The sequence below is a fragment of the Flocculibacter collagenilyticus genome, assembly GCF_016469335.1.
Lineage (GTDB): Bacteria > Pseudomonadota > Gammaproteobacteria > Enterobacterales > Alteromonadaceae > Flocculibacter > Flocculibacter collagenilyticus.
This window is the reverse complement of the sequence record NZ_CP059888.1, coordinates 1672258-1729928: the sequence shown is the minus strand read 5'-3', so window position 1 is coordinate 1729928 and position 57671 is coordinate 1672258. Positions and strand designations below refer to the sequence as shown.

The 57671-nt window shown below is 38.4% G+C and carries 57 protein-coding genes, 6 tRNA genes and 1 pseudogene (2 of these 64 only partly in view); 12 read left to right on the top strand and 52 right to left on the bottom strand.

The features are described from left to right. A protein-coding gene (locus HUU81_RS07750) for a glyceraldehyde-3-phosphate dehydrogenase (protein WP_199611648.1) crosses the window boundary here: on the bottom strand, positions 1-1156 show its 5' portion. Its footprint begins 290 nt before the window's first position; only the first 1156 of its 1446 coding nucleotides appear in the window; it begins with the start codon at positions 1154-1156; its stop codon lies off the left edge, out of view. A gap of 255 nt (positions 1157-1411) precedes the next feature. Here HUU81_RS07750 and HUU81_RS07745 point away from each other — a divergent pair, with 255 nt between their 5' ends. Then, entirely contained in the window at positions 1412-2242 is an 831-nt protein-coding gene (locus HUU81_RS07745; protein ID WP_199611647.1) for a DUF2989 domain-containing protein, read from the top strand. Between the two features lie 22 nt (positions 2243-2264). Here the strand turns inward: HUU81_RS07745 and msrB are convergent, their stop codons facing one another. The 4 genes from msrB to HUU81_RS07725 form a co-directional block, all read right to left on the bottom strand. Then, positions 2265-2648 carry a peptide-methionine (R)-S-oxide reductase MsrB gene (msrB, locus tag HUU81_RS07740; protein ID WP_199611994.1) on the bottom strand — a complete coding sequence of 128 codons (384 nt, stop codon included), beginning with the start codon at positions 2646-2648 and terminating at the stop codon, positions 2265-2267. A gap of 25 nt (positions 2649-2673) precedes the next feature. Continuing rightward, a complete protein-coding gene (gndA, locus tag HUU81_RS07735) occupies positions 2674-4227 on the bottom strand; it encodes an NADP-dependent phosphogluconate dehydrogenase (protein ID WP_199611646.1) in 1554 nt (517 codons plus the stop codon). Between the two features lie 68 nt (positions 4228-4295). Continuing rightward, positions 4296-6428 carry an alpha amylase C-terminal domain-containing protein gene (locus tag HUU81_RS07730; RefSeq protein ID WP_199611645.1) on the bottom strand — a complete coding sequence of 711 codons (2133 nt, stop codon included), beginning with the start codon at positions 6426-6428 and terminating at the stop codon, positions 4296-4298. Between the two features lie 402 nt (positions 6429-6830). Then, entirely contained in the window at positions 6831-8708 is a 1878-nt protein-coding gene (locus HUU81_RS07725) for a 4-alpha-glucanotransferase (RefSeq protein WP_199611644.1), read from the bottom strand. Between the two features lie 238 nt (positions 8709-8946). On the opposite strand from HUU81_RS07725, the gene gap reads away from it, so the two are divergent. Beyond that, positions 8947-9954 (top strand): type I glyceraldehyde-3-phosphate dehydrogenase, encoded by a 1008-nt coding sequence (gene gap / locus HUU81_RS07720; RefSeq protein ID WP_199611643.1) that lies wholly within the window; start codon positions 8947-8949, stop codon positions 9952-9954. Positions 9955-10040: 86 nt separating this feature from the next. On the opposite strand, the gene HUU81_RS07715 is transcribed toward gap, so the two are convergent. After that, positions 10041-10436 carry an acyl-CoA thioesterase gene (locus HUU81_RS07715; protein WP_199611642.1) on the bottom strand — a complete coding sequence of 132 codons (396 nt, stop codon included), beginning with the start codon at positions 10434-10436 and terminating at the stop codon, positions 10041-10043. A 391-nt stretch (positions 10437-10827) separates the two neighbouring features. Between HUU81_RS07715 and HUU81_RS07710 the strand changes: the two genes are divergently transcribed. Then, positions 10828-12618: a M61 family metallopeptidase gene (locus HUU81_RS07710; RefSeq protein WP_199611641.1), complete on the top strand. Its 1791-nt coding sequence runs from the start codon at positions 10828-10830 to the stop codon at positions 12616-12618. A 52-nt stretch (positions 12619-12670) separates the two neighbouring features. On the opposite strand, the gene HUU81_RS07705 is transcribed toward HUU81_RS07710, so the two are convergent. From HUU81_RS07705 to rimK, 6 genes are all read right to left on the bottom strand, one after another. Next, positions 12671-14224, bottom strand: coding sequence for a TIGR04141 family sporadically distributed protein (locus HUU81_RS07705; protein ID WP_199611640.1), 1554 nt, complete (start codon positions 14222-14224; stop codon positions 12671-12673). A gap of 157 nt (positions 14225-14381) precedes the next feature. Then, on the bottom strand, positions 14382-14879 hold the full coding sequence (locus tag HUU81_RS07700) for a hypothetical protein (RefSeq protein ID WP_199611639.1): 498 nt from the start codon (positions 14877-14879) through the stop codon (positions 14382-14384). Between the two features lie 125 nt (positions 14880-15004). Then, the gene (locus HUU81_RS07695; protein ID WP_199611638.1) at positions 15005-15247 is read right to left on the bottom strand and encodes a hypothetical protein; all 243 of its coding nucleotides are present in this window, start codon (positions 15245-15247) and stop codon (positions 15005-15007) included. A gap of 146 nt (positions 15248-15393) precedes the next feature. Further along, entirely contained in the window at positions 15394-18291 is a 2898-nt protein-coding gene (locus tag HUU81_RS07690) for a DUF748 domain-containing protein (RefSeq protein WP_199611637.1), read from the bottom strand. Between the two features lie 178 nt (positions 18292-18469). Next, positions 18470-19477: a succinylglutamate desuccinylase/aspartoacylase family protein gene (locus HUU81_RS07685; RefSeq protein ID WP_199611636.1), complete on the bottom strand. Its 1008-nt coding sequence runs from the start codon at positions 19475-19477 to the stop codon at positions 18470-18472. A 2-nt stretch (positions 19478-19479) separates the two neighbouring features. Beyond that, complete coding sequence (gene rimK / locus HUU81_RS07680; protein WP_199611635.1) at positions 19480-20385, bottom strand: 30S ribosomal protein S6--L-glutamate ligase; 906 nt, start codon at positions 20383-20385, stop codon at positions 19480-19482. Between the two features lie 131 nt (positions 20386-20516). On the opposite strand from rimK, the gene HUU81_RS07675 reads away from it, so the two are divergent. Continuing rightward, positions 20517-20951, top strand: a complete 435-nt coding sequence (locus tag HUU81_RS07675; RefSeq protein WP_199611634.1) for an ATP-dependent zinc protease family protein — start codon at positions 20517-20519, stop codon at positions 20949-20951. A gap of 180 nt (positions 20952-21131) precedes the next feature. On the opposite strand, the gene HUU81_RS07670 is transcribed toward HUU81_RS07675, so the two are convergent. From HUU81_RS07670 to HUU81_RS07645, 6 genes are all read right to left on the bottom strand, one after another. Further along, positions 21132-23369 (bottom strand): molybdopterin cofactor-binding domain-containing protein, encoded by a 2238-nt coding sequence (locus HUU81_RS07670; protein ID WP_199611633.1) that lies wholly within the window; start codon positions 23367-23369, stop codon positions 21132-21134. Between the two features lie 24 nt (positions 23370-23393). Continuing rightward, positions 23394-23894, bottom strand: a complete 501-nt coding sequence (locus tag HUU81_RS07665) for a (2Fe-2S)-binding protein (RefSeq protein ID WP_199611632.1) — start codon at positions 23892-23894, stop codon at positions 23394-23396. Positions 23895-23910: 16 nt separating this feature from the next. Beyond that, positions 23911-24636, bottom strand: coding sequence for a nucleotidyltransferase family protein (locus HUU81_RS07660; protein ID WP_199611631.1), 726 nt, complete (start codon positions 24634-24636; stop codon positions 23911-23913). Between the two features lie 22 nt (positions 24637-24658). Further along, the gene (locus tag HUU81_RS07655) at positions 24659-25801 is read right to left on the bottom strand and encodes an XdhC family protein (protein ID WP_199611630.1); all 1143 of its coding nucleotides are present in this window, start codon (positions 25799-25801) and stop codon (positions 24659-24661) included. Positions 25802-25996: 195 nt separating this feature from the next. Continuing rightward, positions 25997-26440, bottom strand: a complete 444-nt coding sequence (locus HUU81_RS07650) for an AAA family ATPase (protein ID WP_233520594.1) — start codon at positions 26438-26440, stop codon at positions 25997-25999. A gap of 17 nt (positions 26441-26457) precedes the next feature. Next, positions 26458-26811: a hypothetical protein gene (locus tag HUU81_RS07645; RefSeq protein WP_199611629.1), complete on the bottom strand. Its 354-nt coding sequence runs from the start codon at positions 26809-26811 to the stop codon at positions 26458-26460. Positions 26812-27062: 251 nt separating this feature from the next. On the opposite strand from HUU81_RS07645, the gene asnS reads away from it, so the two are divergent. Further along, entirely contained in the window at positions 27063-28463 is a 1401-nt protein-coding gene (gene asnS / locus HUU81_RS07640) for an asparagine--tRNA ligase (protein WP_199611628.1), read from the top strand. A 163-nt stretch (positions 28464-28626) separates the two neighbouring features. On the opposite strand, the gene HUU81_RS07635 is transcribed toward asnS, so the two are convergent. The 15 genes from HUU81_RS07635 to bioB form a co-directional block, all read right to left on the bottom strand. Beyond that, positions 28627-29745: a beta-ketoacyl-ACP synthase III gene (locus HUU81_RS07635; protein ID WP_199611627.1), complete on the bottom strand. Its 1119-nt coding sequence runs from the start codon at positions 29743-29745 to the stop codon at positions 28627-28629. A 228-nt stretch (positions 29746-29973) separates the two neighbouring features. Next, positions 29974-31773, bottom strand: a complete 1800-nt coding sequence (locus HUU81_RS07630; protein WP_199611626.1) for an ABC transporter ATP-binding protein — start codon at positions 31771-31773, stop codon at positions 29974-29976. Positions 31774-31788: 15 nt separating this feature from the next. Beyond that, a complete protein-coding gene (locus HUU81_RS07625; protein ID WP_199611625.1) occupies positions 31789-32361 on the bottom strand; it encodes a hypothetical protein in 573 nt (190 codons plus the stop codon). Further along, a complete protein-coding gene (locus tag HUU81_RS07620) occupies positions 32351-32890 on the bottom strand; it encodes a MauE/DoxX family redox-associated membrane protein (protein ID WP_199611624.1) in 540 nt (179 codons plus the stop codon). Before HUU81_RS07620 ends, HUU81_RS07625 begins: the two co-directional genes overlap by 11 nt. Continuing rightward, complete coding sequence (locus HUU81_RS17630) at positions 32890-33777, bottom strand: SDH family Clp fold serine proteinase (RefSeq protein WP_199611623.1); 888 nt, start codon at positions 33775-33777, stop codon at positions 32890-32892. The genes HUU81_RS07620 and HUU81_RS17630 overlap by 1 nt, the downstream gene beginning before the upstream one ends. Further along, complete coding sequence (locus HUU81_RS07610) at positions 33756-34772, bottom strand: MvdC/MvdD family ATP grasp protein (RefSeq protein ID WP_199611622.1); 1017 nt, start codon at positions 34770-34772, stop codon at positions 33756-33758. The genes HUU81_RS17630 and HUU81_RS07610 overlap by 22 nt, the downstream gene beginning before the upstream one ends. A gap of 62 nt (positions 34773-34834) precedes the next feature. Next, on the bottom strand, positions 34835-35008 hold the full coding sequence (locus tag HUU81_RS07605) for a hypothetical protein (protein WP_199611621.1): 174 nt from the start codon (positions 35006-35008) through the stop codon (positions 34835-34837). 405 nt (positions 35009-35413) lie between these two features. Then, positions 35414-35584: a hypothetical protein gene (locus tag HUU81_RS07600; protein ID WP_199611620.1), complete on the bottom strand. Its 171-nt coding sequence runs from the start codon at positions 35582-35584 to the stop codon at positions 35414-35416. A 674-nt stretch (positions 35585-36258) separates the two neighbouring features. Next, entirely contained in the window at positions 36259-36486 is a 228-nt protein-coding gene (locus HUU81_RS07590; protein ID WP_199611619.1) for a hypothetical protein, read from the bottom strand. Positions 36487-36773: 287 nt separating this feature from the next. Beyond that, on the bottom strand, positions 36774-37151 hold the full coding sequence (locus tag HUU81_RS07585; RefSeq protein ID WP_199611618.1) for an ankyrin repeat domain-containing protein: 378 nt from the start codon (positions 37149-37151) through the stop codon (positions 36774-36776). Between the two features lie 40 nt (positions 37152-37191). Further along, complete coding sequence (locus HUU81_RS07580) at positions 37192-37542, bottom strand: hypothetical protein (protein ID WP_199611617.1); 351 nt, start codon at positions 37540-37542, stop codon at positions 37192-37194. Positions 37543-37664: 122 nt separating this feature from the next. Next, positions 37665-38351 carry a dethiobiotin synthase gene (gene bioD / locus HUU81_RS07575; RefSeq protein ID WP_199611616.1) on the bottom strand — a complete coding sequence of 229 codons (687 nt, stop codon included), beginning with the start codon at positions 38349-38351 and terminating at the stop codon, positions 37665-37667. Between the two features lie 60 nt (positions 38352-38411). Continuing rightward, positions 38412-39290: a methyltransferase domain-containing protein gene (locus HUU81_RS07570; protein ID WP_199611615.1), complete on the bottom strand. Its 879-nt coding sequence runs from the start codon at positions 39288-39290 to the stop codon at positions 38412-38414. Next, entirely contained in the window at positions 39284-40510 is a 1227-nt protein-coding gene (locus HUU81_RS07565; protein ID WP_199611614.1) for an aminotransferase class I/II-fold pyridoxal phosphate-dependent enzyme, read from the bottom strand. Before HUU81_RS07565 ends, HUU81_RS07570 begins: the two co-directional genes overlap by 7 nt. Positions 40511-40533: 23 nt before the next feature. Further along, positions 40534-41634 carry a biotin synthase BioB gene (gene bioB / locus HUU81_RS07560; protein WP_199611613.1) on the bottom strand — a complete coding sequence of 367 codons (1101 nt, stop codon included), beginning with the start codon at positions 41632-41634 and terminating at the stop codon, positions 40534-40536. A 192-nt stretch (positions 41635-41826) separates the two neighbouring features. Between bioB and bioA the strand changes: the two genes are divergently transcribed. Next, positions 41827-43122 (top strand): adenosylmethionine--8-amino-7-oxononanoate transaminase, encoded by a 1296-nt coding sequence (gene bioA, locus HUU81_RS07555; protein WP_199611612.1) that lies wholly within the window; start codon positions 41827-41829, stop codon positions 43120-43122. On the opposite strand, the gene HUU81_RS07550 is transcribed toward bioA, so the two are convergent. From HUU81_RS07550 to HUU81_RS07500, 11 genes are all read right to left on the bottom strand, one after another. Next, complete coding sequence (locus tag HUU81_RS07550) at positions 43119-44783, bottom strand: hybrid sensor histidine kinase/response regulator (protein WP_199611611.1); 1665 nt, start codon at positions 44781-44783, stop codon at positions 43119-43121. The two genes, bioA and HUU81_RS07550, sit on opposite strands and share 4 nt — an antisense overlap. A 9-nt stretch (positions 44784-44792) precedes the next feature. Continuing rightward, positions 44793-45344 (bottom strand): methanogen output domain 1-containing protein, encoded by a 552-nt coding sequence (locus tag HUU81_RS07545; RefSeq protein ID WP_199611610.1) that lies wholly within the window; start codon positions 45342-45344, stop codon positions 44793-44795. A gap of 262 nt (positions 45345-45606) precedes the next feature. Further along, positions 45607-45682: transfer RNA gene (locus tag HUU81_RS07540), tRNA-Gly, on the bottom strand. 47 nt (positions 45683-45729) lie between these two features. Then, a tRNA-Leu gene (locus HUU81_RS07535) sits at positions 45730-45816 on the bottom strand. 74 nt (positions 45817-45890) lie between these two features. Continuing rightward, a tRNA-Cys gene (locus tag HUU81_RS07530) sits at positions 45891-45964 on the bottom strand. Positions 45965-45983: 19 nt separating this feature from the next. Further along, positions 45984-46059 (bottom strand) — tRNA-Gly (locus tag HUU81_RS07525). 141 nt (positions 46060-46200) lie between these two features. Next, positions 46201-46785 carry a CDP-diacylglycerol--glycerol-3-phosphate 3-phosphatidyltransferase gene (gene pgsA / locus HUU81_RS07520; RefSeq protein ID WP_199611609.1) on the bottom strand — a complete coding sequence of 195 codons (585 nt, stop codon included), beginning with the start codon at positions 46783-46785 and terminating at the stop codon, positions 46201-46203. 54 nt (positions 46786-46839) lie between these two features. Next, complete coding sequence (uvrC, locus tag HUU81_RS07515) at positions 46840-48669, bottom strand: excinuclease ABC subunit UvrC (RefSeq protein WP_199611608.1); 1830 nt, start codon at positions 48667-48669, stop codon at positions 46840-46842. 40 nt (positions 48670-48709) lie between these two features. Continuing rightward, on the bottom strand, positions 48710-49357 hold the full coding sequence (gene uvrY, locus HUU81_RS07510; RefSeq protein WP_199611607.1) for a UvrY/SirA/GacA family response regulator transcription factor: 648 nt from the start codon (positions 49355-49357) through the stop codon (positions 48710-48712). 177 nt (positions 49358-49534) lie between these two features. After that, positions 49535-49625: transfer RNA gene (locus HUU81_RS07505), tRNA-Ser, on the bottom strand. Between the two features lie 433 nt (positions 49626-50058). After that, a tRNA-Ser gene (locus tag HUU81_RS07500) sits at positions 50059-50149 on the bottom strand. Between the two features lie 224 nt (positions 50150-50373). Between HUU81_RS07500 and HUU81_RS07495 the strand changes: the two genes are divergently transcribed. From HUU81_RS07495 to HUU81_RS07475, 5 genes are all read left to right on the top strand, one after another. Next, positions 50374-51042, top strand: coding sequence for a Bax inhibitor-1/YccA family protein (locus HUU81_RS07495; RefSeq protein WP_199611606.1), 669 nt, complete (start codon positions 50374-50376; stop codon positions 51040-51042). Positions 51043-51114: 72 nt separating this feature from the next. Next, the gene (gene tusD, locus HUU81_RS07490) at positions 51115-51474 is read left to right on the top strand and encodes a sulfurtransferase complex subunit TusD (protein ID WP_199611605.1); all 360 of its coding nucleotides are present in this window, start codon (positions 51115-51117) and stop codon (positions 51472-51474) included. Between the two features lie 11 nt (positions 51475-51485). After that, positions 51486-51842: a sulfurtransferase complex subunit TusC gene (gene tusC, locus HUU81_RS07485; protein ID WP_199611604.1), complete on the top strand. Its 357-nt coding sequence runs from the start codon at positions 51486-51488 to the stop codon at positions 51840-51842. A gap of 50 nt (positions 51843-51892) precedes the next feature. Next, positions 51893-52201: a sulfurtransferase complex subunit TusB gene (gene tusB, locus HUU81_RS07480; protein ID WP_199611603.1), complete on the top strand. Its 309-nt coding sequence runs from the start codon at positions 51893-51895 to the stop codon at positions 52199-52201. Next, complete coding sequence (locus HUU81_RS07475; protein ID WP_199611602.1) at positions 52201-52530, top strand: TusE/DsrC/DsvC family sulfur relay protein; 330 nt, start codon at positions 52201-52203, stop codon at positions 52528-52530. The genes tusB and HUU81_RS07475 overlap by 1 nt, the downstream gene beginning before the upstream one ends. Positions 52531-52760: 230 nt before the next feature. On the opposite strand, the gene HUU81_RS07470 is transcribed toward HUU81_RS07475, so the two are convergent. After that, positions 52761-53126, bottom strand: coding sequence for a DUF6896 domain-containing protein (locus tag HUU81_RS07470; RefSeq protein WP_199611601.1), 366 nt, complete (start codon positions 53124-53126; stop codon positions 52761-52763). Between the two features lie 173 nt (positions 53127-53299). Here HUU81_RS07470 and HUU81_RS07465 point away from each other — a divergent pair. After that, positions 53300-53491, top strand: a pseudogene (locus tag HUU81_RS07465) (IS110 family transposase); the annotation flags it as partial. 29 nt (positions 53492-53520) lie between these two features. On the opposite strand, the gene HUU81_RS07460 reads toward HUU81_RS07465, so the two are convergent. The 7 genes from HUU81_RS07460 to HUU81_RS07430 all read right to left on the bottom strand — a co-directional run. After that, positions 53521-53913, bottom strand: coding sequence for a hypothetical protein (locus HUU81_RS07460; RefSeq protein WP_199611600.1), 393 nt, complete (start codon positions 53911-53913; stop codon positions 53521-53523). A 114-nt stretch (positions 53914-54027) separates the two neighbouring features. After that, positions 54028-54165, bottom strand: coding sequence for a hypothetical protein (locus tag HUU81_RS07455; protein WP_199611599.1), 138 nt, complete (start codon positions 54163-54165; stop codon positions 54028-54030). 113 nt (positions 54166-54278) lie between these two features. Then, on the bottom strand, positions 54279-54734 hold the full coding sequence (locus HUU81_RS07450) for a macro domain-containing protein (protein WP_199611598.1): 456 nt from the start codon (positions 54732-54734) through the stop codon (positions 54279-54281). Positions 54735-54852: 118 nt separating this feature from the next. Beyond that, complete coding sequence (locus HUU81_RS07445) at positions 54853-55266, bottom strand: hypothetical protein (RefSeq protein ID WP_199611597.1); 414 nt, start codon at positions 55264-55266, stop codon at positions 54853-54855. A 197-nt stretch (positions 55267-55463) separates the two neighbouring features. After that, positions 55464-55907, bottom strand: coding sequence for a hypothetical protein (locus HUU81_RS07440; RefSeq protein WP_233520593.1), 444 nt, complete (start codon positions 55905-55907; stop codon positions 55464-55466). Between the two features lie 126 nt (positions 55908-56033). Continuing rightward, positions 56034-56591 carry a DUF3592 domain-containing protein gene (locus HUU81_RS07435; protein ID WP_199611596.1) on the bottom strand — a complete coding sequence of 186 codons (558 nt, stop codon included), beginning with the start codon at positions 56589-56591 and terminating at the stop codon, positions 56034-56036. 570 nt (positions 56592-57161) lie between these two features. Continuing rightward, positions 57162-57671: the 3' portion of a hypothetical protein gene (locus HUU81_RS07430; protein WP_199611595.1), read on the bottom strand. Its footprint extends 171 nt past the window's final position; 510 of the gene's 681 nt are visible here — the last part of the coding sequence; its start codon lies beyond the right edge, outside the window; its stop codon occupies positions 57162-57164.

The following is a 57671-nucleotide window of genomic DNA, read 5'->3' as shown; positions in this document are numbered from 1 at the left end:
GGTTCATGATTGCCATTGAAACATTAGGTGTAGGAACACGTATCGCGTTACCCGTTAACTTACCTTTTAGCTCTGGCAGGGCTTTAGCAACTGCTTTAGCAGCACCAGTTGAAGTAATTACCATGTTTAGTGGTGCTGAACGACCACGGCGATCTGCTTTATGGTAGTTATCAATTAAGTTTTGGTCATTAGTATAAGAGTGAACCGTTTCAACGTGACCATTCTTAATGCCAAACTCATCGTTTACCGCCTTTAATACTGGCGTAATCGCATTTGTTGTACAGCTTGCAGCTGATAAAATGCGGTCATCGCTAGTAATATCGTCAGTATTAACACCATATACGATGTTCTTTATGTCGCCTTTACCCGGCGCAGTTAATAAAACCTTACTCGTGCCTTTGGACTTAAGGTGTTGCCCTAGTCCCTCTTCGTCACTCCAAATACCTGTGTTATCAACAATAAGTGCATTGTTAATACCGTATTTAGTGTAATCGATTTCATCAGGTGAGTTTGCGTAAATAACTTGGATGTAAGCGCCATTCGCTTTAATTGCATTGCGCTCATTATCTACAGAAATGCTGCCGTTGAATGGGCCATGAATTGAGTCACGGCGCAATAAGCTTGCTCTTTTCTCAAGGTCACCTTCACGGCCACCGCGAACAACAATGGCACGTAAACGTAGCTTAGCGTTAGGGCCTGAGCGTTCAATCATTAAGCGTGCTAACAAACGACCAATACGACCAAAGCCATAAAGCACAACATCTTGCGGTTCTACTTTGTCATCAACGTCAGTGATGTCAGCTAATTCTTGAGCTAAATACTGTGCTGGCTCCATGCCGTTTCCAGCATCATTGTAGTGATAATTATAAGCAATTTTACCAATATCAATTCTTGCAGGTGCAAGATCCATATTTTCTAGTGCAGCAATAAATGGAAAGCTTTCACGTAAACGTAGCTTGTTCGCTTCAAACTTGTTTACTGTTTTATGCGCTTTAATAATGTCGATGGTCGTTGCGTTTACCAAAGGGCGTCCATAAACTGTAACTTCAATCCCTTTGTTACGGTATAACTGGCCAATAATTGGTTGCATTTTTTCTGCATAATCTTGACGTTCTTGCCAGCTTTTTTGGTATTGCTCTTCGTGAGATACGGTCATTACTATCGCCTTATAAAATCACGTGGTTAATTTCTGTAGGAATAAATTTGTTCACTAATAATTAGCCTACCCGCCGTTTTATCGTCTAAAGTCTTATAAAATAATCGTTCTAACGTATTAGAAAATTAGGCGTGTTGGCTTAGTGCGGGGCATATTGTAATTTAATCTGTATTATTTCTCCACCACCTACAACAAGATTTTTTTGTGAGTTTGAGGTAACCTATTGACGCCTATGTAGTAAAGTTGAGTAACTTAATGTTGAACAAAATCATACTTAAATTGTATATACCGTATTTATTTACGTTTTTATTAGCGATAGCACTCACTGGTTGCGGCGATGCAGAAATGACCGTGCGTCAAGCATGTAAAGATAAACCTGAAATTTGTGACGACCTAAATAAAGACGGCCATTGTAATGCTGAACGCAGGGAAGTCATCTTATATCGTCATGCAGAACGTAAACTCCCCACAGATAAGAACAAATACAATTTACTAATCGCTTTAGAAGATTATTCTCAGTGTATTAATCTAGCTTCGAAAATAGAACATAAAAAGCTGAAAGAAAAAACGACTTCACGTGTTGAAGGGCATTTAACAAGCCTAAGAGAAATAAAGCGCGTTTCTAGAGATACCCAAACATCAGAACTACCAGAATTACTATATTACCACTGGTCACGCAACGGTGACGAAGAAGCACTTGAAAAGTTTCTTGCCCTAGAGGAACAAGGTCAACTAAACACACCCGAATTACAGTTCGCATTAGCTACTTATTGGGTGAAAAGAGATCTCAATAAAACCTTAAGGTTACTTTACAACGCATTAGCGCTTTACGAGCCTGAAGATGAAATTGAGCCGGAAATTTTTCATGCGCTCACAACCGTTTACTTAAAGAAAAGGGACTATAAAAAAGCTTACGTGTGGGCGCAAATATCTAAAGTGTTTGGAGACACTAACGTAGAAATTGAAGAACTACGTTTCATATTGATTGAACAAAAAGCTAACCTTGAAGGTTTAGACAAATTAATAGAAAAAACATTAGAAGAAATCCGCAGCTATTCTTTTGAGTCACCCTACTCGAAACCTTGATTAGCTCATCAACAGCGAACTTTTATTCGCCGTTAAACGCCAACGAGATCGAATTAACGCAATAGCGTTGTTTGCTCTCAGTTGGCCCATCATCAAACACATGTCCTAAATGCGAGCCACATTTTTTACAGGTTATCTCAATGCGCGACATACCATGACTGTTATCTTGTGTGTATTCAATACAGCTTTCATTAATTGCTGCCGAAAAACTTGGCCAGCCGCAACCTGAATCAAATTTATCATCTGATTGGAATAAAGGTTCACCACAGCAAACACAGGTATATTCTCCCGACTTATCGCAATACAACAACTTGCCACTAAACGGTGGTTCAGTACCTTTTTTACGACAAATATAGTACTGCTCTTCTGTTAGTGCTTCTTTCCATTCAGCGTCATTCTTCATCATATTGCCTTTTTCTGAGAGCTTTTCTCTATAGTTTTTCAACCGGTCGATTTGGCTCGTTCCATGCCACATGAAAACGTTTTCCAGACGGCTTACCCACACGTTCAAAAGCGTGTGCACCAAAAAAGTCACGTTGCCCTTGTAATAAATTTGCAGGTAAAACGTCAAGACGATAACTATCGTAATAAGCCAGCGCTGAGCTAAATGCACCGCAAGGTATGCCGTTTAGTGTTGCAAACGAAATTGCTTTACGCCAATTACCTTGATACGTTTTAATTTGCTCTGCAAAAAACGGATCAACTAATAAATTGGCAAGTTGCTCGTCACGCTGGTATGCCTCAGTAATAGACTGTAAAAATACTGCACGAATAATGCACCCTGCCCGCCAAATCTTCGCTATCTCAGCAAAATCCAACTCCCAACCGTATTCTGCGGCCGCCGTGTTCATTAATTGAAAGCCTTGTGCATAAGCACAAATTTTAGAGCAATATAATGCATCGTGAATAGACTGGATCACATCCTGCTTTTCTTTACTACTTAATTCATGAATAACTGGGCCGGGTAGTATTTTTGCTGCATGCACTCTTTCCGCTTTTAAACCAGACAGCGCTCTAGCAAATACAGCTTGGCTAATCGTTGGCGCAGGGCTGCCTAATTCTAAGCTACTCATTGCAGTCCAAAGCCCGGTGCCTTTTTGACCAGCTTTGTCCAAAATAATATCAACTAGGGGTAATTGTGATTCACTATCAACGTGTTCTAACACTTCCGCACTAATTGCAATTAAATAGCTATCTAATACACCTTGGTTCCACTGCCTAAAAATTTTTGCTATTTCGGCAGGTGTCATATGTAGCGCGGTTCGCATTACGTGATAGGCTTCACAAATCAACTGCATATCGGCATATTCAATGCCATTATGGACCATTTTGACATAATGCCCTGCTCCGTTTGGCCCAATATAGCTAGCACATGACTCGCCTTCTTTAACAGGATTTCCCGGTTCAAATCGTTCAATCGGCTTACCTGTTTTTGGATCAACTTTTGCTGCAATGGCTTGCCATACCGGTTTTATGCGCGTCCACGCGTAAGGATCTCCACTAGGCATCAATGAAGGACCAAACCGCGCGCCTATCTCGCCGCCCGATACGGCAGTACTAAAGAATAAAAACTTACTTTCAAAACGCTTTTCACGCGCCACTGTATCAGTCCACAAGCTATTACCTGTATCAACTACTATATCGTCAGCTTTAATACCTGCGTCAATCAATTTGGCGCAAACATCGTCAACGGGTTCACCAGCAGGAACAGAAAGAATAATAAGATGAGGAGAAGATAGTTTAGAAAGAAGTTCAGTGTAGGAGCTACAGGGGATAACGCGAGGAGAGGAAGTTGATTTATCGGGATCATTACCATACGTCTCTATTTCGTATTGGTCTTGAGCAACAACAGCCTCAATTTTATGGTAATCCAAATCAAATACTGCGACTTTATAACCATTATCGACCAAGTTCATTGTGAGGTTTTTACCCATCACTCCCAGTCCAATAAATCCAATATCACACAGTTGTGTGTTTTGCCCCATCGATTAATTCCTCGAACAACTACCACCCTAATTGTGGGCGCGATTATACAAGAATGGTTACTGTCGCGCTATATTTCTATTTTTAAAAATATGGTGGTAAGTGCGGGTAATTCAATTTCTATTGAATATTCCCGTCCCTGACAAGCTTTATTACTCGCAATAATGCTACCTGTACGCACTTGGCTTTTAATAGTCGAAACACCGCCATAAGTAGCATCGTCTGAGTTGAAAATTATCTTATACTTACCTTTAGCATTAACACCTAACCGATAACTGGAGTAACAAGTGGTTGAAAAATTTGACACGACATAACACTCATTTCCGCTTTTATCTTTGCGTATAAAAGCAACAATACTGTTCTCTGCGTCATGATGCTCTAACCATGTAAAGCCATAACTATTCCCGTCTAATTCGTATAATTCAGGTAATGTTCTATATAGCCTGTTCAAGTCTTTATACATTAAATACTCATTTGGTGTATTAACCATCCTGTCGTAAAAAAACTTCAAATGCTTCTTTCCTGAATGGGCGAACATGAAGCCAACTAAGCAACGGTAGTTAGCTTGACGCTGCTTAATTGTGCCAGGCAAAAATTGCAATAAATCGTTGTCGCTGGCTAAGCTAATAAAAAATCTTTCATCAAAGCCAAGTATCATCGTTTCAGTAATATCTGTATGTTGATACTTGCGATAGCGCGAGTCTAGTGCCACATAGCGCAAGGTTATATCTGTCCATTTATTATAATAAACGCAATCAAAACCTAATACTGGCGCTGTAATTGTTTGGTTACTATTTACATTATGGGTAAAGTCGTCACAGAGAATGAACGCGCTTGAGTATTTTTCATGAACTAAGTCACTTAATGTTTTAAGTACATTCGCACATTGAATATTCTTACTTGAAATAGTGCTTAATAAGCCCGCCATATTTTGAAGTTTAATGCCGTCAACATGATAGTGCTCAATCCAAAACAACGCATTAGCAATGGCCATTTGCTGAACGTATGAATGTTGTATATTTATTTCGTATTCAAATGGACTAATTTCACTGGAATGATTGCTTTGTTCACATTCATATAAATGTGTTCCATCAAAGCGTATAAGCCCCTGCGGATGCGTATCAATAGTTGAAAAGTCGCACACAGCAATAACCCCAATATCATTTTGGTGACATTGATCGATAAATGCTTTTAAATCTTCTGGAGTTCCGTACTCAATGTTTGGCGAAAATGGATTATATATTTGACTACCAACGCGCTGGCTGGAGGAAAAGTTATCTACATTGAATAATTCATGAACGGGTAATTGAACATGACTAAACCCCAACGATTTTATTTTAGGTATAAGTGCCTTATATGCTTCGATAATATTTTGGCTTTTATTAGTATTTATATGCGATGAACGGCACGAAACTAAATCTAATTCAAAAACTGAGGTTGGTTTTTCGAGTAAATCGCTTTCTGTTTGTTTATTAGCAATCCAAGCGTGATCTAGCCATTGATAGTTTTGATGATCGACCACCACTGACACCATTTGTTTATCTGACTGTTCCGCATTTTTTTCAATGTTAGTCGCGGGTATCAGCATCACATCAAACCCGATTGGATCGAGCTTTGGCGGCAACTCATTTTTTAAGCCGTCTTTCAGTTTGAAGCGATAGCTTTCACCCGCAGACACTTTTGGAATAAACAAAACCCAATGCCCACACTCTGTTCTGTGCATGGGGTTTAAACGTTCATCCCAATTATTAAAACTTCCAATAACTGAAACAGAAGACGCATTGGGGGCATACACCGCAAATCGAGTACCCACCACTGTGTAATTTTGTAACTTGAGCTCAATAAGTTGAGCGCCTACTTGATGGTAAAGATTAGTAGGATTTAAAGTAAGGCAATGCTCTGCTTCAATGGCTTCCTGCTGAAATTGATAGGCATCAACAATTTGCTTGGTATCTTCTTCAGTGGTCGCTTCAAGTAGATAATGCGTGTCGTGTTGTTCAGGCTTCAATATCAATTCATATAAGCCAAATGTTGACACTTGTCGCATTTCACCTAATACCTGATTGGTAGCCAGCTCCTTTATTACCACCTTAGTGGCATCCGGCGCTAACACACGAATCATCAGTTGGTTACTGACAACTACTTTACCCAAATATTTGAATGGCTCGGCGAGAATATCATCTTCATACTGATCAACTATCATTATCTACCCTGTATTTTTATTATTGATGGGCTTGCTAGATTTGAAAATAATCTTCATTAAGCATAGTACATAAGTACAGAACAACGAGTTATTTTTTGATATATGTAAAATGCAACCGTCTGTTTTATGGAAGCAATATTGATATTGCTAGTACTTATTAACCTTTCCTGACTATTTGGCCCTCAGTAAGGTAAATCTCCCTAGCTTTATCTACATAGGTGTTAATGAAGTAGGTGTTAAATCAAGCGTGACTAAATGAGTACTAAGGGAGTGATAAGGGCGTACTAGAGGTGTCATAAAGGAATAATGGAGGGGTAATAAAGGTGCAAATGACTAGCACCTTTACCGGCTCAAGCTGAATAGACTAAGAATGAAGCAATAATGAAATTGCGCCAATACCCGTTAAGAAGGAAATGGCGTAGTCATCCACGCATCGTTTTCAAGTAACTCATTTAAAGATTGAGTATAACGTTTTGCAGTTCCCTCAATAGTTTTATTTTCATTTAGCATATGAGAGAGAGGAAATGCTTTCATTCTGTGCGTTACCGTCTCTGCGTCTTCATCTTCAGCCTCTGCACCGTTAGACATCATAATAAAACCTTCATCAAGCACTTGAGATAATAGCTCGTCTGGCATTTGCTCGCCGTCATTAGCATCAAATATCACACTACAGTTATTTCGCTGGCTTTCTAGCTTAATGATGGCTAATAGCTCTGAAAATGGGTAATACACATAAACACCTTGCTCTTTGTTTTCTATTTTAAGGTCGTTTGCCACAGGCTCTACCCACCTATGCAATAACGTCATTAAAGGTGGCAGCTTAATGATGGAACTCTTACTCATCACATTTTGTAGCGCAATCACTAACGGTTTAAATGCTTGTTTGTAAAGCTCACCAATATTCAGCGGATTAGTAACCGGAACATCGGTATCACACCCTTCGCTTTTACCTATTTTAAGCTGATTGAAAAATAAGTGGTGCTCACCTTTGTTATTGCTCGTAGCGTCGTCAGTTAATTCCGCTCGCGCTTGCATGCACACTAGGCTTGATTCTAATTCGAAGGGTAAACATATATCATATTGCCCAGCGCCACATTGGCTTGCACCTAGCTGAATTAACGATTTAAGTGCAGTAAATTGACGTTCAGCTAACCACACCATCCAAATAAAAGCATCAAGTCCTACTTTGTCAGACTTACTTGCTAACAGGTCTTTTTTCAGAACATTTAACAACGCTACATCGCAATTTTCTTGAAACACGTTAAATTCATCACTGAGTGTTTCGTGCTGGGTTTTGTGCTCAATAAACCAAGTATAAAGTGGCATTAATAAATCTATTTTTAACTGGGTTAAAGTATGAATATGCTCACTTGTTATACATGACTGCTGACGTAACTCAGCTAACGATTGCTGGTAGCTGTCACTTTGATAAAGCGTTTGCACTTGTTTAGATTGCGCGAAGCCAACCACCTTTTCAATATTGATAAAGCTAATAGAGGCCATGCCGTACCGAACTAGCGACATTTCGGGGCTAATGCCCTTACTATCTAAATCAAACCCCACAAACTCAAAATTATTTTGCGATTGACTCTCAAAAACATGCTTAGCAAATAGTTGTAAATCTCTAAAATCTACCATGCCCCAACGTGCGCCACTGTGCATTCTGCATGCATCAACTGTCATACCTTTCACTTCAATCGTGTCACTAGGCAGAATCAGTTCTAATAAATTATTTTCTAGACTGCCTTCTGAGCGATCAGGCTCAAATACATACGCTTTTTCTGGGGTAACAATTAACAGTGAAACGCCAAGAGGCTCGGGTACATTTCGCTCGTACAACGACACCGTGTGATAGCCTAACGGTAAACTTTGCTCTAACTCTAAATGGTACGCTTGAAATTCACCTTCATTAATATCATGCGAACCAACTAGCGCACCAAGAATTGGTGTAACCATGAATTCCTGCTGGCCACCATTTTCTAATTCAACGATTAGCACTAATTCATCGTTTACAAACTCAATGGGTAAACGCACTTCAAATTCCCAATCTTGCTCGCGCTCAACTATATAAACGGGATTTAATGCTGTAAGCCAATATTGATCAACTTCCTGTGCTGCCTGAATCGCTAATTCGTTATCGTCATGAGTTGAATAACCCATGCAGCGCAGCGCGTTTTCAATCAGCGCGGGTTCTACATTCACTTCATTACCATCGCTGTCGAGGTATACTGTCGCAATACCTTTAGATTCAGCTAAAAACTCAATAACCTGTTGTTTCATATTATTATCCTAAAAACATTAGCGCGTGTGGGTTGCTTATAACAGAAGCAGTAAATCGAATGCTGACATACAGAATAGTTAACGCTGCTATAGTTTAGTGTTAAGCGACGAGCATGTCATGCTAAGAATATAAACAAGTAATTAAATTACACTTAATTACTTAAAAACGAATAAATCACTTGTAAAAAATCACATTTGTTGTAATTTTACTACATTATTTGATTTTGCAGGTGATGTTATGAGTATTCGAGTAGCCATTAATGGATTTGGTCGTATTGGGCGTAATGTGTTACGCGCGCTATATGAAGCAGAAAAACACTACCCTATTAGTGTTGTAGCAATTAATGACTTAGGTGACGCTGAAACCAGCGCACACCTTTTGAAATACGACACTGCACATGGTCGGTTTAATGCACAAGTAGAACATAATGACACAGCAATTTACGTTAACAATGACGAAATTCGAATGTTTTCAGAGCGTAGCCCAGAACAATTACCTTGGGCTGAATTGAATATAGACGTTGTACTAGAGTGCACTGGCGCTTTTCAAAGTAAAGAAGCCGCCAATGCGCACATAATTGCAGGCGCAAAAAAAGTCATTATTTCAGCGCCCGCTAAAGGTGTAGATGCAACCATTGTGCATGGCGTTAACCATCACATTATTACTCCGGATATGACGGTTATTTCTAATGCATCGTGCACAACAAACTGCCTTGCTCCCATCGCCAAACCTCTTCATGAAGCCATCGGCATTGATTCAGGGTTAATGAATACAATTCATGCTTATACTAATGATCAACGCCTAACAGATGTGCACCATGACGATTTAAGGCGTGCACGAGCCGCAGCTCATTCGATGATCCCGACTAAAACAGGTGCAGCCGCCGCGGTGGGTTTAGTCATTCCTGAATTGGCTGGAAAAATTGATGGGCTTGCCGTTCGCGTTCCTACACTCAATGTATCATTAGTCGATTTCACATTTGTGGCATCGCGCTATACATCAGTAGAAGAAGTGAATGAAATCATGACCCAAGCTGCCGCAACTAGCCCGTTAAAAAGTGTACTGAGTGTGAATTCAGCGCCGCTGGTATCGGTCGATTTTAATCATAACCCTAGTTCTGCAATATTTGAATTGTCTGAAACCCGTGTGATGCATAAATTGATCAAGGTAATGGCTTGGTATGATAATGAATGGGGATTTAGTAATAGAATGTTAGACAATACTGTTGAGCTAATGAGCGCCTAACCGCAATAAACAAGCTATGCTGTTACTCAAATGTATAAACTAGATGAGTCAGCATAGCCAATTAAACGCTAATTAATCAACGTTAGTTAAATGACGCTAGTAGGCTTTCTATTTTCATCTAAAGCCACAAACGTAAATTCTCCAGAAATCGCTTTGTGTTGATCATCTTTAAACATGTTCTCAACGTAAATATCTATTTGCACTTTAATACTGGTGTTACCTACTTCAACAACTTTTGCAACAATTTCCACAATTGAGCCAGACGGAATGGCTTCTTTAAAATCCACTTTATCAGACGAAATAGTCACTAAAGGTTTGCGGCAAAAGCGCGTGGCAGAAATAAATGCGGCCTCATCCATCCAAGCCAACGCTTCACCACCAAACAACGTATTGTGATGATTAGTTCTACCCGGAAAAACGGTTTTAGTCGTTCTAACGATAGAGCGTTCTTTTCTAACGGCAATGAGTTTAGCTTTTTCCATTAATGTTCTCGTAAATTAAGAAATGATGTATTTATCTACTAAGCATAAACAATACTTAGAGAGGTAAGAATTGCGTATTCGATTTGACGTGGAATTACAGCTTGGAAATTTTAACACATCGTACCTGTTACCATACAAAGAAAATTTGTAATAAACCTACTTTTCATAAAAATAGCTTAAAAAGAAGATGTTATCTAACATTATATAAATTATTCTATACTCACGCTGATTGCAGGCGTAGTTAATCGACGAACATATAAACCTCCATCATCTTAAAAAACTAAGTGAGAAAACTAAGTGAGGATGGTAAATGCATGTCGTCAACAACGCTGCGACTTCAATAAGAATTAGCATCACTGTTCATATGCATCTACAAAAACTGGAAAATGACATGCAAGAAAACATTAAATATACCGTCGATTTAAGTGCAAAAAATCAACATATTTACAACGTAACCATGTCATTTTTTCCTAAGGATGACACTCCGATGGATATATACCTACCCGCTTGGATACCGGGCAGCTATATGATCCGTGATTTTGCTAAAAATATTATTACAATTGCTTGTTCCAACGCTCAAGACGGCACCGAACTTACGTCAGAGAAACTAGATAAACAAACTTGGCGTATTTACCCTACAGGCCAACCCGTTCGTATCACATACCAAGTTTATGCATTTGACCTATCAGTACGTACGGCTTATTTAGACGATACCAGAGGCTTTTTTAATGGTACGTCCTTATTCTTAACCGCCAAAACATATGAACATCTAGGCTGCGATATAGAAATATTAGCCAGTGACGACATGCCAAACTGGCAAGTAGCCACCGGATTACAGCGCGGTCAATCTACTGAAATTTTCAACTTTGGTTTATATCATGCTGATAATTACGACGAGTTAATCGATTGCCCAGTTGAAATAGGCGACTTTGACATTGTTTCTTTTTCTGCGTGCGGAATTCCTCATTACTTAATTTTATCGGGCAAACATTACGCAGATTTAGAGCGAGTAAAAAGTGATTTAATAAAAATTTGTGAACATCAATTAAGCTTATTTACTGCGCCTTATCCCATGGATGAATACTGGTTCTTAACCAATATCCAAGAGTCTGGCTTTGGTGGTTTAGAACATCGAAACTCAACCGTTTTAGTTTGCGGGCGTTATGATTTCCCTTTCAAAAATGACGCAGCCCTATCTGACGATTACAAAACATTTCTTAGCTTATGTAGCCACGAGTACTTTCATACATGGAATGTTAAACGCATAAAACCCGCTACATTTATGCCATATCAACTCGATCAAGAATCCTATACAACGCAATTATGGGCGTATGAAGGCTTCACCTCTTATTACGACGATTTTGTGTTATATCGAGCTGGCATTATTAATCAACAAGAGTATTTAACGCTATTAGCGAAAACTTTTAGCCGCGTTTACCGTGGTAAGGGCAGATTAAAGCAATCCGTCACTGAGTCTAGCTTTGATGCTTGGACTAAGTTTTATAAACAAGCTGAAGATGCCCCCAATAATATTGTGAGTTATTACGCCAAAGGTGGATTAATAGCATTGTATTTTGACCTGCTTATCATAAAACACTCAAATAGAAAGCATAATTTAGACAACGTGATGAAAGCGCTATGGAAACAGCATGGCGAGAAAAACATTGGAACAGAACAGCAAGACATAACAGATTTAATTTCATTATTTGCGACTACCGACTTATCAGCAGAAATCGATAACGCCATCAACACAACCCAAGACTTACCCTTTGCTGAGTTACTAAAAGAATTTGGTGTAACGCTGCAATTTAACCCAAGCAAAACAATTAACTCGCTTGAGTCTCAAGCACAAGGTACCGCCAATACGCCTTATTTAGGTTTCTTATATAAAACAACTAATCAAACGTTAAAAATTACGAACGTATTTGAAGATTCTCCAGCAGAACAAGCTGGAATTGCCGCAAACGACGATATCATCGCGATTGATGGAGTTAAAGTCACAGAGAAAAATATTGAGAATGTGCTAAAAGGACTGATTGAACAAAGCAGTATTGAATGCCATTTATTTCGAGATAATATTCTTATGGCAAAAACATTAGTACTAGATAAACCTGAGCATCATGCTGCTGCGTTAACAGTTAATGACGAAGCACGTACAGAGCTTTGGTTAAAAGCGCGATAAGCGAAACACCTACTAATCAACGCAGTTAACTCATTGGCGCTTGACTACTTATTTATGCGTTAATTTTAGTGATTTCGACTGTGAATCCCATATTTTGTAGCCTTCTACTATGATGTCGGAGATTTACTTTAGAAAAAAATGGTAGATGTACTTCGCCCTGTTTATTATGCATGATCGCTAGAACAACTCGGTGGGTACGAGGAGACTTATTTTTATCAAATACAACACTTAAATATGTATCATCCAAATACGAGTTAACCTGACTGAGTACCGTGTTATCGTTTAACAACAGCTCAGTTGCTACTGTTGCTTGTGAAAACAAGTGGCTCAATACCGAAGAGGCTCCGTACTTTTTAACATGAATAAATGCATCGCATTGTGAAAGCAAATCACAAAACTCTATGCGAGTCCCTGTACCTTGCGGATAGATCCATTTTTGATCCAAAAGGGCGAAATTTTCACCGTCAGCAATTTTCCTCAAATACTCGCCCTCAGTAAGAGCCCCATATGGTGGAAAATCAATTGTCGATCGAGGTAAGCGTTTGAAAAACTCATTTACCGAATCACTAAATTTTTTCTCAAGTCTGTACCACTGAGAATCATTTAATACAAAGATATCTCCATCTAACTCGACCTCCACATTGAAGCAACGAAAGAGTGACCAAGCTTTAACCTCTACTTCGTCGGAGTTATAGGCGTATACTTGTTTACGTTTCAATATTTCAACATTTGTAGGCAGTTTAAACTTTGTTTCCTTAACGTATGACTTCAAGTCTAGTTCAGGGTGCATACATACCGAGCAACCTTGTTTTGTCCTCTTTGTATATACAAAGCCAGAGAAGTCATCATAATCCATAATTTCTGGGCACGCGATCCAAATCGACTCATAGTTCTGAGAGTTTAGCCTATGAATAATATTATCATTTAGGTTGAAGATAGTGTCAGGGTCAGTCACAGGTTGAATAAAGTCTATCCACGGATAATTGAGTAAATATTTATCTGACATATATGCAGACATAATTCTTGTAGCAATTTGAGGTAGCTCTTCGAGACTAACTTTTGTGTAAAGAGAAACGGAGTCGCTACCAGACACAATTTCTAATTCATCATGATCAGCTTCGACAACAGCAGATATTGATTTTAGAATTTCATGGTCAAACTCAAAGTCAAAATCTGAGACATTTGTATTTTTAGAGGTTTGAGAGCGAGTCTTCAGGGCAACTTTATTCAGTGTAGCCTTATCGATTGATTTAATTTGTTCTGAGTCGCCAAGGTTCAGTGATACCCTTAAGCCGAAACCACGTTGAATGACGACTGGTAATAGCAGTGACTTAGCATGCCCAAATGTAAAAGCAATTAACCTTCCATGCGCTTCTACTATAAACATTCCACATACACTCTCAGAGAAAAAAATGGACTCATCAACATTCGGATGAGTAGTAAAAATTCCACTCCACTTAGGCTTAGATCTTGCGCTTTTAATATAAAGACTGTTCCTTTTACCGTTTATATCGACATCAATTCTCTTAGCTTTTTTATCGCGGTTAATTATGTCAGTTTCTTTGTAGCCTTCTTTGATTAAATATGCAACAACCTTAAGCTTCATTTAATTCCTCTCTGAACCATGTAATAAGCAGTCAATCTCTCATAACATCTGAATTGATATTAAGATTCATATAGTTTTTGTCGTGATAAATGCCTGACTTGTGAATCCAAGTTCACAAGCTACAATTTCAGGGGCAACAGTCCATATTTCTACAATCTCAAGTTTTACTTTCGACTTTTCCATTTACTAAACGAAGATTACATTTTTTCATATCAGGCTTCACAGGATTTAGGCGAACATACTCATTTGCTTTTAATTTGGTCTTTGGCTTAAACTCTCTCCGCATAGCAACAAATACCTCGTCTCTAATTCTTGATTGCTCTATTTCGGGGGCATTATTTGCTATAGCATTAATTAACTCTTGAGTTTTGTATACAATTTCATCAGAGCAATATAACCAACAATTATCCATTTGGTTCGAAAAATCAAAACGTAATTTATGTATTTCTGACTCAGAAAGGCAGTTGCTCAATTCACCATAAAAACCGTTAAGCGAATAAATCAATGACTTATATGCTTCTTCCTTCCTTTGTTTTTCAAAATCCTTCAACTTTTGATCTTGAGTTGCACTGTACTGAAAAATCGCCAACGCTAAAGAACCTAAAACCCCTAGGAGAGCTATAATAAATCCCGAGTTAAGGTGTTTAATTTTCATGCATTATAAATTCCTAAAGATGCTTTTAAGCTTATTTCTTACCATTGTAGAGTCTTAGGCCCGCAAAACTCTCTCTAATATAACCATACAACTGCACACACCATTCATTGTATTTGGGATAGTGCTTAATTGAGCATGACAATTACAACAATAGCTAGCACATAAAATAAAGCGCCAATAATATATTTCAGTGTTAAGGCTTTACTCGATTTTGTTTTTAGCTCTTTAAATTCTTCATAACCGTGTATTTTAGATTTATACAAGCCAAAACTAACAACGCGCAAAATAATTGAGCCAGTTACATAAAACAAAAAATCAAATGCTAGCACGGTAAATAAGCTTGGGATAAATTCCAATAATATACCCATATTAATCTCCATTTATTTGAAACAATGCGTTTCAACAGCGTATAAACTGTAATAGATTCAACAACAACTAACAAGTTTGAACTGTAACTGAATCTGTCAATTACACCGCATATTCCATTGTGCCTTTTACCGTTTTATTTAACGTGTTATTTAAACTCAAAACTTAATACTGGCTTAATATCACTTTTGATTTTTGGTGTGCAAACAATCATTCGGCTTGAGCTAATATCGGTATCTTCAATAACTGCATCAATAAAATGATACGCTCGTTGCAGTCCTAGCTCTCTTAATTCGTCCTTTTGCTCATCATCTAGTTTGCCTTCATTGATGTTTGAATTGTTGCCTAAGTCGGAAGTAGACACAATTGGGCAAACTTGTGCTTGTAGCTTTTTCTTTTTCTGCATTAATGCACGAAACTCATCGACGAATGCTTGTTGCTCATCTTCATCAATAATAACTTGTGCGGGTTTATAGGCTAAGTCGTTTACAGTAACTTTTAATAGGTGATCGCTAGCCATTAATGCTACAGAAATAACATTGGCATAAGGTACAAAGGTTTGCATTAAATAACTTTTGGTGCTCTCCATGACGGCTTTTTTAGTCACTAAGCCAATAAAACTCGACATACCAAAACTTGGTGATGATAAATCACCGCTGAGTGGAATTTCTAGTTCCAGATTTCCTCGTTTGTCTGCAAGTTGAGCCAGCGCCATATTAAAAGGCATTGCGCTATTTTCAGTAACGATGTTGGTTTGTTGATCTTCTACTGCATCAAACTGCATACCGCGCAGCGCGACGATTGCTTCGCCATCTAACTGCCCTTTTTTGGTTACTAGGTTAATGTTTAAATCAATTTCACCTGTTTTAACATCAAACCCTAATGCTTTGCTTAAGTAACCTGAAAGTGAGTTAAGCGCTAATTCTTTTATTTCTCCATCAATGTTAAAAGAGTCGGTTGACTGCAAGCTAGGCGTGCTTGCTGAAATGTTAAAACGACTGTATTTACCAGCTGTACCACTGGTTATTAATGTAATTGGTTGAGGGGTTGCAATAGTGCTTAAGTGTTCAACTTGCAGCGTATTAATATTAAATATTTTATTGAATGTTGGGCTTACAGAGCGGTCTTTAATATGCAGCGCATACTTATCTAATAATCTTATTTTACCCACAAACACCGTAAGCTCGTTGTTATTATTCTCGTTTTTAGCGGTAACAACGTCAGGCTCGGCTACTTGCTGTGCTTGGTTTTCATCACGTTTGGGTGCATTCTTATTTAACGCGGTATCTTTAGACGTCGCTTTAGCTTCAAGCGCAGTGCTACTTGATGTGGTGTTGTCTGAGATAGTGCTGTTTGAGATAGTACTGTCTGAGATAGTATCGCCTGAAGTAATGGCGTCCGAAGCACTAGTATCAACAGCATCGTTTGCCGAGTTATCTTGCTTAGCCGATTTCGCATTACTAAATGCAATAAGCGTAGAGAGCTGTTGTTCTTTATCTAAAAATAAATTGGTTTGTGCGTCCGACAATGCAACATCTTCAATCGATAAGCTGTTTTCCACAAAATTAATATTCTCTATTGATAATGTGTTTAATTTTAACAATGCGGGGGTGGTTTTTGGATCAACAACGGTTGTCGCTTGTGCTAACTGCTGTTTTTGCTCATCAGAATCGTTAGTACTTTTCTTTTCATTTAGCTGTTGTTCGCTTAAAGCCTGCCCTTCCTCTTTTTTGCTACCAAGTTTAGTTAGGCTTTTTACTAAATTAGGTAATTTTTCTGCTAAGCCCTTTTTGGTTACTTTAGGCAATTCGTTGGTATTTGATTGTTGCTGGCTAAGTTGATTCTGTTTTGAAATGTGGCTGGCTGTTTGCGACGCAATTAGCCCTTCAACTATAATTTTTGCCGACGAGACGGTAGGTTGTTCACGCATTACAAATTGCGTGCTAGGAATATTGATACTGTTCCACTTAGCAATTAAGTCACCTGTGTTTTTTAATAGTGCTAAACCTTCTTGAGTGGTGAGTGCAATTTCGCTGTGTAAAATTTGCAGTTTCTCATTTTCGAACTGCGTATTTAAACTCTCAACATTAATCGAAGCATTCGCAAGCTGTAACCCATAATCTGAATTTGTAGATTGCTCTTTAAATGAAGTGTCTAAATTTACAACATCAAACTTTCCACGACTTAATTCTGCTGTAATAATGTCTTTCTTTTTATTTACAACAAGATACGCCTTACTAGACAACAATCCTTGAAGCGTAAATGGTTGCTCTAATAAATAGGGCTTAAGTGTATTAAAGTCTAAGTCGAATTGTTTAATGTCGATTTCAGCGGTTAGCTCCTCCCCTCTTTGAGCAAGCTTTATATCCATATCAATCGGATTTTTTTCAACCAAGGCTTTTAAATTTATCGTACCGCTAAACTTTGTTTGTTCGTTTAAAATACTTAACGAAAATTTACTTACCTCAAATGCATCTATCGAGATATTGTTCGTTCTGCCGTCTTTAATGATGCGAATATCAACATCGTCGAACAATAATTTTGAAAGATGAAAACGCCATTCATTGATGAATGAAGGAGTAGGCGTTTCCTCAATAGGTTCTTTTTCCGTTGCAGTGGGTATTTGATAACCCGCAATTAACCAATGGGAAGTGGGCTCAATATCAGTTTCGTCTGCTGTTGTATCTATAACCTCGCTAATATCTTCTTTTATCTCGATAATACTATCCGACAAGTTTATCTGTTCTATTACCAAGCGTTTATTTAGCAGCTCTTGCGCTAATATCGCTGCATTAAAGTTGGTTATTTTTAAATAAGGTTTATCTTGATCAGGCCCTGTTGCATTTAATGGCGTAATTTTGATTTGTTTTGCCGACAGCTCCAAGGTAATAGGGTTTAACCGTAACTCTTTTACGTCTAATTGTAAGTTTTGTTGCGATAGATGATCGTCTGCAAAATAAACCACTAAGGAAGGGGTAATGGCAGTCAATAAAATCAGAAATACACAAAGCGAGAGGAAAATGGCAACTAATAGTCTACGAAACATAAATCGGATAAAACCTTTATTATTGTATTTGAAGAAAACGAGAAGTTAGGCTGTGTTAACCTAATAGCCACTCAACCAAAAATATTAACCCCATCTAAACATAAATTTGCCCCAAAAATCCAGTTTGAGGCAATTTAAATCAAATACTTACAACCTGATGAGCAAATTTAACTCAGCTTTACTCAGGCGAGTGGAAGTCTTGTAACAGCTCTATGTGCTCTGCCACCTCTACATGGTTATCAAAATAGGCAACGTGGAACATGGCATCGCCTTCTTGTACTAATGGAATATTTTGTTTACCAATTATGATGCCTTCATATTTAGACTTAACTTCATCTAATTTATTACCAAATGCATCGCCAATTTCTGCTAGTACTTGTCCTTTATCAACCCTATCTCCCAAGTGCTTCTTATCGAGCACTAACCCGCTAGTGCCGGCACGAATCCATTGGCTAGAATCAGCAATGAATGGGTCGGTAGGTACTTTTTTGGAACGCTTTGTAATCATACCAAGGTGAGCCAATACATGCTTGACGCCTTTTACACCTGCACGAATGGAAAATTCATCAAAACGCAGTGCTTCTCCTGCTTCATACAATAAAATCTTTGTGCCTGATTCCAGCGCTGATTGGCGTAACGAGCCATCTCTTAAGTCTGAATTTAGCAATACTGGCACACCAAATTCTTTTGCCATTGCTAACGTTTCATCATCTTTTAAATTTGCTCGTATTTGAGGCAAATTACTACGATGGATTGCACCTGTGTGTAAGTCGATACCGTAATCACACTTCTCAACTATTTCTTTTAAGAAGAAATTAGCCAACCTGCCCGCTAAAGAACCTTTGCCAGATCCCGGAAAGCTTCTATTTAGATCACGTCTATCTGGTAAATAACGGCTTTGGTTTAACACACCGTATACATTCACCATAGGCACAGCAATCAGCGTGCCTTTTAATCGTTTTATCGATTTAGATTGAATAATTCGCCTAACAATTTCAATGCCGTTAAGCTCGTCACCGTGGATTGCTGCACTTATAAAAAAGACAGGCCCTGGTTTTTTACCCCTGACCACGTGCAACGGAATAGATACTTCAGTATCGGTATACGTTTTGGCTACAGGTAACTTAACCTGTTTCGTTTCACCAACTTTAAATGTATGACCAGCAATGACGAGATCATCAGTCATTATTATCCCTTACCTTTAGTTTTATTCTTGTTAGGTTTAGCATTCTTTTCTAAAAACTCACATACCATGCCTGCTACATCTTTACCTGTTGACGTTTCAATACCTTCTAAGCCTGGAGATGAATTAACTTCCATTACCACAGGACCGCGAGACGAACGTAAAATATCAACACCGCAGAAATTCAGCCCCATCACCTTAGCAGCATTCACTGCTGTGGCCCGCTCTTCTTTTGTTAGCCTTACAATTTCAGCCGTACCACCACGGTGTAAATTAGAACGGAACTCACCCTCAGCTGCTTGTCGTTTCATCGCGGCAACCACTTTTTCACCAACAACCAAACAACGAATATCGGCACCACCCGCTTCTTTAATGTACTCTTGAACCAAGATGTTTGCACTTAGCCCCATAAAAGCCTCAATAATACTTTCGGCCGCTTTTGCAGTATCCGCAAGTACTACACCAATTCCTTGTGTTCCCTCAAGTAGCTTAATCACTACAGGTGCGCCACCCACATTTTTTATTAAATCTTTAACGTTATCTGGCTCGTTTGCAAAACCTGTACGCGGTAAGCCAACTCCTTTTCTCGACAACAATTGCATAGAGCGTAACTTATCGCGCGAACGGCTAATCGCAACAGACTCATTAATGCTGAAAGTACCCATCATTTCAAATTGACGCACAACAGACGTACCGTAAAAAGTTACCGATGCACCAATGCGAGGAATAATCGCGTCATATTTTGGTAGTGCCTCACCTTTATACCTAACCGTTGGTTTACTACTCGTTATATCCATGTAGCAATGAAGTGTGTCAATAACATCTACTTCATGGCCTCGTTCTTTCGCAGCCTCAACTAAGCGCTTTGTAGAATATAAATTTTTATTACGGGATAAAATTGCGATTTTCATTTTAGATCCTTTATAGTTAGCTAATTTTGGCCTACTATATACAACGCTTATTAGAAAAGATAAACAAATATATATCATACGCTTAATAATAGCGGCACTATTGAGTGTGACGTGTTTTAGATGGAATGCAAATGAAAAAAATAAATTCTAAATTATTAGTTGGTGCGCTTGAGCATTGCGATTTACCACTACTAAATATTGAACATTTAGACACTCGTATCGATACTGGCGCTGCCACATCTTCCTTACATGTTGATAACATTACCGAATTTTTTAAAGAACAAAGACGCTGGATATCATTTGATATTCACCCTGATGTTCATAATGTTTCACAGGTTGAAAGAAGAGAAGCAGAAGTTCTTACTGAAAAGACCATAAAAAGCTCTAACGGCCAAATTGAACACCGCTACACCATTTTGACAGATATTGTAATTGGCGAAGAAAAATGGGAAATCCAAGTAACACTCACCGACCGCTCCAGCATGAGTTATTTAATGTTACTTGGTAGAGAAGCCATGATTGGCCGTTTAGTGGTAGATCCTGAGTTGGAGTTTGTGCAGGATTGATTTACCAGTACATTATTTGATGATGTGATACCCGATTTCGTTTTATTTAAATGCTAGTATCAAAATTAAGCTCAAGTATTTTATAGTGCCTTCTAATCGCCTCCACGATATGATGGCTACTTGAGCAATTTATCTATCACAAATCTTAATCAGCATTTGTTTCTTAGTGACAACACTGCCCTAAACACCATAATGCTTATTAACAGGTAGGTCGCGAATTCGCATACCACCAGCATCTACAATGGCATTGGTAATACTTGGCGCTACGGGTGGAACGCCGGGCTCACCCACACCCGTTGGTACTTGCTTGCTGGGCATTAGTTCTATATGAATATCAGGGCATTGATTCATTCTTAAGATAGGATAGTCGTGGAAGTTTGATTGGGTTACACGTCCATCTTTTACCGATATTTCTCCCATAAGTGCAGCACTTAAGCCGAAAATCATTGCGCCTTCCATTTGTGAATGTACCCGATCAGGATTAACCATTTGCCCTACATCGCTAACACAATGCATCTCCAGCACTGTAACTTGGTTATTTTCCAATCTGACTTTTGAGGCAACGGCAACATAAGAGTAAAAGCTATAATGTACCGACACGCCCCATCCTTCTCCCTTTTTGTTGTTTTGACTAAAGCCTGATGTTTTGATGGCTTTATCGAGTACTTTTTTGATTCTATTTTTATCTAGCGGATAGTCTTTATTATTGTATTTAAACCCTTCTGCATTTGGGTCAAAGTCATCACTACCTAATAACTCTATCCATGTTTGTTGGGGCGGTTGCTTTTTATAGCGCGCAATTTCATCTACGAAACTACCTAAACCAAAAGCATGTTGAATATTAGAGACAGATCTTAACCAGCCAATACGAATGTGTGCTGGTGCTTCACATTTCTCGCATTGTAAGTTCTGTACACCGATTGGTGTATTGCCAAAACCTAGCCCCAATTCGAAGTCTGCTGGCATATTTGCGCCTTGCTCAAATGTACTGGCTATAGACGGGAATGCTGTTCGCTGCAACCACGCTGTTACATCGTTATTTTGGTTTAAGCCCGCTTTGTAATATTGCGCACTGATAGAGTGATAATAATCGTGCTGAATGTCGTCTTCTCGAGACCATACAACTTTAACAGGGCGCTTCAATTGCATCGCTAATCGAGCAGCTTCAACCGAAAAGTCATGTTTAGACTTTCGACCAAACCCACCACCCAATAAAGTAATGTTGATCACGATATTTTCTGGTTCTAAACCTAATTTACCTGCAATGAATTCTTGTACACCTTGTGGGTTTTGCGTACATGCCCATATTTCTAACTTCTTGCCATCAAAGTTCGCCGTTGCCATGGGCGGCTCCATAGTCGCATGTGCTAAATAGGGAGCCGTATAAGTGGCGTCGATAGTATTGGCTGCTTGCGATAGCGCTTCCTTCACATCCCCTTTGCTTCTGCTTACCTTTCCAGCGGCCTGCGCATTTTTGGTAATAATGTTTAAATACTCATCTGAACTATGTTTGGCGTTATCGGCTATTGGGTTTTCCCATTTTATATTTAATTTTTTGACTCCTTCCATTGCGCTCCATGTGTTATTGGCGACAACAGCCACTCCGGCAACCGAGTTAAATAACGGTGCACCTTCATAATTTGGCATTTCAATTACATGGCTAACGCCTGCCACTTTCATGGCTTCTTTTTTATCAAAAGAAGCCACAGCCCCTCCTGTTACAGGTGTTCGCGCAATAGAAGCGTAAAGCATATTTGGTAACTGTACATCCACGCCAAACTGCGTATTGCCGCTGGTAATGTTTGGTAAATCAACAATTTTTATTGGCTTACCAATATATTTAAATTTAGATTCATTTTTTAAAATTATTTGCTCAGACTTTGGCATAGGTAACTTAGCAGCCGTTTCTGCAAGTTCGCCAAAGCTAAAACGTTTGCCTGTTGGCCTGTGTTTAACAACGTGGTTACTTGCTTCGCACTCATCAACATGCACCTGCCATTGATTAGCTGCCGCTTGTTCCAGCATATGTCTTGCGACCGCACCCATCTCTCGCATTTTTGTATAAAATCGTCTTACACTGCGCGAACCATCGGTATTTTGGCTACCGAACGCTTTATTGCTTTGCCCTTGAATAATTTTTACTTTTTGCCAATCTGCCTCCATTTCATCAGCCACAATTTGCGGTAAACCAGTTCTGATGCCTTGCCCCATTTCTGAACGATGAGCAATAATATAAACCGTATTGTCGGGGCTGATCTGGATAAATAAATTAAGTTTATGCAACGAGTCATATTGCTCTGCCCATGCTGGCATCCAACTAGGTAATCCTACTCCTAATACCAGCCCACCCGTGGTTATTCCTGTTGCTTTTAAAAAGTTTCTACGACTAATATTTTGAACTTTATGTTTATTATTCATTTTCAATCATCCTAGTCGCGTTAATTAACGTTCCGCAATAACGGGCGATAAGTCTTGTTTTATTTCAATTTGATTTGCATGTTTTGCGGCTGTTTTAATGGCTGCTTTAATTCTGGGATATGTACCACAGCGACATAAGTTACCACTCATAGCTTGATTTATTTGTTCGTCAGTAGGTGATTGATGCTCGCTAAGTAAGCCTGCTGCCGTCATTAACTGCCCCGACTGGCAATAACCACACTGGGGTACGTTATGCTCATGCCAAGCAAGCTGTAATGGGTGATCGTTATGTTTAGATAAGCCTTCGATGGTGGTGATTTTCGATTTTAGCGCGGCATTAACAGGCGTTATACATGAACGTGTTGGCTTTCCATCTAAGTGAACCGTACAAGCCCCACATAAACCTTTACCACAACCAAACTTAGTGCCCGTCAGCTTCGCTATATCTCGAATAGCCCACAACAGCGGCATCTGTGGATTTACGTCTAAATCATATTTTTTGCCATTTATCGTTAGTTTGACCATAGCGATTCCTAATATATTATAAGTGCGCAGTTTCAATATTTTGGGCACGTTGCCACTGTATTAGCTGTTCTGGTGTATCAATATCTATTCCCGCATTGGGCATTGATATTTGCCGTTTTGATTCACTGTTCATCAGTACGCGTTTTGCGCCAACATCTTGATTTAACGTTTGTAATTGCTCAAAGTAACTCGCAGGAAAAATGGCTGGTACTCCACATTGAGAATTATAAAATGCACAATGAATTCTGGTTGGCGCTGCCTGCCAAGAAGTAATTAGCCGCTTTATGTCTTGTGTTGTAATAGCAACTTGATCAGCCAACAATATTAAGACGCCATCAATTGTCGCGACGCTTTTCACTTTCCTTGGTAGTAATTTTTTATGCCAACTGCCTTGTTTTCTAGTCTCTTCACGCTGATAGTAATCACAAATTAACTTTATTCCAGTAGCCAATGAACACCCCAAGCCTTGTTGCCAGTACTTGTTTTCAATAATATTTACATCTTGCGGTAAGTGTTCTGTAACAAGGTTTTTGTAGGCCCCCACCACAACATGCACATTACTTGGCGTATTTTTTCTGGCAATGCTTACGCTATGAGATAGCATGGGCTCGTTGTTTAATATCGCAACTTGCTTGGCACTACCAAAACGGGACGCTTGTCCTGCTGCTAAAATCAATGTGGCCAAATTTTTAAGTGGCCGCTGAGATGATTTGTTCTTTTTTTTGATAATCAATTTTTGCATAACATCTTCCTTTGTACGCTGGTTATTCCTTATGCCTTTCAAGTTTTTCTTTTGCCGCTACATGCTTAGTAGTGCTATATTTTCGTGCGTGTTTATTTTCAATCTCTGCATGTGCCTTAGATAAAATAGCTAGCGCGATAGACTCGGGTAATTCAGCACCTATGTCATAACCTGCAGGTCCGTCAATTAATACTGGGAGGAACGCTGACGCTTTAATACCGTACTCAGTATTTAGCTGGTCAAGTATTTTTTCTTTACGATGAAATGGTCCTAATAAACCAATATACGCAAGTTTAGAAGGTGGTAATGACGATGGAGATGTAGGTGGTAACGTTAAAAGTTTTTCAGCAAGTGTAAAAAGCGCGTTCACATCCATATCAACATTGTGGTGCATTATGACTGTCGCGCTTACATTGTGCCACCATATATCGGGCAACTCTTCTGCACTTAATAGGCAATCTGCTTGTTTAAAGTAATGTCGCCGAGCATAGCTCGTTCGCTTATCAATAACCGTGACATGCCAACCAAGCACATTTGCCATATCGCACAATGGTATTGCATCTTTTCCACCGCCAAAGATAACCAGTTTAGGGTTAGGCTGTACTTCGCTTGAAAAGACGAGTTCATCGGCGCTGTTTAATAATGTTTCTTGGTTTGACACAGCATCAGTATGGCTATCGGCTGAGGTTTCGCCAGTAGGCTGGTAACGAGTATGTTCATCCGCTTTAACATACGGTACAACATAATTAGTATGGTTTAGAACATGTTGATAGTAACGCACCGCTACACTATTACATAAATACTCATACACTATATTGAGCTGTAGATATTGGTTTTCTACGTGTACTGGTTGCAACAATATATCGACTATCCCACCACAACCAACACCTAAAGCCCACGCACTGTCTTCATCGTTCGCCATGTCATAACGAATCGTACGGCTGGCGTTTTCATCTATAACAGTTTTTGCATTAAGTAAAATATCGGCCTCTAAACAGCCTCCACTTAACATGCCTTTATATTGCCCTAAACTGTTAATTAGCATACGGGCACCGGGCTTGCGATAAGATGAACCTTCAATGTTAACAATGGTTGCTAACACCCATTGCAATTCATCTTTATTTGGAAACCACCATTGGAGAATATTCTGAAATCGATTACTCATTTATTATTCTTATTAATTTGAGCGTTAGGTAATGAGTATGGAAAGTACTTTATAATCAGTAACTTTCCAGCATAACTAATACAGCGCTGTAATTTCTTATAAGAATAATAGTAGACTAATTTTTAAGCAGGTAAATACCTTAATTGGACAATCTTTTATTTAAAAGTGGGGCATGTTAAAGATATTAAGCAGGGATTAGGTTTCAAATTCAGCTGACATCTTTTCAATTACATCCAAAGAAACACCATGGGTATTTCGTTGTGCATATATTTCTAATGCCACACGGCTTGATGTTTCTCCTATTATGATGACATCTAAGTCATAATCTAATGCAAGAGCTGCTTGTTTATACGCCTCAAATTCCCACTTTTTAATGTTTGTGTTGTCACAAATAACTAATGGGGCACCGTCAGCGAGTGCTTTTATAAAATTGGCAATATTTAAATTATGATATTTAGGTAACAAGCTTTGATCAAAAGCATATTTGCCATTGTTTACAAAAAATGCGTCGGTACTGCACACCTTTGCAAGGTGCTGTTGGCTTTTCGGCAGCCGTTCAGTGATTAATTGTGACACTGTGGTGCTTTTACCACTGCCCGGTAAACCACGCAAAATAACAGCTTGCTTGATATTAGTCATATGCCTAATCTCATTATTCACACTAAAATGCTTAACATAGTCGCAACCGACACTAAAAATAGCAGCATAAAGTTATATCTGAAATGATCTTGTTTGCGCCTTAATCGCTTCTTGTTGTAATACATACTTAATAAACTTAAGCAGCTACACACCACAAGCAAACCAAACAAAATATCTTTAAGTGATAACACCCAATGTTCACGAACACTAATACCCCAGTACTTTAGTAACCCATACTCTAATTCAGGCCGGGCATAATGAAACACTATTAATGCTGCAACAAATACAGCCCAGCTAAGTAATGACAACCAATTAAGCGCTGTATTAGCGCCCTCTTTACTTTGGCGTCTGTCTTTTCCACTCCAACTCATATCAGCTCAAAAAACATTATAAAACTCTTTATAAGTTTGCATGAGTTTAATGAATTACACCAGTAACTTGATACAGTGAAAATAGCGATAGTAAATATAATGAAGTTAAGGCCATATTAGCTTTGACTCACGCCCGTAGCAGCAGTAATATTACCCGCTCAAAGTTATTTGCTAAAACGATTCAGGCACGCCCTCGTTTTAGTCATATTCAATCCCCCTATTAAAAGGTTATTAAGAGGAAGTTTCAAATAATGTCGCATACAGCTGTGGTAGACGCATTAGCAGGTAAAGTTGCTATCGGTGAAAAGATAACAGTAAAAGGATGGATTCGCACACGTCGCGATTCAAAAGCTGGGATCTCTTTTCTAAATATTCATGACGGATCGTGCTTTGATCCAATTCAAGCTGTAGCACCTAATTCTCTTAATAATTACGAGTCAGAAGTTATTAAACTAACCACTGGTTGTTCTGTTTCTGTTGACGGTACCATCGTTAAGTCTGAAGGAGCTGGTCAAGCATACGAAATTCAAGTGGAAAGCGTTACCGTACTGGGTTGGGTAGAAAACCCTGATACATACCCAATGGCGGCAAAACGCCATTCAATCGAATACCTTCGTGAGCATGCGCACCTTCGTCCGCGCACAAATATCATGGGCGCGGTAACACGTGTTAGAAACTGCTTATCACAAGCCATCCATCGTTTTTTACACGAAAACGGCTACAACTGGATCAGCACACCAATCATTACAGCCAGTGACTGTGAAGGCGCTGGTGAGATGTTCCGTGTGAGCACGTTAGATTTAGCGAACTTGCCAATGGATGACAAGGGCAACGTGGATTACGGTCAAGACTTCTTCGGTAAAGAAGCCTTCTTAACAGTTTCTGGCCAATTAAACGTTGAAACCTATTGTTGTGCTTTGTCTAAAGTTTATACGTTTGGTCCAACTTTCCGCGCTGAAAACTCTAATACAAGTAGGCACTTAGCTGAGTTCTGGATGATAGAACCAGAAATCGCATTTGCTGATTTAAGTGACGCTGCAACCTTAGCCGAACAAATGCTTAAGTATGTATGTAAAGCCGTATTAGAAGAACGTGCGGACGACATGGCATTTTTCGCTCAACGCGTTGACAAAGATGCAATTAACCGCCTTGAAAAGCTAACATCACAAGACTTTGTACGCATGGACTACACTGATGCTATCGAAATCTTACAAAATTGTGGTAAGAAATTTGAATTCCCTGTTACATGGGGTATCGACTTATCTTCAGAACACGAACGTTACTTAGCTGAAGAACGTGTTGGCGCACCTATTGTATTAATGAACTACCCGAAAGATATTAAAGCATTCTACATGCGCATGAATGAAGACGGAAAAACAGTTGCTGCAATGGATGTTTTAGCACCGGGTATAGGTGAAATTATTGGTGGTAGCCAACGTGAAGAACGTTTAGATGTGTTAGATGCACGGTTAGAGGAAATGGGCTTAGATCGCGAAGATTACAGCTGGTATCGTGACCTTCGCCGTTACGGCACAGTGCCACATTCAGGCTTTGGTTTAGGATTTGAGCGCTTAGTGTCTTACGTAACAGGTGTAAGTAATGTACGTGACGTAATTGCATTCCCACGTGCGCCAGGTACAGCAAATTACTAATTAATTAATCCTGTAGAGTTTGTTGCTTATATAATTAGCAAAAAATACGGTTAATGAAATTAAAAAAAAGAGGCTTATAAATTAGGCCTCTTTTTTATTGTGAGTGATGACGTTATTAAAAGTATGTTCAGAACAAACATACTCATAAAAACAGCATGAAAGATTACACTTTTTCTAAGCTAATACAGCCCACAGAATAGCCTGCACCAAACGAACACAAAATACCTTTATCACCCGACTCAAAACCTTGCTTGTACTTGTGGAAGGCAATAACCGAACCTGCAGACGCAGTATTTGCGTACTCATCCAACACTAATGGCGCTTCATCATTTTCAGCTGGTCTGCCTAATAATTTTTTAACTGCAAACGTATTCATATTGATATTAGCTTGGTGTAACCACATACGTTTGATGTCTTCCACTGGCAATGCCTGCTCTTGAAGGTGACCACCAATAACGTCTATTACAATAGGTAATAACTCTTTAAATACTTTACGCCCTTCTTGATGAAAATATGGTGTTTCAGCAGGCACTGACCCATGCAAATAATCGGTATAGCTATAATTACAGCGAATATTATTTGAAAACTGTGTGGTTTGCTTATTACCTAACACTCTAAACGCATTTTCAGTATGTGCCGTTTCTTCTTTTTCAATAATTGTTGCTGTACACACATCACCAAAAATAAAGTGACTGTCTCTGTTTCTGAAATTTAAATTTGGCGACGTGAATTCAGGGTTTACAACTAAAGCAACGTTTGCATTACCCGTTTTTACTGCATTAATCGCGTTAATAATACCGAAAGTTGCAGATGAGCAAGCTACATTCATATCATAGGCGTAACCTTTTGCACCTAAATAATGCTGAATTTCAACCGCCAATGCAGGATATGGGCGTTGCATATTTGAAGCGGCAACAATAACTAGATCAATTTCTTCAGGCTTTTTATTAGCTTGTGCTAGCGCTTCTTTTGCCGCGCTTAATGCCATTTCAACCATTTCAGGCATTTCTTCAGCGGCACGTTTATCAAAAATTGGTTGCATTACATTAGGGTCACACACACCATCTTTATACATTAAATAACGTGACTTAATACCCGATGCTTTTTCAATAAATTCAGAACTAGAATGTTGCATCGGCGATACTGTGCCAGCTTCAATATCAGCAGCGTTTTCAGCATTAAATTTATCAACATATTGATTGTAGCTTGCTACAAGTTCATCGTTAGATACAGTATGAGGAGGCGTAAATAATCCTGTGCCCGAAATTACAACATTTGTCATTGCGACTACCTATAAGAAAAACAGGCGCATATTATCGGGCTTTAAGGGGTAAATAATCAAGTCTTGAGTAAACATTCAAAGTGGCTATTAACTACAAAGCGGTTTTATTTAGTGATGCTATCATTGCACCTGCTGTAACCAGCATGCCGCCACTTACTTTGTTAAACCCTCTTCGCATCGCTAAAATATATGACAAAAGATTTCAACACTCATTGCTTTTGTACCTTCTTAACTTGCTTCCGAGATTTTTTGTGACTCAACCAGTTCAGTATAAAAGCTATTTTTACTCATGCTTAATTCATGATGAGTACCCTGCTCTACAATTTCACCGTTATTAATAATGAATACCTTATCAGCTTTTGCAATTGTAGAATATCGGTGTGCAATCATAACTGTAGTTCTACCTTGCATGAGATTATCTAATGCACCTTGAACTTGACGTTCACTAACAGAATCTAATGCGCTGGTTGCTTCATCTAAAATGAGAATTTTAGGATCTCTTAACAATGCTCGCGCTATTGCGATACGCTGTTTTTGACCACCAGATAGCTGCACACCACGGTCGCCAACTAACGTGTTATATTGCTCAGGGAAACTCATAATAAAATCATGCGCATTTGCTTTTTTCGCTGCTTGAATCACCTCTTGCTCTGTCGCTGTCTTAGCTTTTGCCCCATAAGCAATGTTATCTAAAATGCTTGTGCAAAATAATGAAGGTTCTTGCTCAACAATTGCAGTGTTACCACGAATAGTATTCACAGTTAAATCGGGGTAACTTTTACCATCAAAAGTAATGCTGCCACTATTTGCTTGATAATAGCCTAACAGCAAACTTGCTATAGTTGATTTTCCTGCCCCTGAAGGCCCAATCAGCGCAACTTTTTCTCCTGGCGCAATGATTAAGCTAATATCCTTTAACGCATATTGTGCTGGCCTTTCTGGGTAACTAAAGGCCACATTATTAAATTGAATTGCCCCTGAGAGCTCATCACTTTTTACATCTACATTTCTTATTTTATTTTTTTCTACATCTGCATCCTCTATTATCTCGAAAATGCGATCGGTGGCTCCCATAGCGCGCATCCAGTCACTCCAAAAGTCACTAATTGCACTAACCGAGCTAGTTAGCATGCCCGCGTAAATCACAAAACTGGTCAATTCACCAATCGTGATTGAACCTTTTGCGATTAAGTTTGCACCAATAAGCAGCGTTATCAGTAAAGTTAAATATAAAATAAAAGACGTAGCACCCTGAAATTTTGCAATAAAAGCGGTATACCCTACATTTGTTTGATAAGCGTTTTCTGTTTCGTCCATATAAAGCGACTTCGCTTTATTTTGCTTATTAAAGGCATGGACTAATTTGATATTTGAAAAATTTTCGTGAGCCACTTTCGAGCACATTGCCTGTATATGCTGAATGTTTTTAGACTTTGTCTGAATTTTATCGCCAACCCACTTTCCCGCATAAAAGCTCGCTGGCACTAAAACCAACAGTGTTATACACATCAAAGGGGAAATCATCACCAACATCACTATGCTGCCAATAAACACAAGTAATGAACGTAACGAAATAGCTAAACCCATAGTCAGTGTATCTTGCAGCATATCGACATCGTTAGATAAGCGATTAGTCAATTCACCGATATTGTGTTTATCGTAAAATGCGATGGGTTGATTAATTAAAGCAAAATGTAGAATTCGTCGAACTTTAGTCACGATGAGCAAGCCAGCAGTCTCAAATAAATAATACCTAAGGGCCGTTGCTACAGAATGAATGATTAACGCCACTAGGGCTGCAATGGCAAAGGTATAGTACCAAGAAGGTTGATGTACCTGCTGAACGTTATCAATAAAATACGAAATGGCCTTTGGGAAAGCAAGTTGTAGTGCAACTGTTAACGCCATGATACACAGCCCTAAAAGTAAGCGCGGAGCAAATTCTTTAACTAAGCCCAAGCGCGAAAAATGAGCACTATTTTTGCCGGCTTTATCATTAATCGCTACCGTATCCGATGCGTTTTCCATTCGTATAATCCCTATTTAGGAGGCCAAACTGATGTCAGCGTCCGTTTTAATATCATTTATCTGCTCAATAAAACCTTGCCAGTTTTCATCACCAATCATCCCAGCAGTTTGTAATTGGGCTTGGTGATCTACAAATATATAAAATGGTGATGCCTGAGAAGGGTTTAATTGTAAGTATGCTTTTTTTGTTACTTTAAGTGTTACCGCTTTTAGCGCACTTTTACCAAGAAATTGTTCTATCTTTCTTGTACGTTCATGCGTAATAAAAAACAGCTTTACACCTGCAACCGGTGCCACTGACAATACAGATTCTAACTCCGCAATTTTAGACTGACACTTAGGGCAGTTACTCATCAAAAATACCAACGCTGTCGCCTGCTTTTGCGAGGTTAAAATTTCAGGCTTTTTACTGCTTAAGTAATAAGCTTGTATATTGGGAAGCTCTTGACCTTCATCGATATTCAGCAGTGGTGGCGTTAAATTAACGTACTTCCTAATAATCTTAAATAGCGTCAAAATAAGTACAAAGTTTAAAATTGCGCTAGCGGTTAACACGATTAAGATAATGCCAATAAACTCATTCGACACGATACGCCCCTTCTGAAAACGTATTCTTCATTACCACTAACTGGCTAAAGTTGATGATAACTAATGTTAAAATCATGGCTACCCCACCAGCAAGAAGCAGCGAAATGGTGTCTAGCTCTGCCACAGCTTGAGGCTGTAATAAAAAATAACCAATACTTACCAACAATAAAATGTTTCTGAGTAAATCCCAGAATGTTAAAGGTTGTGGCGCTTCGCCAAAGCAATGGCAGCTAATAACAGCATTTTGCATAAGCCAATAGATAATTAGCCCAGTAAAAATGACAAATAACGTTAACGCCGCCCACATTAATAAGTAAGGAGATATCAATTTGAAAACTAGCGAACCACCGATTGCCGCTTCACACAAAATAACTATCGGGGCAACAAATTTTACTGCTTTTAGGCTTACTCCTAGCGCTTCAGCAGTTCCAGTAACAAACTGATCAAATACCGAATACTTACCTAACGCCCCAGCAACTAAAACAAAACCTATAAATAGTCTAATAATTTCTAGAAGATAAATGGTCATCACACATCCAGCTCTTTCCATATGGGCATAAAGCCATGACTATTATTTTGTCTTATTTTACATTCGTGTATTGTTGCTAGTAATGCATCATTCCAAGGTTGCTCAATGCTTGTTCGCAAACCACCACCCACTATTTGCTGAAGATGTTCAGAGATTTTCCATGCTATCGTCTCCACTTGTTCATCTGTCACAATATTCAGGCCTAAATGCTGCATTTCCTCTTTTGTAAGAGCAAAACTATGAGAATGGTAACCAAACATTAATTGATTAATAATTTCAATTCTCTGTTCACGGGCTAGGTTTGGTAGTTGAAATGTAAGTAATTCTTCCGCTATTTTCTTTACTTCCTGTGTTGTGCGATAAAAGGCAGTAAGGTTAGGCGGAAATATGCTATTGCATAATAATGAAAGTGATTGCTCTTTCGCCTCTTGGCTATCTACATTAAACCAATCTTCACACATTTTGCCGAATTCTTTAATGTCCATGCTAGACATAGCTGATTCTTGCCCTTCAGCATCTGCGCCGTTTAAATTGGGGTCAATGGGAGAAAATATAGCTAAATCACCGGCAATAATTTCGTTTGCGGCTAACGATAAAATAGTCGCTGAAGACTCGCACTGATATGGCACTATAATACCTAAATGATCGGTAAATTTTCGGAGCAACAGCCCTATACGTCTGGCTGCATTAACAACCCCTCCCCGAGACTGTAACACCACATCTAGCCGTGGTACATGGCCAATCGACCTTAAACAATTGTACAACGTTGGTAACAACTCAATATCCAGATGCGACGCCGACAATACTATAACAGTAGAGTTGCGTTGCCCTTCCAAACACTCTATTTCATGATGTAGTGAAGACATTACACATGCTTGTGATGACATTTTGCTTCCTTAATTAATGTATCAGCTACGGCTTCTAACATCGATAGCTCTGGCACTAGTTGTTCAATATATAAAAACTGGCCATTGGGATTGTTTTCTAAAAATACATACTCCCCTTTTTTGTTAACTAAAATATCTAACGCACTGTAATTTAGCTGATAACTAGCAACAAATTTTAGGCATTTTTCCTGAATATCTTCTGGAAGAGTGATAGCTGAATAACCAATTTCCGCCGACATGTCTCTACTATCGACTTTAGTGCGTTCATCACTTTGCGAGTCAATCTTAGCCGCAAATATTTGTTGGCCAATCACAGTCACTCTCAATTCATATTCTTTATCTACGTAGGCCTGAAAATGACAAGGTAGCTCTTTAACCGACTCTATATTGTCCAGCATGTCTGGCGTGACCATAGTTGTTGGCAAGTTATCGGCAATCACCTCTTCATCTTGTACATTTTCAGCGGCTAAGGTTGGTGTTGATAATGTTTTAAAAATTATGCCACTGGTGCTGCTTTTATTAAGTGATATAACATCATCAGGATAATTCGTTATTAAAGAGTCGGGTACTGTGAAACCAAAGCCGAGCGCACGTTTAAGTTGCTCGCCTTTCCACATCGCTGAGCGCATATTTAACGGGTGACTCATCCAAAAACAGTCCAGCGAATATATCCAACCAAATAAAGTTTGCTCTACTTCTTGCGCTGCAAAAGCACGTTCTTGCGGTGACAAATCGTCACTTAAATACGAATAATCTGCTGGTTTACGCATCCAAACAGCGCTTATGTTTTGTAGTGTGGCGCATTGTCCAGATGGTAAATGAATAATATTTCCACTCATTTCACCATTAATATATGAATGAGTAATTTGATAATCTCGAGGAAATTGATTGAGGTTAATTCTAAAATAAGGGTGTTGTTTTCTATCGATAACCTTAGTAACTAAATCTGCATGAAGATCGTGACTATTTGTTATTATAAGAATGGTGTTGGTCATATCACTTCCAAAGAAAAAGCCTCAACTAACGTGAGGCTTTAAAATAATCTATAACTGGTCTATTAGCACCACATACCTTGGTCATCACCGCCACGACGACGGTCTGCTCTAGTCCAAGGGCCTGAACAGCCAGCAACAGCAACGGTTTCACGCGCTTGCCATTTCTTTTCTTTTGTTTCTTTATTTTTATCAGCAACTTTGAATGCGAATAACTTATTTTCGTTTTGCTTTTTCATTGTAAATTTCCTTCTTTGTTATTAATTTAGATGACTAAACATCTGCTTCCAGCAAAGTACAAAACTACTATCATTGTATGAACAACAGATTTTTATTATGAACATTTGTCCACGATATGAGTACTGCGTGAACACAACTTAACCAAATAAAGCGTCACCGTCCAGCTATGATTTACCATTCAGTTACATTATTATGATCTAGGTTAAATTTTTTTAATAACAAAAAGGAATATCATATAAACTTCTTTTACAGTTCATAGACACAAAAAAAGCCCTGAATTATCAGAGCTTTTATAAAAAAGTAACCATCTAATAATTACAAATCAGTTAATACCTCAACCTTCTTAAAAAGACAGGGAATATGTACGACTTGTAAAAGTTAGAGCGTTAAAAATTGTTGCAAAATTAACAATACATTCCAGTATCGCTACCCCAACGAGATGGACCGCGTGCCCACATACCAGAGCAGCCAGCGGTTGCTACACCATCACGCGCTTGCCATTTCTTAGTTTCTTTAGCGTCTTTTTTTTCTGCTAATTTAAATGCGAATAACTTATTTTCTGTTTGCTTTTTCATTATAGATTTCCTTAAATATGATTAAGATATCCAATTAACTTAAATATGTATCGTACTTCACTGATAGTTTGTTCAGGAAGAAAAGTTAATTGGTATTTAGATGCTAGGCATCTATTTCTGCAATGCACAAAACAGCTATCAAATTCCAGACTGTATTCTGAAGATATACCAACTACAAAATTTAGGTACTGATATAAGTACGTAGCGCATAAAAATTAACCAAGTAATGTTTGAATGTCTACATATTTTTCAATTTTATTACAAAGTACTTATTAATTACTCGTATGTTTACTCGTATCATGAAATTGCCATAATACATTAATAATCTTCCATTCACTGTTTTCATTCTTGTACAAGTGCATGTAATCAATCCACTCGTCGACCGTTAATTTTACAGATGCTACACGGTTATCTATATCTAAAATATCTATATCAACCTTTGGAGATAAAAGAAATTTATCACCTTTTTTACTAATTTCTTGTCTAAACCTCGCCTCATTTGATCCGGTTTAACGTTCTGTTGAGACTCAATGTAATCAAGCACTGCATTTTTTATCATTTTATGATCATCAGCTTTGTCAGCCACAGCTACACAAGAGAAAAATGTAAAAATGATGATAACGACTATCCGATTCATGAAATTCCTTAACTCTGATAGTTTGAGATACATAGCATTAAGATGCGTTACGGTGTAAAAACCTTTTTGCAAAGTAAACCAGAATAGCAATTGGAACAATGAATTGAACGGATACTTGAAATACCCTTTTTATATAAAACCGAATGGATTCTCGTATTTCTTCTTGTGAAATAGCTGGCTTGATAAATTCATAGTCAGACCAACCTATCCAAATACAAGCCCAGAACAAACAAAATAATAACGCATACAAAGCCATTTGCTTCATGTTAGTTACTCCTATAATGTCATCTCAATTTAAATGATAGTTATAATAAATTTGTCTATTAAACAAACAGTACAAGCTCATAAAACTAAATACAATAGGATTTTCATCTACATAAACACTATAACCGTATGTATATGCTGCAATATTCAATTACATCTTGTCCAAATATCCTACAGACATACAGAGTGTTATTATGATTAAGTAAACGCTTATAGGGTTTATATATGGAGATGTGGAAGTGCTCAAAGCGGTGTTTCAGTCCCAATAATTCAATACCTGCAAATAACCTATCGACCCCCTTTAGATCGTAAATACTTAATCATCTTTTCTTGTTTGTGAGTTGTTGCTAGGCGCAACGGTGTTGACCCCTTTTTTGTTACGGCGTTCACCTTAGCGCCGCGAGATATTAATAGCTTAGCTACGTCAACATGCCCTTTGAATGCAGCCCAGTGCAACGGCGTAGCGCCTTCATTGTTATTTAGGTTAGGATCAACTCCAGCATTTAGCAGGGCTTTTACTTCTTCCAAATCGCCACGTTTAGCGGCTTCATGAATAGGTGGTTCATCCCACGGTTTCGGGCCACAACCTGAAATAAAGAACATAGCCATTAATAAGAGCAGTAACGATGTGAGCGAGATAGTGCGCGTATTAGTATTTATATTCATTTAGATGCTCTGATTTAAGTCAATTAAAAATAACATCACTTTACGGCGAGCAATCTAATGCAATATAAGGGGCGTTTTTTTCTTTATTGCCGCTTAAGCTGAAGCCTTCAATATTGGCAATGTAAACTTTATCAATAGTGCCTGACTCTCGAAAACGAATTGCAATTACATCCCACTTTTTCTGCAATTGTAAGAATTCATCGTTATTTCTAATCACTTTCGCACTGACAGCCTCGGACATCGATAAAATATCCGATCGGCTTTTACTACAAGTAATTTGCGCAACAAAAAGATCGGCATCATTCCATTGACTATAACACCCTGTAAAAAAGGTTAACAAAGCGACTATTAGCAGCAACTTATAAAGTAAAAAACGAATTAGGTTGTTCAAATTGCTTTACCTTCAACTATGTGTCAGAAGTATAGTTCAATAAAGCTAATTTGCTATATTTGAAACTCAATGAGATCAATAGCTAAGAGCGCTTTGACCTCAATTTTCATACAAGGCTATTGTTAAGCAGGCAGTGTGATATTTAAGGCAACCTCTTTAGCCGACGGCGCACTGTTATAAAACGGTATAACGCCTAAACAGGGAGCTTCAACCAACGAGTTAAGTGTTTGAATATTTTCATTTAAATTAAGCATGTTAGGGTCAATTTTATTCGCTACCCATCCTACCAATGTTAAGCCTTGTTGCTTAATTTTATCGATGGTTAACAGTGCATGGTTTAAACATCCTAATTTCATGCCGATCACTAACACAACGTCACAGTTTACTGCTGACACAAAGTCACACAAGTATTCAGTATTTCCCTCGTTACAGTTTAACGGTAAAAACCAACCACCAGCACCTTCTGTTAGTAATACATCGGGCGCTTTGTTAACCAACTTCTGGTAATGTGCCAGCAATAATTTATTCGTTATTTCTACGCCCACTGCTTTTGCTGCAATATGCGGGGCAATAGGCGGAGTAAATAAATACGGATTCACCTCTTCGTACGATACAGGCATACTGCTATTTTGTTGTAACGTCCAGCCATCACCATTTACTTCTTTGCCATCAATCACTTCACTACCTGCAGCAACAGGCTTGAAGCCAACTGTTTTTAAACCAAGTTCATTATATTTATGTAATAACGCGTTGGAGATGAGGGTTTTTCCTACATCGGTATCTGTACCTGTAACAAATAATTTTTTCATGATTTTTAATTTTTTAAGTGTTTGAACGTTCTGGCCTAGTTCATTTAATTGTGAAACCAACTAGTCACGTTTTACCATCTCGATATAGGCTATTTGATAAGTTAGGGGCAACTTGTTGTGCACTGCTGATGCTGTGTTCTCAGTCCCGTCTATGCGGAATTTTTCGTAAGCTAAACACATTTTTTTCCACTTAGACTTGCCCATTAATGCAGTATTCTTTCTTCCAGAAACATAGTTCGCGCCAATTTTCTTTAAATCTGTGCATAGCTGCTTTACCGTGTCGCCGTATACTTGCTCAGTACTAAATGAAACGCTTACGTCTACATTAGGTAGCGCATTAATGAGATAGGTTAACTCATCGCGAGTAATAAAGTAATTAACGTGTTTATCGTTATCCACTTTCGACCAAGCATATTTCAGTTCATTTAACGACCCGTCAATTAGCGTTGATACGTGTGCACGCCCACCATGAGTTAGCACTCTCACGAGCTCGTTTAGTGCGTGCTGTGGGTTATTGGTCCATTGCAACATCAAATTAGAATAAACCAAGTCAATCGTGTTGGATTGAAGCGGTAATGACTCGGCATCGGTATTAAGCAAATGTTGTTTATTTATCTTATTATCTATATTGCGTAAAGCAGAGTATGTAATATCTGCCGAAAGCAATGTTTCGCAGTGCCGTTCAAGTGATACGGTATTGACCCCTTTCCCACACCCTAAATCCAATAATACGTTAGCTTTATGTTTGCTAGTGTTCGCTTTAAGTAATTGTGCTAATAACTTTTCTGCTGACACACGTTGTACTGTATTAGCTTGTTCGTATGTTGCAACGCCATGTTCAAAAGCACGCTCTACCTTACGTTTATTAAATGCAGACTCTTCTGCTTGTAATAATGAGGTACAAGATTCTGTTAACTTTGGTTTGGTTTGATTTAGCATAAAAATTTATCAGCTGCGTTATTTAAATGATGGCATAAGGTATAAATATCTTGTTCGGTATGATTCGCCGTTAAGGTAATACGCAATCGAGCACTTCCGTTTGGTACGGTAGGCGGCCTTATTGCATTAACCCATACGCCATTATTTCTCAAATATTCACTTATCTTTAGCGCTTTATCTGCCTCACCAATTATCACTGGTTGTATGGCTGTTGTTGAAGATGGATAAGCATCATTATGCTGAAAGTTCGACATGAGTGATTGAAACAATGAAATATGGCTGTGTAATTTATCTCGTCGCCATTGCTGTTGTTGTATTATCTGAATACTTGCAGCTGTAATATTGGCCATTAAAGGACTGATAGCAGTGCTATAAACATAATGCCGATTGAAATTGAGCAAATATTCAATTAGTGGTTTTTTAGCAACAATTGCCGCGCCACTTGTACCAATCGCCTTCCCAAATGTAACCATGCGGACATCTATATCTGAACTTGATAGGCCATGTGCATGTGCAGTGCCACTTCCTCTTTCGCCTAACACCCCAATTCCATGGGCATCATCTACCATAAAAAGTGTATCAATTTTGGATGTGTGTTTATTTTGGGTTACTAATTTGGCAATCTCAGATAAATTACCTTGATCGCCATCCATACTAAACACCCCTTCAGTGACAATCATCGCTCGTGATGTTGCTATTTCAGATGTTGGCAGTGCATTTAGCTTGGCGTTTAAATGTGTCATGTCATTATGTTTAAAGCGCAACATTTTTGCGTTAGCTTCAACACCGGCATCCATCAAGCTTGCATGGTTTAGCTTATCTTGAATTAGCACAGCATTAGCATCATTCATCAGTGTTTTTATTGTTCCCACATTGGCTGAAAACCCTGAACAGCACAATAAAGCCGCATACTCATCACTGTGATCAGGTACTAACCAGTCACACAATAAGCGCTCTAAATGATGATGTGATTGGTGGTACCCGGTTAATAAAGACGAGCCTGTGCTCCCAAAAGATTGCCCCCCGACGAATGAAGCCGTTAATTTCTTAAGTTCATCACTTGCAGCTAGCCCCAAGTAATCATTCGACGAAAAATTTAAATAGCCTTTACCCTCAAGGCATATTTCACGTCCAGATATATTTTCAGCAATGCTGCGGTTACGCAGTAATCCGTGTGCTTGCCGCTGTGCTAACGCATCAGTGATAAAACCATAACTCATAAATTAACGTCCTATTACTTACATTAACTGGCGTCGTAAAATAAGCTTTTATCACTTTCGGTTTCAATGGAGTCTAATAATGCAGCTTCTTGCGCTTCATCAGAAAACTCTTCACGCTTCTCTGGTGATATTCCTAACTTTGCGAATAATTTCATGTCTTCATTTTGCTCAGGATTTTCGGTGGTTAACAGTTTATCGCCATAGAAAATAGAATTAGCTCCAGCAAAAAAGCACATAGCCTGCATTTGCTCGTTCATGCGCGTTCTTCCAGCAGACAGTCGAACATGACTTTTAGGCATTACAATACGTGCAATGGCAATGGTTCTAACAAATTCAAACGGATCTAAGTCATCTACATTTGCTAACGGTGTGCCTTCTACTTTTACCAACATATTAATAGGCACACTTTCTGGGTGAACTGGCAAGTTGGCTAGTTGCCTAATCAAACCAATCCGATCTCGTTGTGACTCACCTAAACCAACAATACCACCAGCGCAAACTTTCATTCCTGCGTCACGAACATGTTGTAATGTGTCTAGCCTGTCTTGATAGGTGCGTGTTGTAATAATTTCCCCATAAAATTCAGGTGACGTGTCTAGGTTATGGTTATAGTAATCTAAGCCTACAGATTTAAGTTGTTCCGCTTGCTCGGCAGTTAATTTACCCAACGTCATACAACTTTCTAAGCCTAATGATTTAACCCCTTCAACCATGTCCATTATATAAGGCATATCACGGTCTTTGGGATTACTCCATGCCGCGCCCATACAAAAACGTGTTGCGCCTTGCTCTTTTGCAGCTTTAGCTTGCACAAGCACTTTTTCAACTTCCATTAAGCGTTCACGCTCTAGATCAGTATTATAATGCCCACTTTGCGGACAATATGAACAGTCTTCAGCACATGCACCGGTTTTAATTGAAAGCAACGTACTCACTTGCACTTCATTAGGATTAAAGCACGCACGATGAATTGTATGTGCCTTAAAAAGCAGATCGTTAAATGGCAGATCAAAAAGCGCTTTTATTTCTTGGTGTGTCCAATTGTGACGAATTTGCACATCATCTGTAAAAGAGTGAGCTTGTGTATTTTGAACTGTTTCAGAATGAATTGAAGCTGAGTTCATTTGTTTTATCCCTGTAGATATATTCGAGATTACTGATGGCATTTATCAGCACTTAATGAAGCGCTTCAATGGCAATGCTAAGGGTATGTAAACTCTATTGTTCTGTTTTAATTTTTGCGATAGTCTAGCCGCAACCTCTTTATTGTCAACGCCTACCAGTTACACTGGTTTACATTTGGATGTTATTTATACATGAAAACTAATCAGCAATTTGACCTCGAACATATTTGGCACCCTTATACATCTATGTTAAAGCCGCTTCCAACTTACCAAGTAAAACAGGCTAAAGGCGTATTTATCGAGTTAGAAACTGGCGAACAATTAATTGATGGCATGTCTAGCTGGTGGAGCATCATTCATGGCTATAATCACCCCGTGTTAAACCAAGCAATTCATGAACAAACCGCAAAGATGGCGCATGTAATGTTTGGTGGCTTAACACACCAACCCGCTATTGATTTATGTCGTAAGCTAGTTGAAATAGCACCAGATGGCTTAAACAAGGTATTTCTTGCAGATAGCGGTTCTGTTGCCGTTGAAGTTGCTTTAAAAATGGCGATTCAATATTGGCGCGGAAAAAATAAGCCTCAAAAAAATAAAATGGTTGCACTTAAGCATGGCTATCACGGCGACACATTTGGTGCGATGTCGGTCTGCGATCCTGAAAACAGCATGCATACTATTTACTCAGATATATTACCTAATCATTATTTTGTTGAGGCACCTAAAACCCAGTTTGATGAAAACCTGCCCTCTGACAACCTAGTTAATGATGTTGCTGCTATGACGCAATTATTACAACATCATCACGACGACATCGCAGCCGTTATTCTTGAGCCTATCGTACAAGGCGCAGGCGGCATGCGGATGTATCATCCAGCCTATTTAGCAAGCGTAAAACAATTATGTGAACAGTATGATGTATTATTAATTGCTGATGAAATTGCAACGGGCTTTGGCCGCACGGGGCAACTTTTTGGATGTCATCACGCACACATTACACCTGACATCATGTGCGTGGGTAAAGCATTAACCGGTGGATATTTATCATTAGCAGCCACGCTCTGTACAGACGAAGTGGCTATGGGCGTCTCTACAGGAGATGCCGGAGTGCTTATGCACGGCCCAACGTTTATGGGAAATCCACTTGCTTGCAGTGTCGCTAATGCATCATTAAACCTGCTTGAGTCAAGCAACTGGCAATCATCTGTGTCTCATATCGAACAGCAACTAAAACAATCTTTAATTCCCCTTGCCTCTTTAAAAAAGGTTCATGACGCGAGGGTGCTAGGCGCAATTGGTGTAATTGAGATGGAAGAAAGCGTAGATGTTGCTGATGTACAAAAACGTTTTATTCGCCATGGCGTTTGGGTGAGACCATTTGGCAAGCTTATTTATATTATGCCACCTTTTGTCATCTCTAATAGTGAATTAACAGTACTGATAAATGCCATGGTAACCGTTGTCACTGAATTGTCTGAAAGCTAATGCTGCTTTTTAATTTCTGTAATCGCATTTGTAAGATCTTCTAATCTAAAAGGTTTAGTAATTATTTGTTCGAACTTACTTAAATTAAGCTGTTTTATTTTAGAAACACTTAAATAACCAGTGCAAAGAATACATGGAATATCGCTCCTAATGTCTTTGCATTTTTCCACCAGTTGAGAACCTGTTAAATTCGGCATTGCGTAATCGGTAATGATTAAGTCAAAATGCTGAGGTCTACTCTCAAAATCTTTAAGTGCTTCATTACTATTAATATGGCTGACTACATCGCAGTCTAAATGTTGTAATAATAACGCGCCTGTCTGCAGTACAATATCCTCATCGTCCACAAGCAATATTGTTAATGACTTAAATAGTGCTTTATCTTTTGTGTCGTTATCCTCGTCGCGTTTTTCATCTTCTGCTATCGGCCAATATAAACTCACTTCAGTGCCTACGTTAACTTGGCTATTTACCTCAACTAAGCCGCCATGTTGCCCTACAATACCTGCGACAATTGCTAAACCTAAGCCTGTTCCTTTCTCATCGGTTCGATTTTTGGTGGTATAAAATGGATCAAATATTTTTTCTATAATGTCGCCAGCTATACCTACTCCTGTATCAATAACACTTAAGCACGCAAAATCGCCCACCACCTCTTCATTTATATCATTAATGTACGAATAGCTTCCTTTTCGCTCCAATGTTACCGTTAAGTGCCCAACATCTTCCATAGCCTGACACGCGTTAATAATTAAATTCATGAGTGCTTGTTGAAATTGTGATCGGTCAACACAAATATGCGGTACATTTGATTCTAGCTTTACGTCAATTTGAATAGTGCTGGGCAGTGTTACTTTAAATAACTTTAACGACTCATCAATAAGTTGAGCAGGCAACCAAGGCGTCATGAGCGCTTGAGATTTTCGTCCTACAAGTAACACTTGTGAAACCAAATCTTTTGCTCGCTTGGCCGCTGTCATTATCATATCAATGTGCTCTGCCTCTTCACTTTTAGGTGCGACTTTTGCGTATAAGATCTCCGACAATCCCAAAATAGGAACCAACAAATTGTTGAAATCATGCGCAATCCCACCAGCAAGTGTGCCCAACGCTTGAAGCTTCTGTGATTGACGCAGTTGCCGTTCACGTTCTTTAATTAATTTTGTTTGCTTTGCAACCTTTGATATAAGCGTGTCTTCCAGCTCTTTTTTTTGCGCAATTTCAGATTGAAGCAGTGTGTTCAATGCGTTTAATTCTAGTTCTCGCTGTTGCAGTTTTTGGTGTGTCATTGATAATGCTTGTAGCTTGTCATTCAATTTTAAAAACTGCGTTCTAACTTCTCGATTTTGGTCGAAATAAATAATTATCGATAAACTATTATCCATCCGTAATGCATAAAACTTTGCCGTCACTTCTTTATTATTTGAGATAAACCTTATTACGCGCGGCAATGGTCCACTTGTTTTCATACATTTTTTTATAAAATCAGAAATTACACCGTTTTCGTCATATATGACTTGATCAATTGTTACATCTTGAAGATTGGCACGAGGACGTTCAATAAATATTGCTGCTATGTCGTTCACGCACAGCACATCTCCAGATAGAGAAATTTGGATTGCACCAAGTGGTACAGTATTAAGCACTGGTAGCAGTGTCATTGAATATGGCTATTCCTTTATTAGATCTGTATTAAAATATTCTCTACCCGTACTTTGCTCGCTTTCATCAGTTTGGTTAAGATAAAGCACAACCCTACATTCTTTATCATTTTTCGCTATCGTTTTTTCGAGTGCGACTTTCCCATAACCTAAATTATCAGCAGCGATAGAGCCAAACACATTTGAAGTCATCATACACATTGAAGACCGCCCAACGACTTTATCACCAAAGGGGCACGCTCTATTACCGAATACTATTTTATCGTTATTATGCTCAATAATATAAAAGTCACCTTGAATGCGCTTTTTTAGATCAATACAGACCTCGGCGACTTGCGATGCATTGAGTGCTTTTATATTAAGTGCTTGTTTATACTCAGTGTTGATCCACTCACCTACGCGCTGGCCAACAATACTGATATAACCAGCCGCTTCTTCGTATCCAATAATATCTTCAAGCGTACCAGACAATTCTCTTACTAACGTCCTAAGGAATAAATCTCGCTCTAAAGGCAACTCAACACAATCAATCTTTAATTCGTCGGAAATGTGTATGCTCATAAATTATTCCCTGCAAACCATGCGCTACTCAAACAATTTGAATATTCAACATCTAGGTAATGTGTACCTAGTTTGGTATACAGCTATAGTAATCATAGCCTGTTTTAAGCAATTTGAGAGCTTTTGATAACGTGCGAGCTAAATTAGAATAAGTAAGATAAAACTGATTGAAGACGAACTGAGTTGGCGAAAATAATAATATCGCAACAAGAAATAAAATAATTTTTTAAGATAATTAATTTGGCGTAGGTAATATAAAGATTGGAGCGTGTAATGAGGTTCGAACTCATGACCTCAACCTTGGCAAGGTTGCGCTCTACCAGCTGAGCTATACACGCTTCATAAGTAGCATCTGGTTGTGCTACAAGCAGTTTACTCGTTAAGATGGTGCCCGGGGCCGGACTTGAACCGGCACGTCCTTACAGACGAGGGATTTTAAATCCCTTGTGTCTACCAATTCCACCACCCGGGCAACGAGTAATTTTTTATAGTAGAGATTGGCGCCCTACTTTTTGCAAACTTTAAATTGCTAATTCCATAATAATATGGAGGCGGCTCCCGGAGTCGAACCGAGGTAGACGGATTTGCAATCCGCTGCATGGCCACTCTGCCAAGCCGCCTAAATTTCCAATTTAAAATTGGAGCGTGTAATGAGGTTCGAACTCATGACCTCAACCTTGGCAAGGTTGCGCTCTACCAGCTGAGCTATACACGCTTTATTATGCTAGTTGGTAATCGTGTTACCCCCTGAACATGTGGACGCATTCTACAAGATTTTGATTTAGCGTCAACAATAAAATTCATGTTTTTGATTCGTTTGCACAAAAAATGAATTGTTTGCGGTTTATTTACACATTTACCCTTCTTGTTTTGTGTATGTTAGGTCACTCCAAGCTGCTTTTATATATATAACCATCGACCAAAGCGTTAAAACAAATGCAATGTACAACATCAAAAAGGCAAGATCGGTTAACCAGCCTAGTTCAATTCCCCAAATTACTAAATCGTTTGGTTGCCAAATTAAACCAATAAGCGCCAACATTTGCGCTGCGGTTTTATATTTACCCATTTCAGATACGGCTACACTCGCTCGTTTACCAAGTTCGGCCATCCATTCTCGTAATGCAGATATAACCACTTCTCGCGCTACCATTGTTAATACAGGTATGGTGATCCAAGCTGACTGAAAATCTTCTGCAATGATAAAGCACGCAGCAACAACCATCACTTTATCGGCAACAGGATCTAAGAATGCCCCAAAAGGCGTAGATTGTTCTAATTTCCGCGCTAGATAACCGTCAAGTGCATCCGTTATTGCAGCCAACCAGAAAACGAATGCAGCACCAAAATGCGCCCAAGAATATGGCAAATAGAAAATAATTAAAAATACAGGAATTAATAAAATACGAAAAAGGGTAAGAGTGTTAGGTATAGTCCACATAGATAACGACAAATTCAGTTATAAAGTTATTTGCAGATATAATCTCACGTTATACTAGCTTTTGTCATGCAGAGTATGAAAAATGTTTTCAGCTAGTTCTTTACTAATGCCAGGTACTTTTGCCAATTCGTCAATTGAGGCACTAGTAATCCCCTGTTGACCACCTAAATATTTCAATAATGCCTGTCTGCGTTTTGGCCCTACACCTTGAATGCTTTCAAGTGGCGAAGTAGCTTTAACTTTGGCACGTTTATTACGATGCCCTGTAATGGCAAACCGATGCGCTTCATCGCGGATATGTTGAATAAGGTGTAACGCTAAAGAATCGCTCGGTAAAGACACTTCCTTACTTCCACCATTAAAGATTAAGGTTTCTAAGCCCGGTTTACGTGATGTACCTTTAGCAACACCAATTAACATAGGAAACTTATTGTGTGACCACGACTCAAAATACTCTTCCGCCTGAGTTAATTGGCCCTTGCCACCATCTATAAAGATTACGTCAGGTATTTTGGTTTCATCTTTCACCTTATCGTAACGCTTTGCCAAAGCGAATCGCATGGCTGCATAATCATCTCCGGGAGTGATCCCTTCAACATTATAACGGCGATACTCTTGCTTAAAAGGTCCTTGGTCATTAAACACCACGCAAGACGCAATCGTCTGCTGACCTGAAGTATGACTAATATCAAAACATTCCATTCTAGAAATGGTGTTATCTAAATTTAAGTACTCATTTAATTCTTTATAGCGTTGAGCAACCGCTCCCTTTTCAACCAACTTAGTCTTAACCGCAATTGAGGCATTTTTATTTGCTAATGAAAGATAACGTAACTTCTCGCCACGGCTGATGGTTTTAAGTTTTACTTTTCGCTGTGCAATTTCTGATAATGCCCCCTGAAGCCCTGCCTGCTCATCAATTGCAAAAGGCAAGGTAATTTCTTTAGGCATTGCCTGACCACCGTAACCGTTCATATAAAATTGCAGAATAAATGCGGTAAGCACTTCTTCTGTATCAGACGACTTTGGTATTTTAGGAAAGTAGTTCTTACTACCAAGTACTTTGTGATCTCGAATAAATAATACATGGATTGCTGCAACACCATTTTCATAATGAAAACCAATTACATCAAGCTCAGGTACATCACCACTTACGTATTGCTGTTCTTGCACTTTTCTTAGTACAGAAATTTGATCTCGATAACTTGCGGCTTGTTCAAAAGCTAACTCGCTACTCGCCTTCTCCATTTTCTTAACTAGCGCAGCGATTACAGTTTTATTCTTACCATTTAAAAATAATTTAGCTAAATTAACTTGCTCTTGATAATCATCAACCGAAATTTTATCAACGCAGGGGCCTGAGCATCTCTTTAGTTGATATTGCAAACAAGGCCGCGTTCTAGATTTGTAAAAATTATCTTCACATTGGCGAATTGGGAAAATTTTCTGCATAAGTCGCAAACTTTCCCACACTGCCCCAGAACTTGGATAAGGACCAAAATAGTCCCCTTTTACCTTTCTAGCACCGCGATGAAGGCCTATTTTAGGGTGCTTGTGATCAGTAATTAAAATAAATGGGTAAGATTTGTCGTCTCTTAACAAGACATTATATTTAGGCAGGTATTTTTTAATTAAATTATTTTCGAGTATTAACGCTTCGCTTTCAGTATGCGTAACCGTTATTTCAATATTTGCGATATGGGAAACTAATGTACGTGTTTTGGCATTGGTAATAGTGCCGCGAAAATAACTGCTTAAACGTTTTTTTAAATTCTTCGCTTTACCTACATAAATAACCTCTTCAGCCGTGTTATACATTCGATAAACGCCCGGCTGTTCGGTTAATTTACTTAAGAAATGGTTGGCATCAAATTTCGAGGTCATTAATTTATGTAGTTACACTGTCGTAAACTGATTCAAAGCGTTAAAGGTTATCCATATCTAGTAATCCATGACGAATTGCTAAATGGGTTAACTCAACGTCTCCATTTACCCCAAGTTTCTGAAACATACGATATCGGTAACTATTAACGGTTTTCGAGCTTAAATTTAATTGCTCAGCAATGTCTTGCACTTTTTGCCCTTTCGTAATCATTAACATGATTTGAAGTTCGCGTTCGGAAAGGTTTTTAATAGGGTTGGGATCACTCTTGCGGTTAAACTGGCTTAACGCAATTTGTTGGGCTATTTCAGGCGCAATGTATCGCTGACCACTATTAACAGCACGAATGGCGTTTACCATTTCGTCTGAGCCTGCACTTTTAGTCAGATAGCCGTGCGCACCAATTTCCATCACTTTACTTGGAAAGGGATCTTCGCAATGCACAGTTAGCACTATTACTTTAATATCTGGGTTAAATCTAAGTATTTTTTTCGTTGCTTCTAACCCACCAATCCCCGGCATATTCATATCCATAAGCACTACATTGGGATGGTTACTGCGGCAATACTGCACGGCCTCTTCGCCTGTTTTGGCTTCGCCAACAACTTTTAGACCACGTACATCGTTAAGTATCCTTTTAACTCCTGTACGCACTAGTTCATGATCATCTACTAGAAATACGTTTATCAAGGTTTTGTCTCTCGGTAGAACTACAATAAGATATATCAGACAGTTATGAATGACTCAAGCTATCATACCCACCTTTAATGTAAAGCAAAAGTTTAGTGATACAAAAGAGGTGGTAAGTATATTACAAGGAAGTTAAAACGCAAAAAGCCGCATATAAATGCGGCTTTTCTAAATTAGTGGCGGTGAGGCAGGGATTTGAACCCTGGGTACGCTATTAACGTACGCCGGTTTTCAAGACCGGTGCTTTCAACCACTCAGCCACCTCACCGCGATGGAGCGCATAATACGTAGTTCGTATTATCTTGTAAAGGGCTAAATTTATAATTTTGAATCGTTCGGTTTATTTTTAAACATTGTGATTATTTTTTATAAAAAACAACGTGATTACGCTGATATTTTAAACAAAATATTTTGACCAACATCATAAAACCGCTAATTAAAGCATCAGGAGTAACAAGGATAATTACTCTGCGATAACGTAAAAGTTTAGGTGATGCAAAAAATCTAAACACCTTTATATATAAACGGATTACATAAACGTTTTGTATTTACTGTTTGAATAGCGGTTTAGATGTATTTAAGTAAAATGTGTTTAGGTAAAACGAATTAAAGTAACAAGAAGAAACTGTAACAAGTAGATACTGTAACAAGAGTGTATTTTTTAGGAAATTAAATTAGAGAGTATAAATCTTGAAGAGAGATGGCGGTGAGGCAGGGATTTGAACCCTGGGTACGCTATTAACGTACGCCGGTTTTCAAGACCGGTGCTTTCAACCACTCAGCCACCTCACCGCAATATGCCTTGATGTAATCTATTGATACTACTTGGGAGCAATGTGCATCCCTTCAAAGCGGGCGCTATACTAACTACTTCATTTATAAATGTGAAGTGATTTTTTATCTTTTTTTAAAATTTCTTGTTTTATTACGAATTAACCTTGAAATTCGGAGTCAAAACCCAAAGAATGTATCCAGAATTGTTTTTAATCTTTGCTAGGTATAAATAGGAGCACACCATGCAAAATCAAACTGTATATAGTACGGGCACGCAAGCCTCAGTACTACAAACAAATAAGGTGTTGAGAAACACTTATATGCTACTTTCAATGACATTAGCATTTAGCGCAGTAACTGCTGGTGCAGCAATGTTCTTTGAAATTAGCCGTATGGCAGCACTTGTTCTATCTCTAGTCGGCTTTGGCCTTTTATTTGTAGTAAACAAAAAAGCTGACTCGTCAGCTGGTATCTTCTGGGTATTTGCGTTTACTGGAGTATTAGGTGCTGCATTAGGTCCAATGTTAAATCACTATGCTGGTATGCCTAATGGCGCTTCACTTATTATGCAAGCACTAGGTTCTACTGCAATTGTATTTTTTGCATTATCTGGTTATGCACTTACAACTAAAAAAGACTTCTCATTCATGGGTGGCTTTTTAATGGTAGGCTTGATCATGGTAGTGTTAGCTTCTTTAGCTAACCTTTTCTTCCAAGTACCTGCTGCATCATTAGCAATCAGTGCTGCTATTGTTATGCTAATGTCTGGTTTAATTCTTTTTGATACTAGCCGTATTGTAAATGGTGGCGAAACAAACTATATCCGCGCAACTGTTTCACTATACTTAAACCTTTATAATATGTTCACTTCTATTCTTCACCTACTTGGTGCATTTGGTAGTGACGACTAATATCGTTAGAATCTAAATTAGATTATAATTAGGCTCCTTATTGGAGCCTTTTTTATATTTAGAGGATATAGTTTGGCATCTTTTATTATTACATTACATGCATCGGCGTTTGCCCATGACGCTAACAGAGCCGCACTTTCCTTTTGCAACGCTGTTGTGAAACAAGGCCATAAATTAAACGCTGTATTTTTCTATCAAGACGCAGTAAATATTGCACATATTGATCTAGACATCCCAAGTGATGAATTTAATGCTCAAACAGCATTTCAACAACTTCAAGCAACGCATAGTACTCCCCTACTCCTATGTGTAACAGCTGCTGAAAAAAGAGGTATTAAAAATCATTCTGTGACAAAGCCATACACTATTGCAGGGCTTGCTGAGTTTGCAATGTTAGCAGCCACCACCGACAAAGTTATTCAATTTAAATAGGCACTAACGTTATGAAAAAAGTCTGCATTCTTTGTCATCAGTCGCCACTTAACAGCCCGTCAGGTAGAGAAGCCTTGGATATGGCACTGATTTTTGCTGCTGTCGAGCAGGAAGTCACTCTAATTATGCTTGGAAGTGCTGTTTTATCTATGAAAATTAATCAACAGCCTGAAAGCATTGGCCATAAAGACTACTTATCTACATTTAAAGCCTTAGCGTTATATGATGTTGAAAACATCATTGTGTGTAAGCAATCTTTATCTCTTTTCAATTTAACTGAAACTAATTTATTGCCAAACGCTAAAGTCCTTGATAACGAAGCAATACAAAAGTTATTAAGCGAGCAACACCATACTTTTAGCTTTTAAACTTGATGAATAAAAAGTCCTATACCTGCTTCTATAAAGAATAAATATTGATGAACAAATTAATTTTAATTAACCATGTACTAAACGATGTTAGCGTTTTAGCACCCATTATCGCCAAAGGTGACGCTGTATTATTTCTACAGGATGGCGTTTATAACATTGAGGGCCAACAACTACAGCACTTAGTTAAGCAAGTTTCTTTTTCAAAGGCTTATGCGCTAGAAGCTGATCTTACCGCAAGACATGTAACTACAGAAAATGAGTTTAATAGCGATTGTAAGCCCCTAAAGGTACAATCCATTAATTACAATGAATTTGTCGACTTAACTCTCGCTTATCAAACGGTGATAACACTTTAATGATTAATTTTGAAAACAAAGAATACGAAACAGATAAACATGGTTATTTATTAAATTTAGCTGACTGGTCCAAGCCACTTGCCGAGCACATCGCTGAACTTGAAGGGATTAAGATGACCAACAACCACTGGGAAGTGGTAATGTTCGTAAGAGAGTTTTATAAAGAATATAAAACTAGCCCCGCCATACGCATGCTAGTAAAAGCAATGGCGAAGCAATTAGGTGAAGATAAAGGAAATAGTAAATACTTATATAAATTATTTCCAAAAGGCCCTGCCAAACAAGCGACAAGAATTGCAGGCTTACCTAAACCAGCAAAATGTATTTAAAGCTCTCGTGTAACTCAGTAATCGAGTGTTTTGTTTCAGTGCGCTACGGCGCACGTTTAAATTTCCTTGCAGATATCATCCTACCTGAAATTAATCAGTCTCAATACCCCCTATTATCTCAACGTTCTCTTTCTGATTATTAAAACCGTATCGATGCGAACACTTTTATTTTCAGAGCTGACGCTATACTCCCTTCCCAGCAAGTGATTAAATGCGCTAGTAATATTGCGCTATCTTAATACTTGCTCTAGGACACTTCGTAATAGACCTTCATCTTCATAGAGATCCCGATAATCAGCTAAAGGTAGATTACCTTCGTTATATTGTTTTTCGAAGAACGTTTGTAACCGCCATGCGTCAGGCTCGATTTTGTTAAAGTCAAAATCAATTCCTCCGACATCAGCTGTTCGATAGATATCCACACCGATACCATGTGTGCGATACATCCAGTTAGTGCCAGGTATTAACTTTACACCACGGTATTGTGGTTGAAGAATATCTTCTAGCTGGAAAGATTGAACCAGTAGTTCTTCGGCCCACTTTCTTTGAGCGTACCAAAGAGGAATAATCTTTTTTATTTTCTCTAAATTTTCCATATATTCCTAAGTAATATAAACATAATCACTCCCACACGTTGTTAGCCTGCGATTTTCTTCGGTTAGCTTCACTCAAAGCCTGAACCATAATCAGCCTGTCAAATAACTAAACAGCAGAGGCCATCATAAATAACCTTAGCATGCCTTTTATTGTGCTTGACCAGTATAATTAGACTGTTTTATACATGACGATGGTGTCTGCTATACAAAGTAACCCTTTATTAAAAGAAACTTATCAGCGATTAGTGGCATCAGCGAAACTTAAGAAAGTAGCAATAATTCCCTGTATTAGAAAAATAATGGTGATATTAAATTCAACGCCAAAAGATGATGCTATGTGGAAAGCGCCAAAAGCTCTAAATTAGCTATTGATGCCCTAATCTCATGTTAGGCATTACCTTGCACGAACTGTATGTTTTATATTGTTTTCATCTACAAATTCATACAGAATCCAGCCAAGCTTAACCGTACGTGGCTCTGACTTAATTGTTACGCAGTTTGAATAGTTAGCTACAACTTTATAAGTAAAGTCACCCGACTTTTCATCTGGAGGATGAACATAGATAAACGCTTCTGCACCGTTTGGGACTAAAGCACCATAATAGTCAATTTGTTCACCGCTAACCGATATTGATTGGTATTTAGTCTCAATTATATACTGAGGATTTCGGCATTCAGATTTGTCCAAAATTCTAACAACATAACTTGTCGGACTGAATATATTAGAAAGCCAAATAACCGGAAAAGCGACTGCCATTCCCAATAAAAAAACTATCAAATTTCTCATAACTATTCGGTATTCCTAACTATTCAATAACATACTAGCCATGCAAGGCATACTGGTGAAGCGGCCTTAGATGTATGCGTCCCAACGAACAAAATGGGCGAGTTCATTGAGTTATCAGACACGTGGCGAAACAACCCACATTACACTTGTATTTTTGGGAAAGAATTCGATTCCTAAGCCCTTGGCACCAAAATCAGTGTAGCTTGTTCCATATACTAACCCTGTAATATCAAAATTAAATTTATCTTCCATTACAATTAAGTTCCTAACATTTAAATATGAAGCGCAGATACATATACTAAAATGACGAAGCCGCGGATGTGTTGGCACTAGAATAAGCGTGAACGAATAGTCTAACTTGAGTTTTAGGGAGCATACTGCACCAAAGTATGATTTTCATTTTGTAACCCTTCACAAATAATACTTGAAATTACCGACCAGTCACCGCCAGCTAAGCCAGCACCAATCATAGGGTAGCCAATTTTAAGACCACCAAACTCCTGCTTTATTTGCTTAAAAACACTTCTTATTGCTCCATAGTCAGCTTTATTTCCATTACCCCGCCAATGGTACTGAGTATAAGCATTTACGATTGTTAGCTGATGGTCTCCAACCGTGACTGTTGACGATGAAAAGGTGCCTAGTTTTTCTTTTGACCCTTTAATGGTCTTTGAGTCTGCCTCGAAAGCGGAGGGATATTGTGATTTAATTTGTTTAGCTATTCCTGCTCCCATAGTACAGATGCAATTACAGCCATGAACAATCACATCGAATTGTCCTTTTTTAGCTAATTTAAGCAGGTCACCTTTGACTGTTCTCAAAATATTTTATTCTCCACTTACAGTTTACTTAAAGGGTAATTACTTGCCGACCGACTCTCACCCAAAGAATGAGCGACAGTCCAGCTTCGTACGTTTACTTTTGATGTGCTTGGTAAATTTAAATTACCCAATACCTAACGATAGAGCTAATTAAAACAATAATCAAAATTGCCAGAATTGAATAAAAAGGCATTTTATAAACTCTCGAAGTCCTAGCATCATCTGCGACAGTAAAAATGTTTACTATTTTAGACTTAATACTAACCGTCTTATTTTTAAAAGAGTTTCCTTTGACTACCTTGTGTACTTTCCACTCTACAAACTTACCACCATAGCATTTTGTATCTTCGACCAGCTCTTCTTTAATTTTTAATATCTCGCTTTCTTCATAACTTACAAGTTTGGTAATTCTCAAATGAAAAGTGCCATTATCTAATTGCATTATCGAAGGTTCATACTGAGATAAGCGTTCATAATGCTTCTTAAATCCAGCTCGAAGAGAAGGTAAAGACTGAAATTCAAATACAAACATAATCGATTGCTTCGAACCTTTTTTAAACTTCAATATGACGTCCTTCCAACAAATTTTGAAATACATGCCCCACTTTAGGATTCCCCACTATGATGCTGGTAACGCTAGGCTAAGATGTATATCAAAAGTTGAACTGAGCCTAGCTTAGCACCTTAATTAATTTGCAAGGTTTGTACGTAGCAAAAAATCATTTTTGGCTACCAGTTGGCACTGTATTTTTTGTTGGCTTCAGAAGCTTCAACTTCTGACGGTGCTTTATCGTATCCATACTTTGCCATATCAGAAAAATGTTGAGTTACTACATTGTCTAAACCGGATCTTTCAATCTGCAACACATGCACCAACTCATGAGCTAGTTTTGGTCTATTTAACACAAAGTCTTTTCGCGAATAAATTGAGTAACCGCAAACTTGTGCATTATTAATTATTCCTTCACCAACAAGCCCGACAGCTTCACCAATAAATTTTAATGCAACATTTTTATGTGGGTAAGGAACTTCATCAACATAAATACTTCTTACTTTTTCTGGGTGCTCAATCCCGATTTCAGCCGCTAGTAATAGCTCTTTTTCATCTAATGGCGTACCGATTCCCTGCCCTTTCCTACCCGTCTCATATGTCCAGTCTATAAACTGAGACAAATTTAACCATTTTCATTTTTTAAATTCCTTTATAGCTCTGTTAATTACAAAAGCTATCAAATCAACGACGAAGGATCGCAAGCCAAGCGTTATGCGCCTTTTTGAGTAACTGATTAGCAGTTTTATTTACCGAAGCATCACCTTTTTAAATAAATTTTTTAAAGTCTTCATTTCAACAAACTGATATGGGCCAGAAATAATAGGCAAGCATAAATTTACAATGTGAAACAAATTAACGCCTGAAAATAGTACTGCTTGATTTGGATCTTTTGGATTAACCCAAGCAAAAATTTGTTTTTTATTCTTTAATCGCCTAAGTATGATTTTATGCAATGAGCTGAATGAGTTACTTGAGTAGTTAAAGGCAAACCGTTTAGATGTAAAATTTTCGCTTTCGTAACTATAAGAATACCAAATATCGACATCATAAACCTTAACACCTTTCGCAGCTCGTGACGCTTCAATTTTCGTGTGAATCAGAGACGCTGGAACTTTATTCCAAGTACAAGTAAAAAGACTACTAAGAATACCAACCAAATTAAATATGATTGAACGAAGCAACAAATAACTTAAAAGGTACTTAACAAATACTTCCATAAACTCAAATCTAAAAATGCTATTGACTTCTAAATAAAGGGAGCTGTCCGTAGGGTGAAATAGCAAGGCGATCTTTCGTGTTTGCATCCTTACCTGCACAGTAGACAACTTGATTTTTTGTTAGTTTTCGTAATCGCTACTCATTGCCTTATAAATTATTAACGACATAACGACTGCAAATAAGTTGATAATAATACTTATATCGTTGGCAGACCATCTAATATTAAACTAAACCCTAGCGTTATAGAGAACGCATAATTAGAGGTTTCAACCCCTAATATTTGCACAATGTATAACCAAAATACAAGTTTAATAAATCTGAAACTACCCTTGTGGACAGGGCAAGATCATTATAAATTGAACTAAATGATAGTTTCATGATCAGAGCGGGAAATAATAACTTGTGCTTTGGTTGGCGAATCAGCAACCATCCTTTCTATTTTGGGTTGCCACTGTTCTGTATCAGAACAACCAAACATTAAAATAAGTGCGACTATGTAGATAACTTTTTTGATAACAAGACTCCGATGATAATTGGTTAATATAACGCTGCATTAAGTGGTGAGAAACAGTTTGCTATAATGTGAAACGAAGTGGAACCGAGCAAACTGTTACGAGCCCGACTTTAATGCCTCTTGTTAGGCATTTTTTATACGGTTAGCACTGACACCATTCATTTAACTCTGCACCTGATAGCAAAATTACATTATTGGGGCTAACTAAGACAATGCTAAACCAAGGCTGACCTGAAAAGTGTCCCTTAAGTTTTTTTAGATTAGTCTTATAGATAACGGTCCAAAACGTATCCACAGTTGGCTCCAATACAAGACACATTTTTTTAACAATTTCAGGAGCATATCTACGGGTCTTCTTTTCAATAGAGCTCGCTATCAAATTAAGAGCTTCCTCAGTTTCATAAGTTTTCCAAACAACATCGTTATTACTTGCAGATCTTGCATATTCTGAATCTAATATTCTTGTTACTTGGATATCTCTTGTTCCAAAGCAACTGGAGCACGAAAATACTAAGTCAGCTCCCGTTTCATTATCTCCTGAAGTCACCTCTATCTTTTTGTCTAAATTAAAATGTTTATTAAGCCTTTCACTAACAACTCCAAGGTTTTCCTCATTAACGGAAAACCTCCCTTTACGAATAGTCTTAATTCC

Bases quoted from the DNA above. Each gene is read 5' to 3' on its own strand.
- HUU81_RS07445 (WP_199611597.1), bottom strand. From the start codon at position 55,266: ATGTTTGTATTTGAATTTCAGTCTTTACCTTCTCTTCGAGCTGGATTT.
- HUU81_RS07725 (WP_199611644.1), bottom strand. From the start codon at position 8,708: ATGAAACAACAGGTTATTGAGTTTTTAGCTGAATCTAAAGGTATTGCG.
- HUU81_RS07695 (WP_199611638.1), bottom strand. From the start codon at position 15,247: ATGGGTATATTATTGGAATTTATCCCAAGCTTATTTACCGTGCTAGCA.
- HUU81_RS07645 (WP_199611629.1), bottom strand. From the start codon at position 26,811: ATGAGTTGGAGTGGAAAAGACAGACGCCAAAGTAAAGAGGGCGCTAAT.
- HUU81_RS07670 (WP_199611633.1), bottom strand. From the start codon at position 23,369: ATGAATAATAAACATAAAGTTCAAAATATTAGTCGTAGAAACTTTTTA.
- HUU81_RS07730 (WP_199611645.1), bottom strand. From the start codon at position 6,428: ATGATAGTTGATCAGTATGAAGATGATATTCTCGCCGAGCCATTCAAA.
- HUU81_RS07545 (WP_199611610.1), bottom strand. From the start codon at position 45,344: ATGAGCATACACATTTCCGACGAATTAAAGATTGATTGTGTTGAGTTG.
- HUU81_RS07715 (WP_199611642.1), bottom strand. From the start codon at position 10,436: ATGGAAAAAGCTAAACTCATTGCCGTTAGAAAAGAACGCTCTATCGTT.
- HUU81_RS07710 (WP_199611641.1), top strand. From the start codon at position 10,828: ATGCAAGAAAACATTAAATATACCGTCGATTTAAGTGCAAAAAATCAA.
- tusC (WP_199611604.1), top strand. From the start codon at position 51,486: ATGAAAAAAGTCTGCATTCTTTGTCATCAGTCGCCACTTAACAGCCCG.
- HUU81_RS07470 (WP_199611601.1), bottom strand. From the start codon at position 53,126: ATGGAAAATTTAGAGAAAATAAAAAAGATTATTCCTCTTTGGTACGCT.
- HUU81_RS07630 (WP_199611626.1), bottom strand. From the start codon at position 31,773: ATGGAAAACGCATCGGATACGGTAGCGATTAATGATAAAGCCGGCAAA.
- HUU81_RS07610 (WP_199611622.1), bottom strand. From the start codon at position 34,772: ATGACCAACACCATTCTTATAATAACAAATAGTCACGATCTTCATGCA.
- HUU81_RS07550 (WP_199611611.1), bottom strand. From the start codon at position 44,783: ATGACACTGCTACCAGTGCTTAATACTGTACCACTTGGTGCAATCCAA.
- HUU81_RS07655 (WP_199611630.1), bottom strand. From the start codon at position 25,801: ATGAGTAATCGATTTCAGAATATTCTCCAATGGTGGTTTCCAAATAAA.
- HUU81_RS07565 (WP_199611614.1), bottom strand. From the start codon at position 40,510: ATGAGTTATGGTTTTATCACTGATGCGTTAGCACAGCGGCAAGCACAC.
- HUU81_RS07690 (WP_199611637.1), bottom strand. From the start codon at position 18,291: ATGTTTCGTAGACTATTAGTTGCCATTTTCCTCTCGCTTTGTGTATTT.
- HUU81_RS07745 (WP_199611647.1), top strand. From the start codon at position 1,412: ATGTTGAACAAAATCATACTTAAATTGTATATACCGTATTTATTTACG.
- HUU81_RS07435 (WP_199611596.1), bottom strand. From the start codon at position 56,591: ATGCAAACACGAAAGATCGCCTTGCTATTTCACCCTACGGACAGCTCC.
- HUU81_RS07475 (WP_199611602.1), top strand. From the start codon at position 52,201: ATGATTAATTTTGAAAACAAAGAATACGAAACAGATAAACATGGTTAT.
- HUU81_RS07495 (WP_199611606.1), top strand. From the start codon at position 50,374: ATGCAAAATCAAACTGTATATAGTACGGGCACGCAAGCCTCAGTACTA.
- HUU81_RS07570 (WP_199611615.1), bottom strand. From the start codon at position 39,290: ATGCTAAATCAAACCAAACCAAAGTTAACAGAATCTTGTACCTCATTA.
- bioD (WP_199611616.1), bottom strand. From the start codon at position 38,351: ATGAAAAAATTATTTGTTACAGGTACAGATACCGATGTAGGAAAAACC.
- HUU81_RS07635 (WP_199611627.1), bottom strand. From the start codon at position 29,745: ATGACAAATGTTGTAATTTCGGGCACAGGATTATTTACGCCTCCTCAT.
- HUU81_RS07585 (WP_199611618.1), bottom strand. From the start codon at position 37,151: ATGAATATAAATACTAATACGCGCACTATCTCGCTCACATCGTTACTG.
- HUU81_RS17630 (WP_199611623.1), bottom strand. From the start codon at position 33,777: ATGTCATCACAAGCATGTGTAATGTCTTCACTACATCATGAAATAGAG.
- gap (WP_199611643.1), top strand. From the start codon at position 8,947: ATGAGTATTCGAGTAGCCATTAATGGATTTGGTCGTATTGGGCGTAAT.
- HUU81_RS07650 (WP_233520594.1), bottom strand. From the start codon at position 26,440: ATGACTAATATCAAGCAAGCTGTTATTTTGCGTGGTTTACCGGGCAGT.
- rimK (WP_199611635.1), bottom strand. From the start codon at position 20,385: ATGAAAATCGCAATTTTATCCCGTAATAAAAATTTATATTCTACAAAG.
- HUU81_RS07685 (WP_199611636.1), bottom strand. From the start codon at position 19,477: ATGACTGATGATCTCGTCATTGCTGGTCATACATTTAAAGTTGGTGAA.
- HUU81_RS07460 (WP_199611600.1), bottom strand. From the start codon at position 53,913: ATGAGAAATTTGATAGTTTTTTTATTGGGAATGGCAGTCGCTTTTCCG.
- pgsA (WP_199611609.1), bottom strand. From the start codon at position 46,785: ATGTGGACTATACCTAACACTCTTACCCTTTTTCGTATTTTATTAATT.
- asnS (WP_199611628.1), top strand. From the start codon at position 27,063: ATGTCGCATACAGCTGTGGTAGACGCATTAGCAGGTAAAGTTGCTATC.
- HUU81_RS07705 (WP_199611640.1), bottom strand. From the start codon at position 14,224: ATGAAGCTTAAGGTTGTTGCATATTTAATCAAAGAAGGCTACAAAGAA.
- HUU81_RS07675 (WP_199611634.1), top strand. From the start codon at position 20,517: ATGAAAAAAATAAATTCTAAATTATTAGTTGGTGCGCTTGAGCATTGC.
- HUU81_RS07620 (WP_199611624.1), bottom strand. From the start codon at position 32,890: ATGACCATTTATCTTCTAGAAATTATTAGACTATTTATAGGTTTTGTT.
- HUU81_RS07700 (WP_199611639.1), bottom strand. From the start codon at position 14,879: ATGAAAATTAAACACCTTAACTCGGGATTTATTATAGCTCTCCTAGGG.
- bioB (WP_199611613.1), bottom strand. From the start codon at position 41,634: ATGAACTCAGCTTCAATTCATTCTGAAACAGTTCAAAATACACAAGCT.
- uvrC (WP_199611608.1), bottom strand. From the start codon at position 48,669: ATGACCTCGAAATTTGATGCCAACCATTTCTTAAGTAAATTAACCGAA.
- HUU81_RS07590 (WP_199611619.1), bottom strand. From the start codon at position 36,486: ATGAAGCAAATGGCTTTGTATGCGTTATTATTTTGTTTGTTCTGGGCT.
- msrB (WP_199611994.1), bottom strand. From the start codon at position 2,648: ATGATGAAGAATGACGCTGAATGGAAAGAAGCACTAACAGAAGAGCAG.
- bioA (WP_199611612.1), top strand. From the start codon at position 41,827: ATGAAAACTAATCAGCAATTTGACCTCGAACATATTTGGCACCCTTAT.
- gndA (WP_199611646.1), bottom strand. From the start codon at position 4,227: ATGGGGCAAAACACACAACTGTGTGATATTGGATTTATTGGACTGGGA.
- HUU81_RS07660 (WP_199611631.1), bottom strand. From the start codon at position 24,636: ATGCAAAAATTGATTATCAAAAAAAAGAACAAATCATCTCAGCGGCCA.
- tusB (WP_199611603.1), top strand. From the start codon at position 51,893: ATGAACAAATTAATTTTAATTAACCATGTACTAAACGATGTTAGCGTT.
- HUU81_RS07455 (WP_199611599.1), bottom strand. From the start codon at position 54,165: ATGGAAGATAAATTTAATTTTGATATTACAGGGTTAGTATATGGAACA.
- HUU81_RS07605 (WP_199611621.1), bottom strand. From the start codon at position 35,008: ATGAAAAAGCAAAACGAAAATAAGTTATTCGCATTCAAAGTTGCTGAT.
- HUU81_RS07600 (WP_199611620.1), bottom strand. From the start codon at position 35,584: ATGAAAAAGCAAACAGAAAATAAGTTATTCGCATTTAAATTAGCAGAA.
- HUU81_RS07665 (WP_199611632.1), bottom strand. From the start codon at position 23,894: ATGGTCAAACTAACGATAAATGGCAAAAAATATGATTTAGACGTAAAT.